51 protein-coding genes (1 of these 51 cut by a window edge) are annotated in these 57,671 nt (G+C 64.2%); 39 read left to right on the forward strand and 12 right to left on the reverse strand.

What is annotated here, in order from left to right; genetic code table 11:
• Positions 1 to 150: 150 nt before the first annotated feature.
• A complete protein-coding gene (dnaA, locus tag ACIQXM_RS08060) occupies positions 151 to 1,572 on the reverse strand; it encodes a chromosomal replication initiator protein DnaA (protein ID WP_400930170.1) in 1,422 nt (473 codons plus the stop codon).
• Positions 1,573 to 2,048: 476 nt separating this feature from the next.
• Here dnaA and rpmH point away from each other — a divergent pair, with 476 nt between their 5' ends.
• The 8 genes from rpmH (at position 2,049) to ACIQXM_RS08100 (ending at position 8,023) form a co-directional block, all read left to right on the forward strand.
• Positions 2,049 to 2,186: a 50S ribosomal protein L34 gene (gene rpmH / locus ACIQXM_RS08065; RefSeq protein WP_056010217.1), complete on the forward strand. Its 138-nt coding sequence runs from the start codon at positions 2,049 to 2,051 to the stop codon at positions 2,184 to 2,186.
• A gap of 62 nt (positions 2,187 to 2,248) precedes the next feature.
• A complete protein-coding gene (gene rnpA, locus ACIQXM_RS08070; RefSeq protein ID WP_400930175.1) occupies positions 2,249 to 2,596 on the forward strand; it encodes a ribonuclease P protein component in 348 nt (115 codons plus the stop codon).
• A 28-nt stretch (positions 2,597 to 2,624) separates the two neighbouring features.
• Positions 2,625 to 2,996: a membrane protein insertion efficiency factor YidD gene (gene yidD, locus ACIQXM_RS08075; RefSeq protein WP_400930178.1), complete on the forward strand. Its 372-nt coding sequence runs from the start codon at positions 2,625 to 2,627 to the stop codon at positions 2,994 to 2,996.
• 8 nt (positions 2,997 to 3,004) lie between these two features.
• The gene (gene yidC, locus ACIQXM_RS08080; RefSeq protein WP_400930181.1) at positions 3,005 to 3,967 is read left to right on the forward strand and encodes a membrane protein insertase YidC; all 963 of its coding nucleotides are present in this window, start codon (positions 3,005 to 3,007) and stop codon (positions 3,965 to 3,967) included.
• Positions 3,964 to 4,533 carry a protein jag gene (locus tag ACIQXM_RS08085; RefSeq protein WP_400930184.1) on the forward strand — a complete coding sequence of 190 codons (570 nt, stop codon included), beginning with the start codon at positions 3,964 to 3,966 and terminating at the stop codon, positions 4,531 to 4,533. The genes yidC and ACIQXM_RS08085 overlap by 4 nt, the downstream gene beginning before the upstream one ends.
• Positions 4,534 to 4,579: 46 nt before the next feature.
• Positions 4,580 to 5,212: a 16S rRNA (guanine(527)-N(7))-methyltransferase RsmG gene (gene rsmG, locus ACIQXM_RS08090; protein WP_400930187.1), complete on the forward strand. Its 633-nt coding sequence runs from the start codon at positions 4,580 to 4,582 to the stop codon at positions 5,210 to 5,212.
• A 439-nt stretch (positions 5,213 to 5,651) separates the two neighbouring features.
• Positions 5,652 to 6,590, forward strand: a complete 939-nt coding sequence (locus ACIQXM_RS08095) for a ParA family protein (protein ID WP_400930926.1) — start codon at positions 5,652 to 5,654, stop codon at positions 6,588 to 6,590.
• Between the two features lie 101 nt (positions 6,591 to 6,691).
• A complete protein-coding gene (locus ACIQXM_RS08100; protein WP_400930190.1) occupies positions 6,692 to 8,023 on the forward strand; it encodes a ParB/RepB/Spo0J family partition protein in 1,332 nt (443 codons plus the stop codon).
• 3,564 nt (positions 8,024 to 11,587) lie between these two features.
• Here the strand turns inward: ACIQXM_RS08100 and ACIQXM_RS08105 are convergent.
• The 6 genes from ACIQXM_RS08105 to ACIQXM_RS08130 form a co-directional block, all read right to left on the reverse strand.
• Entirely contained in the window at positions 11,588 to 12,754 is a 1,167-nt protein-coding gene (locus ACIQXM_RS08105) for a peptidoglycan-binding protein (protein WP_400930193.1), read from the reverse strand.
• A 42-nt stretch (positions 12,755 to 12,796) separates the two neighbouring features.
• Positions 12,797 to 13,123: a thioredoxin gene (trxA, locus tag ACIQXM_RS08110; RefSeq protein WP_400930196.1), complete on the reverse strand. Its 327-nt coding sequence runs from the start codon at positions 13,121 to 13,123 to the stop codon at positions 12,797 to 12,799.
• Positions 13,124 to 13,151: 28 nt separating this feature from the next.
• Positions 13,152 to 14,171 (reverse strand): thioredoxin-disulfide reductase, encoded by a 1,020-nt coding sequence (gene trxB / locus ACIQXM_RS08115; RefSeq protein WP_400930928.1) that lies wholly within the window; start codon positions 14,169 to 14,171, stop codon positions 13,152 to 13,154.
• A 198-nt stretch (positions 14,172 to 14,369) separates the two neighbouring features.
• Entirely contained in the window at positions 14,370 to 15,962 is a 1,593-nt protein-coding gene (locus ACIQXM_RS08120) for an ABC transporter substrate-binding protein (protein ID WP_400930199.1), read from the reverse strand.
• A gap of 177 nt (positions 15,963 to 16,139) precedes the next feature.
• Complete coding sequence (gene murJ, locus ACIQXM_RS08125) at positions 16,140 to 17,801, reverse strand: murein biosynthesis integral membrane protein MurJ (RefSeq protein ID WP_400930202.1); 1,662 nt, start codon at positions 17,799 to 17,801, stop codon at positions 16,140 to 16,142.
• A gap of 59 nt (positions 17,802 to 17,860) precedes the next feature.
• The gene (locus tag ACIQXM_RS08130; protein ID WP_400930204.1) at positions 17,861 to 18,391 is read right to left on the reverse strand and encodes an NUDIX hydrolase; all 531 of its coding nucleotides are present in this window, start codon (positions 18,389 to 18,391) and stop codon (positions 17,861 to 17,863) included.
• Positions 18,392 to 18,535: 144 nt separating this feature from the next.
• Here ACIQXM_RS08130 and ACIQXM_RS08135 point away from each other — a divergent pair, with 144 nt between their 5' ends.
• The 5 genes from ACIQXM_RS08135 (at position 18,536) to ACIQXM_RS08155 (ending at position 25,109) form a co-directional block, all read left to right on the forward strand.
• Positions 18,536 to 20,092: a CCA tRNA nucleotidyltransferase gene (locus ACIQXM_RS08135; RefSeq protein ID WP_400930207.1), complete on the forward strand. Its 1,557-nt coding sequence runs from the start codon at positions 18,536 to 18,538 to the stop codon at positions 20,090 to 20,092.
• A gap of 35 nt (positions 20,093 to 20,127) precedes the next feature.
• Positions 20,128 to 20,784, forward strand: a complete 657-nt coding sequence (locus ACIQXM_RS08140; protein ID WP_400930210.1) for a histidine phosphatase family protein — start codon at positions 20,128 to 20,130, stop codon at positions 20,782 to 20,784.
• 836 nt (positions 20,785 to 21,620) lie between these two features.
• The gene (locus tag ACIQXM_RS08145) at positions 21,621 to 21,896 is read left to right on the forward strand and encodes a hypothetical protein (protein WP_400930213.1); all 276 of its coding nucleotides are present in this window, start codon (positions 21,621 to 21,623) and stop codon (positions 21,894 to 21,896) included.
• Positions 21,897 to 22,135: 239 nt separating this feature from the next.
• The gene (gene mshA, locus ACIQXM_RS08150; protein ID WP_400930216.1) at positions 22,136 to 23,359 is read left to right on the forward strand and encodes a D-inositol-3-phosphate glycosyltransferase; all 1,224 of its coding nucleotides are present in this window, start codon (positions 22,136 to 22,138) and stop codon (positions 23,357 to 23,359) included.
• Positions 23,360 to 23,423: 64 nt separating this feature from the next.
• The gene (locus tag ACIQXM_RS08155) at positions 23,424 to 25,109 is read left to right on the forward strand and encodes a formate--tetrahydrofolate ligase (protein ID WP_400930219.1); all 1,686 of its coding nucleotides are present in this window, start codon (positions 23,424 to 23,426) and stop codon (positions 25,107 to 25,109) included.
• Positions 25,110 to 25,207: 98 nt separating this feature from the next.
• Here the strand turns inward: ACIQXM_RS08155 and ACIQXM_RS08160 are convergent, their stop codons facing one another.
• On the reverse strand, positions 25,208 to 26,293 hold the full coding sequence (locus ACIQXM_RS08160; RefSeq protein WP_400930222.1) for an inositol-3-phosphate synthase: 1,086 nt from the start codon (positions 26,291 to 26,293) through the stop codon (positions 25,208 to 25,210).
• A 170-nt stretch (positions 26,294 to 26,463) separates the two neighbouring features.
• Here ACIQXM_RS08160 and ACIQXM_RS08165 point away from each other — a divergent pair, with 170 nt between their 5' ends.
• From ACIQXM_RS08165 to ACIQXM_RS08180, 4 genes are all read left to right on the forward strand, one after another.
• Positions 26,464 to 27,924 (forward strand): glycosyltransferase family 87 protein, encoded by a 1,461-nt coding sequence (locus tag ACIQXM_RS08165; RefSeq protein ID WP_400930225.1) that lies wholly within the window; start codon positions 26,464 to 26,466, stop codon positions 27,922 to 27,924.
• Positions 27,921 to 29,366, forward strand: a complete 1,446-nt coding sequence (locus tag ACIQXM_RS08170; protein WP_400930228.1) for a phytoene desaturase family protein — start codon at positions 27,921 to 27,923, stop codon at positions 29,364 to 29,366. Before ACIQXM_RS08165 ends, ACIQXM_RS08170 begins: the two co-directional genes overlap by 4 nt.
• Positions 29,367 to 29,461: 95 nt before the next feature.
• Entirely contained in the window at positions 29,462 to 30,775 is a 1,314-nt protein-coding gene (locus ACIQXM_RS08175; RefSeq protein ID WP_400930231.1) for a hypothetical protein, read from the forward strand.
• Between the two features lie 81 nt (positions 30,776 to 30,856).
• Entirely contained in the window at positions 30,857 to 31,126 is a 270-nt protein-coding gene (locus ACIQXM_RS08180) for a hypothetical protein (protein ID WP_400930234.1), read from the forward strand.
• Positions 31,127 to 31,162: 36 nt separating this feature from the next.
• On the opposite strand, the gene ACIQXM_RS08185 is transcribed toward ACIQXM_RS08180, so the two are convergent.
• Positions 31,163 to 31,483 carry a putative quinol monooxygenase gene (locus ACIQXM_RS08185; RefSeq protein ID WP_400930237.1) on the reverse strand — a complete coding sequence of 107 codons (321 nt, stop codon included), beginning with the start codon at positions 31,481 to 31,483 and terminating at the stop codon, positions 31,163 to 31,165.
• Positions 31,484 to 31,597: 114 nt separating this feature from the next.
• Here ACIQXM_RS08185 and ACIQXM_RS08190 point away from each other — a divergent pair, with 114 nt between their 5' ends.
• The 16 genes from ACIQXM_RS08190 to ACIQXM_RS08265 all read left to right on the forward strand — a co-directional run bounded on the left by ACIQXM_RS08190 (position 31,598) and on the right by ACIQXM_RS08265 (position 48,378).
• Positions 31,598 to 33,280 carry an ABC-F family ATP-binding cassette domain-containing protein gene (locus ACIQXM_RS08190; RefSeq protein WP_400930240.1) on the forward strand — a complete coding sequence of 561 codons (1,683 nt, stop codon included), beginning with the start codon at positions 31,598 to 31,600 and terminating at the stop codon, positions 33,278 to 33,280.
• Between the two features lie 14 nt (positions 33,281 to 33,294).
• Complete coding sequence (locus ACIQXM_RS08195; protein ID WP_400930243.1) at positions 33,295 to 34,521, forward strand: MFS transporter; 1,227 nt, start codon at positions 33,295 to 33,297, stop codon at positions 34,519 to 34,521.
• Between the two features lie 118 nt (positions 34,522 to 34,639).
• Positions 34,640 to 35,689 carry an ATP-binding cassette domain-containing protein gene (locus tag ACIQXM_RS08200; protein ID WP_400930246.1) on the forward strand — a complete coding sequence of 350 codons (1,050 nt, stop codon included), beginning with the start codon at positions 34,640 to 34,642 and terminating at the stop codon, positions 35,687 to 35,689.
• On the forward strand, positions 35,686 to 36,525 hold the full coding sequence (locus tag ACIQXM_RS08205) for an ABC transporter permease (protein ID WP_400930249.1): 840 nt from the start codon (positions 35,686 to 35,688) through the stop codon (positions 36,523 to 36,525). The genes ACIQXM_RS08200 and ACIQXM_RS08205 overlap by 4 nt, the downstream gene beginning before the upstream one ends.
• Before the next feature lie 29 nt (positions 36,526 to 36,554).
• Positions 36,555 to 37,508: an ABC transporter ATP-binding protein gene (locus ACIQXM_RS08210; protein ID WP_400930252.1), complete on the forward strand. Its 954-nt coding sequence runs from the start codon at positions 36,555 to 36,557 to the stop codon at positions 37,506 to 37,508.
• Positions 37,505 to 38,359 carry an ABC transporter permease subunit gene (locus tag ACIQXM_RS08215; protein ID WP_400930255.1) on the forward strand — a complete coding sequence of 285 codons (855 nt, stop codon included), beginning with the start codon at positions 37,505 to 37,507 and terminating at the stop codon, positions 38,357 to 38,359. Before ACIQXM_RS08210 ends, ACIQXM_RS08215 begins: the two co-directional genes overlap by 4 nt.
• Positions 38,360 to 38,514: 155 nt before the next feature.
• Entirely contained in the window at positions 38,515 to 39,489 is a 975-nt protein-coding gene (locus ACIQXM_RS08220; RefSeq protein WP_400930258.1) for an ABC transporter ATP-binding protein, read from the forward strand.
• Positions 39,486 to 40,364, forward strand: a complete 879-nt coding sequence (locus ACIQXM_RS08225; RefSeq protein WP_400930261.1) for an ABC transporter permease — start codon at positions 39,486 to 39,488, stop codon at positions 40,362 to 40,364. Before ACIQXM_RS08220 ends, ACIQXM_RS08225 begins: the two co-directional genes overlap by 4 nt.
• Positions 40,365 to 40,540: 176 nt before the next feature.
• Positions 40,541 to 41,815 carry a M18 family aminopeptidase gene (locus ACIQXM_RS08230; protein WP_400930264.1) on the forward strand — a complete coding sequence of 425 codons (1,275 nt, stop codon included), beginning with the start codon at positions 40,541 to 40,543 and terminating at the stop codon, positions 41,813 to 41,815.
• Between the two features lie 199 nt (positions 41,816 to 42,014).
• Positions 42,015 to 42,368 carry a 30S ribosomal protein S6 gene (gene rpsF, locus ACIQXM_RS08235; RefSeq protein WP_152220935.1) on the forward strand — a complete coding sequence of 118 codons (354 nt, stop codon included), beginning with the start codon at positions 42,015 to 42,017 and terminating at the stop codon, positions 42,366 to 42,368.
• Positions 42,369 to 42,401: 33 nt separating this feature from the next.
• Complete coding sequence (locus ACIQXM_RS08240; protein WP_400930267.1) at positions 42,402 to 42,971, forward strand: single-stranded DNA-binding protein; 570 nt, start codon at positions 42,402 to 42,404, stop codon at positions 42,969 to 42,971.
• Positions 42,972 to 43,118: 147 nt separating this feature from the next.
• Positions 43,119 to 43,358, forward strand: coding sequence for a 30S ribosomal protein S18 (rpsR, locus tag ACIQXM_RS08245; RefSeq protein WP_003800144.1), 240 nt, complete (start codon positions 43,119 to 43,121; stop codon positions 43,356 to 43,358).
• A gap of 18 nt (positions 43,359 to 43,376) precedes the next feature.
• Complete coding sequence (rplI, locus tag ACIQXM_RS08250; RefSeq protein ID WP_400930271.1) at positions 43,377 to 43,826, forward strand: 50S ribosomal protein L9; 450 nt, start codon at positions 43,377 to 43,379, stop codon at positions 43,824 to 43,826.
• Positions 43,827 to 44,389: 563 nt separating this feature from the next.
• On the forward strand, positions 44,390 to 45,772 hold the full coding sequence (gene dnaB / locus ACIQXM_RS08255; protein ID WP_400930274.1) for a replicative DNA helicase: 1,383 nt from the start codon (positions 44,390 to 44,392) through the stop codon (positions 45,770 to 45,772).
• A gap of 92 nt (positions 45,773 to 45,864) precedes the next feature.
• The gene (locus tag ACIQXM_RS08260; RefSeq protein WP_400930277.1) at positions 45,865 to 46,512 is read left to right on the forward strand and encodes a hypothetical protein; all 648 of its coding nucleotides are present in this window, start codon (positions 45,865 to 45,867) and stop codon (positions 46,510 to 46,512) included.
• 180 nt (positions 46,513 to 46,692) lie between these two features.
• Complete coding sequence (locus ACIQXM_RS08265) at positions 46,693 to 48,378, forward strand: ABC-F family ATP-binding cassette domain-containing protein (protein ID WP_400930280.1); 1,686 nt, start codon at positions 46,693 to 46,695, stop codon at positions 48,376 to 48,378.
• A gap of 28 nt (positions 48,379 to 48,406) precedes the next feature.
• Here the strand turns inward: ACIQXM_RS08265 and ACIQXM_RS08270 are convergent, their stop codons facing one another.
• A complete protein-coding gene (locus tag ACIQXM_RS08270; protein ID WP_400930283.1) occupies positions 48,407 to 50,392 on the reverse strand; it encodes an APC family permease in 1,986 nt (661 codons plus the stop codon).
• A gap of 430 nt (positions 50,393 to 50,822) precedes the next feature.
• On the opposite strand from ACIQXM_RS08270, the gene ACIQXM_RS08275 reads away from it, so the two are divergent.
• Positions 50,823 to 51,599, forward strand: a complete 777-nt coding sequence (locus ACIQXM_RS08275; RefSeq protein WP_400930286.1) for a transglycosylase family protein — start codon at positions 50,823 to 50,825, stop codon at positions 51,597 to 51,599.
• A 114-nt stretch (positions 51,600 to 51,713) separates the two neighbouring features.
• Here ACIQXM_RS08275 and ACIQXM_RS08280 read toward each other — a convergent pair whose 3' ends face one another.
• Positions 51,714 to 52,010, reverse strand: coding sequence for a MoaD/ThiS family protein (locus ACIQXM_RS08280; protein WP_400930289.1), 297 nt, complete (start codon positions 52,008 to 52,010; stop codon positions 51,714 to 51,716).
• Between the two features lie 51 nt (positions 52,011 to 52,061).
• Positions 52,062 to 53,165: a WD40/YVTN/BNR-like repeat-containing protein gene (locus tag ACIQXM_RS08285; protein WP_400930292.1), complete on the reverse strand. Its 1,104-nt coding sequence runs from the start codon at positions 53,163 to 53,165 to the stop codon at positions 52,062 to 52,064.
• Between the two features lie 85 nt (positions 53,166 to 53,250).
• Between ACIQXM_RS08285 and ACIQXM_RS08290 the strand changes: the two genes are divergently transcribed.
• From ACIQXM_RS08290 to ACIQXM_RS08310, 5 genes are all read left to right on the forward strand, one after another.
• Positions 53,251 to 54,183, forward strand: a complete 933-nt coding sequence (locus ACIQXM_RS08290) for a DUF4031 domain-containing protein (protein ID WP_400930295.1) — start codon at positions 53,251 to 53,253, stop codon at positions 54,181 to 54,183.
• A gap of 62 nt (positions 54,184 to 54,245) precedes the next feature.
• Positions 54,246 to 55,448 carry an MFS transporter gene (locus ACIQXM_RS08295; RefSeq protein WP_400930930.1) on the forward strand — a complete coding sequence of 401 codons (1,203 nt, stop codon included), beginning with the start codon at positions 54,246 to 54,248 and terminating at the stop codon, positions 55,446 to 55,448.
• 2 nt (positions 55,449 to 55,450) lie between these two features.
• Complete coding sequence (locus ACIQXM_RS08300) at positions 55,451 to 56,809, forward strand: MATE family efflux transporter (protein ID WP_400930298.1); 1,359 nt, start codon at positions 55,451 to 55,453, stop codon at positions 56,807 to 56,809.
• Positions 56,810 to 56,867: 58 nt separating this feature from the next.
• Positions 56,868 to 57,461: a hypothetical protein gene (locus ACIQXM_RS08305; RefSeq protein WP_400930301.1), complete on the forward strand. Its 594-nt coding sequence runs from the start codon at positions 56,868 to 56,870 to the stop codon at positions 57,459 to 57,461.
• A 61-nt stretch (positions 57,462 to 57,522) separates the two neighbouring features.
• Positions 57,523 to 57,671 carry the 5' portion of a hypothetical protein gene (locus ACIQXM_RS08310; protein ID WP_400930304.1) on the forward strand. It continues 295 nt past the right edge of the window, so only the first 149 of its 444 coding nucleotides appear in the window; the start codon lies at positions 57,523 to 57,525; the stop codon falls past the right edge of the window.

Below are 57,671 nucleotides of genomic sequence, written 5' to 3' on the forward strand. Positions count from 1 at the left end.
GGTATGGGTTGTGGGGAACTTTTCGGGAGTTCCGCGTATCCACAGGGAAGCACCGCTAATGGAGAGTTATCCACCGGGTTATCCACACCCTTGTCCACAAATGTTAATTTCGAGCCCCTGCGGGGCTCTGAATCCCCGCCACGGCGGGGATTATGCTTCCCTCTGCTGCTGCTTGATTCGGTTGGTCAGCTCGGTTACCTGGTTGTAGATGGCCCGCCGTTCAGCCATCAGTTCCCGGATTTTGCGGTCCGCGTGGATCACCGTGGTGTGATCGCGTCCGCCCAGCTCCTGGCCGATCTTTGGCAGGGACATGTCCGTGAGCTCCCGGCACAGGTACATGGCGATCTGCCGCGCAGTTACCAGGGTCCGGGTGCGGGACTTGGAACACAGCTCCTCCAGGCTGATCTGGAAGTAGGCAGCGGTCTGGCCCAGGATGGACGCCGCAGTAATTTCCTGGGCACCGTCGTCCGTGATGAGGTCCTTGAGGACAATTTCAGCCAGTCCCACGTCCACCTGCTGGCGGTTCAGGCTGGCGAAGGCGGTCACGCGGATCAGGGCGCCTTCGAGTTCGCGGATGTTGGTAGAGATTTTGGAAGCAATGTATTCCAGGACATCGTCGGGTGCGCTCAGGCTGTCCCCGATGGCTTTTTTGCGGAGAATCGCAATGCGCGTCTCAAGTTCCGGCGGCTGCACATCCGTCAGCAGGCCCCATTCGAAGCGTGAACGCATGCGTTCCTCAAACCCGGACAGCTGCTTGGGAGGCAGGTCCGAGGTGATGACCACCTGCTTGTTGTGGTTGTGCAGGGCGTTGAAGGTATGGAAAAACTCCTCCTGCGTCGCATCCTTGTTGGCCAGGAACTGGATGTCATCGATGAGCAGGATGTCCACGTTGCGGTACAGCTGCTTGAAGCTTGCACCCTCGTCATAGCGGATGGAGTTGATGAAGTCGTTGGTGAACTCTTCGGAATTGACGTACCGGACCCGGATGCCGGTGTACAGGTGGCGGGCATAGTGACCGATGGCGTGCAGGAGGTGGGTCTTGCCCAGTCCGGAGTCGCCGTAGATGAAGAGGGGGTTGTAGGCCTTGGCCGGCGCCTCGGCAACGGCCACGGCAGCTGCGTGCGCAAAGCGGTTGGATGAACCGATAACGAAGGTCTCGAAGACATATTTGGGGTTCAGCCGGCCGAACTCCTGCGAAGTGCTTGGCGGAGTAGGAGAGGGCGCGCCGCTTTCGCCGCTGGGGACGGGGCTGGGAGCAGGCTGCTCCGACTCGGGCTCCGGATCGGCCTTCACCGCCGGCAGCATGTCGGCGTCAATAACGAAGGCGCACTGGATGTCGGCCTGGAAAACCCCGCGCAGGACCTCGTCCAAGATGTGCTTGAGCTGGGTCTGTAGGACTTCACGGGTGAGCTCGTTGGGTACAGCCACCAGAAGAGTGGTTCCAATCAGGCCCTGAGCCTGGGCCAAAACCACGAATCCGCGCTGCCTGGGAGAGACGCGGTCGTCCGTCTCGAGGGTCCGAATGACCTTGCGCCAGGAACTTCCAACGTCGTTGATTTCGTCCGTGCCCACAAAAACCTCTCGTGATCGCCCTCAGCGGTCTCAGAAAACTTGGAAGCCCGAGCGGGTTTCCGGCGGTTCATCCACAGACTTATACACAGTTGGTGGATAAAACGCCCGAGGCCTAGCCTAAGGGATGAATTACGCCCGTGGTAGCTGGATTCCGGCTGTGGACAGGCTCTGGGACAGGGCTCACACCCCCTTGTGGGCGGGTATGCTGGGATGAGTTGTCCACAGGTGTGGATAGAACTGTATGAACAGGGCTGTGCCGGCAGACCGGTGTTCCGGTTTGACTGACGCCGGTCCTGCCCCTAACGTGGAGTAGTCCTTTGTGTCTGCTATCTGCACTCATTCATGCCCATCAGGGTTCTGGGAATCAGGGTCCAGGTCCGGGTTGAGAGCAGTCAGACACATGAAATAAGCGCCGCTTGTTCTTCCCCCTTGTCGTAGCAAGCCAGCGCAACTCAGATTGTCTTGGAGTAACTACCGTGAGCAAGCGGACTTTTCAGCCGAATAACCGCCGTCGTGCCAAGAAGCACGGCTTCCGCCTTCGCATGCGTACCCGTGCAGGCCGTGGGATCCTTTCCGCACGCCGCGCCAAGGGCCGTACCGAACTGTCGGCATAAATAGCCTCAAGTTTGTCGATGCTGCCCACCCGCAGCTCCGCTTCCGATTCCAGGTGGTCTGAATGTTGGCCGTAGGGAACCGGGTGCGGACGTCGACGGATTTTTCTCATACTGTACGTTCCGGTGCCCGAAGTGGGCGCCGGAACGTAGTTCTATATGCGGTGAAATCGGGACAGCACCCTACCCGCGTAGGCTTCATCGTCGCGAAAAGCGTCGGGAACGCAGTGACACGCAACCTCGTTAAGAGAAGACTGAGGGAAGCAGCTGCTCAAAGCCTGCGTGACTATCCCACCGGCTTCGATATTGTTGTCCGCGCGCTGCCGCCGGCGGCAACGGCGTCGTGGGAGGATCTCCGCACCGACTACATGAGCGCGCTCCGCACTTGTGCGGGCAAGCTCGACCGTAATTGAACGCTTAGCCAGAAGGGGTGATCTGCTGATGAGCCGCTCCGGGAACAAACCGGCACGCGCTGTTCAGACGATTGCCAATTGGGTGTGGAATCTACCCCGCTATGTGCTGATCGGGCTGCTGATCGCCTATCGAAAAACCATCTCGCCTCTGTACGGGCCGGTGTGCAGGTTCTTCCCTTCCTGTTCCGCCTATGCGCTTGAAGCCGTCACCGTGCACGGTGCCGTGCGCGGCACCTGGCTCGCTGCCCGTCGGCTGATTCGCTGCCACCCGTGGAACGACGGCGGGGTGGACCACGTCCCCCATGGAGACAGGATTTGGGACCATAATCAGGTTCCGAGGATTATTGTGCTGAATCACCCCGTGATTCCAGCCGACGAAGACAGCCGCGAAGCGGCTTAGGAGAGTAAATGGGTTTCTTCGGAACGATACTGTTCCCTTTCAAATGGGTAGTGTCATGGATCATGTGGATCTTCCACGAGGGATTTGTGTTCCTCGGGATGGACGCCGCATCGGGCTGGACCTGGACGCTGTCCATCATCGGCCTCGTGATCGTTATCCGTGCCGCCCTGATTCCTGTTTTCGTCAAGCAGATCAAGGCCCAGCGCGGCATGCAGTCGCTGCAGCCGGACCTGAAGAAGCTCCAGCAGAAGTACAAGGGCAAGACTGACCAGCTCTCCCGTCAGGCGATGACGCAGGAACAGATGGCCCTGTACAAGAAGCACGGGACCAACCCGTTCGCAGCCTGCCTGCCGATGCTGATCCAGATGCCGTTCTTCTTCGCCCTGTTCCAGGTGCTCAGCGGCGTGGCCAAGGCCAGCGACGACGGTGTTCACATCGGTGCGCTGTCCGCCGACGCGATCCAGCAGTTCGACGCCGCCACCATCCTTGGTGCCCCGCTGTCCTCCTCGCTGCTGCACGGCGGCAGCGGCGGCGGCCAGACCGCCGTCGTCATCCTGTCGATCATCATGATCATTGCCATGACTGCCTCTCAGTTCATTACGCAGAAGCAGATCATGTCCAAGAACATGTCCGAAGAGGCCCTCGCGAGCCCCTTCATGAAGCAGCAGAAGATGATGCTTTACATCCTGCCGCTCGTCTTCGGCATCGGTGGCATCAACTTCCCGATCGGTGTGCTCATCTACTGGACCACCACCAACCTGTGGACCATGGGCCAGCAGTTCTTCGTGATCCGCCGGATGCCCACCCCCGGCTCCCCCGCTGCCAAGGCCATGGCTGAACGCCGCGCCAAGAAGGGTCTCCCCATGGTGCCCCTGCTCGGCGAAAAGAAGTCAGAGGCCGTTGAGCCCGCTCCGGTGGCAACCAAGGTCCAGCGTCAGCAGCCCCAAAGGAAGAACAGGAAGAAGCGATGACCACTGAGCCCGTGGCGGAGTTCCCGGAAACCGATGCCGATTCCGCGGAAGCGGATTCTTCGGTTGTTGAAAACGCTGAATCCCCACGCCCCGGGCGCCTGGAAGAAGAGGGCGACGTCGCTGCGGACTACCTTGAGGAACTGCTGGACATTGCCGATATCGACGGCGATATCGACATAGAGGTCCGCAACGGCCGCACCTACATTTCGGTGGTGGCCGAAGAGGGTGACGCCACCGGCCTGCAGAACCTCGTGGGCAGGGACGGCGAGGTCCTGGAGGCCCTGCAGGAACTGACTCGGCTCTCCGTGCTGACGGCGACTGACAGCCGCTCCCGGCTGGTTCTGGACATCACCGGATACCGCCGGGAGCGCAGTGCCGAACTTCAGGTCATTGCCGAGAAGGCCGTTGCCGAGGCAAGGGAGAGCGGCCAGGAGATCGCGCTGGGTCCGATGAGCGCCTACGAACGAAAAATCGTGCATGACGCCGTGGCCGACCTCGGACTTGCCAGCGAGTCCGAGGGCGAAGGGGCCGCACGCCACATTGTGGTGTCCCTGCCCGCTTCCTAGGCCCATCTAACGCTCGAACACTGCACCGCAGACAAGGAAATACCACGTGGTTGAAACAACGCCCGCAGAACGCATTGCGGCGGAAAAAATCTTCGGCTCCCGGCTGGACCTGGCTGAACGCTACGTCGAGCACCTGGCCACTTCGGGTATGGAACGGGGCCTGCTGGGGCCGCGTGAAGTGCCCCGGCTGTGGAGCCGGCATGTTTTGAACTGCGCCGTCGTCGCGGACCTGATCGCTGCCAAGGCTCGGGTCGCCGATGTGGGAAGCGGTGCGGGCCTTCCCGGCCTCTGCCTGGCGATTGCCCGCCCGGACCTTTCCCTGACTCTGATTGAACCGCTGGAACGCCGGGTCATCTGGCTCAACGAGGTGGTTGAGGATCTCGGCCTGGAGAATGTGACAGTTCTCCGCGGCAGGGCTGAGCAGGTTGTCAAGGAAGTGGAGGCCGACGTCGTAACGGCCCGCGCCGTGTCCGCCCTGTCCACGCTGGCGGGCCTCACCATTCCCCTCCTGAAGGGAAAAGGCGAAGTGCTGGCCATCAAAGGCCGCAGCGCCGAGGAAGAAATCCAAAAGGCCGCAAAGGCTATCCGCAAGCTCGGCGGCCGGGAGACCTCCATTGTGACCGCGGGTGATGGTCTTCTTGAGGAACACACCACCGTGGTCCGCATTCTCGTAGGCTAAAGGCCGCCGCACTTTCTTGGGCACACACCGGGTCCGATCCGGGATATTGGCCGGGCACCGGATAGGCTGGATGCACTAATGCCTATGTTTGGAAAGTGAGCATGTCCAGGTGAGTGCGCGCCGCGATTCCGGAGCCAAACGGATTCCACCCTTTGCAGCATTGGGTTCTGCCCTCTCCGCACAGTTCTCTCGAACGCAACCACAGTTGTTTGCAGAAAACGGAGAGCCGGGGTCTGCTTCTGCCAGAGATACCGTTTCATCCGAAGCTGCGGCAGCTGCACCCGAAGAACGTGCCGTCGAGGTCTCTGATTCAGAGTTGGTCTTTGACAACACCGAGGCTGCGCTGCCCGCCGACGCGACAGAGACGGTTTCACGTGAAACATCGGCCGATGTTGTACCCCTGCAAACCCCGGCCCAATCAGCCGTGGCCCCTGAGGCTATAGAAGGTGGTGTAACTGATGCGGCCGTTCGGTCGTCGTCGGTGGACGTTATGGATCTAATGGACGAAAGCACCCCCCTGGCCCGGGAACTGGCGCAGGAAACCCGTCGCCGGGACAAGCTCCGCGGCCGCGTCCTGCCTCGGCCGTCACAGACCCGAATCATGACGGTGAGCAACCAGAAAGGCGGCGTGGGTAAGACCACCACCACCGTGAATCTGGCTGCTGCGCTGGCCACTGCCGGCCTCAACGTTCTGGTCATCGACATTGATCCGCAGGGCAATGCGTCCACGGCTCTGGGCATTGACCACCACGCCGAAGTGGAAAGCATCTACGACGTCCTCATCGATGACGTCCCGCTCGCAAATGTGGTGGCGCAGTGTCCCGACATCAGCAATCTGATCTGTGCCCCGGCCACGATCCACCTGGCCGGCGCCGAGATTGAACTTGTTTCCCTGGTGGCGCGTGAGCAGCGGCTGAACAAGGCCATCGTTGCCTACGCGGCCGAGCGCGAACGGAGTGGGCAGGAACGCCTCGATTACATTTTCATTGACTGCCCGCCGAGTTTGGGCCTCCTGACCGTGAACGCCTTTGTGGCCGCCCGCGAAGTGCTCATTCCCATCCAGTGTGAGTACTACGCCCTTGAGGGTCTCAGCCAGCTGCTCAAGAACATTGAGATGATCCAGAAGCATCTCAACGCTGATTTGGTTGTTTCAACGATCCTGCTGACGATGTACGACGGGCGAACCAACCTTGCGGCGCAGGTGGCAGCCGAAGTCCGCGAGCATTTCCCCGAGCAGGTTCTGGGTGCGGTGGTTCCCCGTTCCGTTCGGATCTCCGAGGCGCCGAGCTATCAGCAAACCGTGATGACGTACGACCCGTCCTCCAGCGGTGCGCTTTCCTACCTTGAGGCTGCATCGGAAATTGCCCAGCGAGGCTAGACACCCGCGGGGCCCTGCCTCGTTCTTGAAGCCACAAATCGTAGACTACAGTCACAAACAATCCATGCCGCTTGCTGTGCGCATAAGGGAAGGACATACCCATGACCGAGAAGCGTCGTGGTTTGGGACGAGGCCTTGGGGCACTCATCCCCAGCAGTGCAGAGAGCGAACCAGCTCCGCAGGTTCCGCCCGCGCCCGGCCGGGGCGGCCGCCCCGTGGACCTCTTCTTTCCCGCCGCCGGTGAGAGCGATGCTGCATCCCGTCCGTCAGCCGGCACGCGACGGGGCGCGGGCATCAATAAGGACGCTCTGCGGCGTCCTGCCGAGTCCGTGTCGGGATCCCGCAAGCGCCAGGGCCGCGAACCACTGTCACCGGCTGTTGACGGCTCTCCTGCGGCAAGCAAGGCAGAGGAATCGCGTAAGTCTGGTACAGCAGCAGGAACGGTGCAGACTGCAGCGCCGGTCAAGGCGTCAGGCCCGAGCACTTCCACTGAGCCTGTAGACGGGCCTGAGAGCGCGTCGGAGACCAGCAAGGCCCCCAGGGGAGTTGATGCCTCTTCGAGCGCTCCTGTGGCGCCACAGGAGGCGCCTGTTTCACGTGAAACGTTGGTGGAAGTGCCCGGTGCTACCTTCGCTGAGATCCCCGTGGACTCGATCCATCCGAACCGGAAGCAGCCCCGATCAGTCTTCGACGAAGACGACATGGCGGAATTGGTTCATTCCATTCGGGAGATCGGCGTGCTGCAGCCGATCGTAGTTCGCCCGTCGCTCGAGAACGATCCTGAGCATCCGTATGAACTTGTCATGGGTGAACGGCGTTGGCGCGCAAGCCGCGAAGCAGGTCTTGCTGCCGTTCCCGCCATCATCCGCTCTACGCAGGACGTAGACCTCCTGCGTGATGCGCTGCTGGAAAACCTTCACCGAAGCCAGTTGAATCCGTTGGAAGAAGCTGCGGCCTACCAGCAGCTTTTGGATGATTTCGAGTGCTCGCACGATGAGCTGGCCGCGCGAATTGGCCGGTCACGTCCGCAGATATCCAACACCCTGCGATTGATGAAGCTTCCTCCCCTGGTACAGCGGCGGCTGGCCGCGGGCATTCTGTCTGCCGGTCACTCACGTGCACTCCTTGGCCTCGCTGACGCGGCCGAGATGGAAAAGCTGGCTCAGCGGATCGTTGCCGAAGGTCTTTCTGTTCGCGCTACAGAGGAAATTGTTTCGCTCAGCGACGGGTTGAGGCGGCCGGTTAAGGAAACCAAGCCAAAGATGGGGGCCAGGCATGAGCGCCTGGATTACCTGGCTACGTCTTTGTCTGATCGGCTGGATACCAACGTCAAGATCACCTTGGGCGCCCGTAAGGGAAAGGTGAGCATCGAGTTCGCAAGTGTCGATGATTTGAATCGGATCATGGGAGTGCTCGCGCCTCCCGCGTCATAATCCAATAAAGAACCAGCCTCGTTACTGTTTCCTGGGGCAATAGGGGCTGGCGTTCCATCGAGAACGCCAGCCCCTATTTTTATGGCTCAGCAGTAGTTTCTGCGGGTGGGGACTCCTCGAGCTCTCGCCAGTATTGGAACCGCGATATGCCGCGAGGGCTGATCCCTCTCCACCTAGCAATCCCTTTCGTTTCACGTGAAACACACGGGTGGTCGTCTATCTCATTAGCTGCCAGCTTGCCTCGATTAGGGCCCTCCTGCCGCGTGCTCGGGACGTAGACAGATAGATAGCCGTGCCATGTTGATGACCGCGGACTTACTGGGGAAATCTAGCGTCTGACAGGGTCGGTTCGATGTAAATGAAGCCGGCTATCCCAAGGCGCATCGCATAGCCCATCGTCGCCATGTGCCATTAGACGGCCAAATGTTTCACGTGAAACGGAGTGGCAGTGCCCGCCTCAGGTTCTTCGATGACTGCTCGCCCTGGTGTCGAGCCTTGGGAAGGGGAAGCCCGGGCTGACTAAACCAGGAGGGTCTCCCACGTCCCCCCTTCGAGCGAGAAGAAGTGTAGGAGCGCGGGTGCGAGGACATGCGGGTGCATTGGTGCGCGGTCGCGTGTGTGCGAGAGATTGCGAATTGCCGAGCTGCCCAATTGCTGAAATGTGGAAGTGTGGGAAGTGCGGAACTGTGGAGGCGCCGGAGTGTAGGAGTCTAGAAGTGTTGAAGTGTTGAAGTGTTGAACGCCGGAAGTGTGAAAGGTGCGGGAAGACAGACCTCAACCACGCGGGCAGGGTGGTGCCTCCACGTCCTGTGGCAGGCCCCGCTAAAGGGGTGCCACCCAAACGATTGATACCCGGTACGCGTCTATAGTGACTCGTGGCAGCGGTGACTCATGTGCGCTCCATATGGCCGTAGCTACGCGGGAATTGATCTGTGGTCCACTCCCCGCTGGAACCGACGCACAGAGAACACAACCGAATCACGGTGGCTCCGATTAGATAAGCATGGACCGGATACGTCGCCGCCGTGTGGCGAGGGAATGACGCGACTGATTGTTTTTCCAGAACAGGGGTAGGCCATAGTCAGTCCAGGATGGCTGCCGAGCACGCATTGACGAGGATGTGAGCTCCCTCTCTCTGCCATCGAGAATGACTGTCTAGCTCTGACGAGTGGACTGTGCGGGAAGTCGTAGCTGTTTCACGTGAAACCTGGGATTGGATGCTAGGTCTTGGTCTCCACCCATGTTCAGAACATGTCACACTTCAACGGAATGATTCGTAGGCCATAACACGGATGCCCGGTGTACTGACGTTCCCGGGATGGACTGTTGTTGGCGCTGGCGCCGCCGCTTTCCTGCGCCTCATGGGGAGCACGTCGGGCCTGGTTATGCAGAACGCCTGATAACTGCGGATCGATTCGAACCCAGGGCTCTCGCACGCACCTCACTCCTCGTAGATTATGCCAAAAATGTGCGTATCATCAGGGGCTTTTGGGGCGCCAACGCGGCCCTGGGATTCACGGTTCGACTGAACTTTACCGCTGACCGTCGCTGTTTCACGTGAGACCCGTCACCGTGACGGCGAGCGTGAATCTATGGTCGTGGCCAATCACTCTGATACTGGATGGGGAAGATCCAGCAGCAAGTTGGTCCGGCGTCCCGTCTCTTTGAAGTAGTGCCTCACATGCGGTAGGCCCGTGATTCCGTGTGGTGCGCCTACGGATGCCTCGTTTCGGCACCGTCCTGACTGACGGGGAGATTTGAACTCCCGGTTCCGGCAAGGGACGCCTCTTTCGCGTCCGCCCTCACCGCTCTGTAGGTCTCTCTGCGGGCCGGCAGAGGATGGGCCATCGCTGATGTGCTTGACGCGGCCTTCATAGTCAGCGTCGAGTCCGCTTTCGCTAATACAGCCACTCCTCAGGTGCATCGAGCACTGACTCTGCTGCCTATTGGTCTTCATGCGTGCGCATGTTGAGTGCAAGAACGCGGTTCCCACTGAACCTCATTGTAACTGAACCCGATATACCCGTTTAGCTGTTCTCGGGCTTACGCTACGATGCCCCATGGACTGGCATGTGCCATATTCCTGGATACCCACCGCCCTATCCTTGACTAGCTTGATTGTCATCCTGTGGGCGGTGTTACGACAAGCTGGTGCATACGAAAGAACACCGTGTCAGGCTAGGATGCCTGATGGGTTGCCTGATCCTCATACGTCTTTGTCCCTATTCTTACCTCTGTGCAACCCCTTTTGGTGAGCTGGAGCCGGTCATTCGCCGTTTCGTGTTGGAAGTACAGACGAAAGGCAAACGTAGTGCCGCAGACACAAGGCATCGCTTGTCGTGCTCTTTTCCGAATGGAGTTTCCGATCTCCTATCTCTGGGTACACAAGCGCCTGTTGTCTCGGGTGCGTAGGCTGGTGGCTGTCACGGCAAAGTTGCGTCATGTCCGGCGACACTGCCAAAAGACCGTCCGCGAAAGGGCAGTATCTGTTTCACGTGAAACATCGACATTGTCTTCATCGCCGAATTCACCGGTGCGCCGCACGTCGACACCGCAGGGACACAGAAGATATCTGACAATTCACCCAAAAGGATGTCGGCAGATTCCGGTGCTAACTTCTCCCAAAACCCTGGGTGGTCCATCAAGAGAGACTCAGAAATTACGGGAAACTCGGAATGCACATTAGTGCGAATGTGGATCTCAGATATGGGCTAGACATGTTCCCGGACCCTCCGCGAAGAGCATGAGGGTCGGGCTGGAACTCCGCGGGTAGCCGAAGAGTCGCTAGTGATGGTCGAAGCCTGGTACTTGTCACTGGCTCCGGATCCTCTGGGCGAGCAACATTCAATCGATGTAATCCGGAGGATTCAACCGGGAACGTCACGGGTTAGGTTAGGGTCGTCTTCAGCACGGTGCCGCCGCTGCGGACGATACTTATATCCCCCCGAAAGTAAATTGTGGAGTGGTCGGATACCAGAATGGTCGCGGGCTCCTAGTAACTGTGGGGCTGCCGCAGATGGTGCAGTGTGCGGACGGACATCACCCACTGATGCGAAGTCGCTATGCCGAGCAGTCACCTTGCAAGAGCTGGGATCAGGCAGATCCGGGCACTCCACAACTCACGAACGTGAACGATGCAGCCATCTTGATGGTGCCTGTGTCTTCATCTTGCGCTCACCAGTCGAAGGCTTTGCTTCGGCACCGCAATGCACTACGACAGAATGAGACGAGCACCGACAGAATAATGCCCACACTAAGGGAACTAGACGCACGACGACTGGAAGAGCGGCAGCGCGCAGAGGGCTGGCGCACGGGTGCCAGCAAGCTATGGGAACACTCTGGATATCCCTGTCATTTGGCTTGGCGGAGGCTCCAGGCTAAAGGACGTCCCCCCACACGGCGACGTATCCGGTCTTATTTCTTTGACACATGTACGCATGCTGCTCGCGGCCATTCTGGGCCTCAAAACGAAACCAAACAGAAAGACCGGCCTCAGAGGTTGAAAAAACAACCCTGAGGCCGGTCATTACCGGTTGTGCGTCGCGAATAAGTAGCCGGACGGAGCTACACGCCGGAAACCCGCTCCCCGGCAGGCTCTTCCATCGGATTGAATTTCAGCACATCATCCAAGGCGAGGGTACCCGTGGGCTGGTCCTCTTCTTCCAGCAGGTAGAGCCGCTGGATACCGATGACGATTGAGTCGGCTACGGTCTGCCGGAACACCGGATCCGCCAGGCGCTCTGCATCCGAACGATTGCTCAGGTAGCCCAGGTCCAGACCTACGGAGGGAATTCCTGACAGCTTCAGGGTGTCCCAGGTGCGTCCGTGAACACCCAGGTTGTCCATACCTGTCCGGGCAGCAAGTTCCTTCATGAGCAGGATGGCGGTCCTGTGGCCGATGGGGGAGCGTGCTTCGCCCGTGCCGGGCAGGCCCCAGTAGTACGCAGCGATGCCCGAGGCTGCCTGCTGGTCCAGCCAGTCGCAGTGAAGGTCCAGGCTGAGGCTGGGAACGGTTTCGCGGTCGCCGTCCACGGGGATGCTGGTGGAAGAGCGATTGACCACGCCTGCGCCGAATTCACGCAGGATACGCTCCACCCGCTGGCCTATGTCCTCAGCAACGAGTGCTTCGGTCAGGGGGCGGGAGGTGAGGCGTTCGACGGCGTGGGGAGAGGCAAGCTCCGATCCTCCGGTGCTCAGGGCGATCAGGCGCCCGCGCAACGCTGCCGTGGAACGGTCCAGCCGTTCGTAGTCCCGCAGGGCGAAAGCCTGGCTGGGAGTGATGGCACGGTTAACGCGTGCCATGGCCCGCATGGTGTCCGAATCGCAGACGCCGGTGCCCGGAATGCCCAGATTGTGCTGCAGCTCAGCGACGGCGTAGCGTGTCCGAACATTGAATTCGCCGTCAATGTGGCCGTAGTAGAAGCCCAGGTGTGAAAGATGCCGCTGCAGCTCGGCAACGTCATCCCCGCGTGCCGGCGCTTCACCTTCTACGAGGGCGAGGGTGCGGTCCCCGAAACGGAACTGCGCCTCAGCCACGGCCCGCAGGGTATCCGGACCGGCAACGCCGTCGACGATGAGGCCGCGGCTCTGCTGGAAGGACCGGACAGCAGCATCCACATGGTCGTCAAAAAGGGTGGGGTTGTTAACGGAGTCCGGGGCCAGGTAAGACATGGAGATGCCGGCGCGCAGCAGCGCTTCGCGAAGCGCTACCACACGCCGGCTGGCGTCCATTCTCCGCAAGGGTTCTCCTGCCGAGTGCATGGTGTTTATGTCTTACTTCAGGAAAGCCGCAAATTCCTGTTCCAGGACCTGCTTGGGCTTGGCGCCGATAGATGTAGCGGCAACCTCACCGTCCTGGAAGACATATACGGCCGGGATTGATGTGATGCCGTACTTGGCCGCGATGGCGGGGTTGTCATCCACGTTCACCTTGACGACATTGACCTTGTCCGCGTACTGAGCGGCGATGTCGTCGAGGATCGGGGAGAGCATGCGGCAGGGGCCGCACCATTCTGCCCAGAAGTCCACGATGACCGGCTTGTCAGCGGTGAGGACATCAGCCCCGAATGAGGCATCGGTTACATCTTTTGCGTTGCTCATGTGTTGCTCCTAACAGTGTTTAAAACTTTTAGAGTGAAGCGTTTTCGGAGACGGCTTCCGCCGGCGGGGTGGGAACCTCCGCAGCGGTGGCGACCGAGTCGCCCAGATCAGCCAGGTAGTGTTCGACGTCGATGGCTGCCACGCAACCGGAGCCGGACGCGGTGATCGCCTGCCGGTAGGTGGGGTCAATAACGTCACCTGCGGCGAACACGCCGGGCAGCGACGTCTTGGACGTGCGGCCGGCGACGGCAATGGTGCCTTCGCTGGTCAGTTCCAGCTGTCCCTTGACCAGATCAGTGCGAGGATCGTTGCCGATGGCCACGAAGACGCCGGTGACGGCGAGGTCGGACTCGGTGCCGTCTACGGTGTTGCGCAGCCGCAGGCCGGTGACCTTGTCCTCGCCGTGGATTCCGGCAACTTCCGAGTCCCAGACAAAACGGATCTTCTCGTGCGAGAGGGCACGGTCCTGCATGATCTTCGAGGCACGCAGTGTGCTGCGGCGGTGGACCACGGTGACGCTGGCGGCGAACTTGGTCAGGAACAGTGCTTCTTCAAGTGCGGAGTCCCCGCCGCCGATCACGGCGATGTCCTGGCCCTTGAAGAAGAAGCCGTCGCAGGTGGCACACCAGCTGACGCCGCGGCCGGAGAGGCGCTTCTCGTCCTCCAGGCCCAGCTCCCGGTACGCGGATCCGGTGGAGATGATGACGGCGCGCGCCAGGAAGGTCTCTCCGGTGCCGATGGTCACCTTCTTGATATCGCCGTCGAGCTCCAGGGAAGTGACGTCCTCAAACAGGATTTCCGTGCCGAAGCGCGCTGCCTGCTTTTCGAACTGGGCCATCAAATCCGGGCCCATAACTCCTTCGGGGAAGCCGGGGAAGTTCTCCACGTCGGTGGTGTTCATCAGCTCACCGCCGGCAGTAACCGAGCTTGCTATCAGCAGCGGGTTGAGGTTGGCGCGGGCCGTGTAAACGGCTGCGGTGTAACCGGACGGACCGGAACCGACAATAATGACGTCGCGCACGCCGTCGGCGGCTGCGGGGGTTTCGATGCTCACGGTTAGGTGTTCCTCTTCCTGTTGAAACTCAAGTAATTCGGCGCGATCCGCACGAACCGCAGTGCCGTGTGCTTACTTCGGGATCAGTGGTCACAACCGTTTCAGGCTCCAGCTTATTCCGGCTGCACGTTCGGCACACGTCAGGGGGCCGGGTCCGGGGTGTTCCCGGCCCGATCCCCAAACGCTGCGGGGTTAGGAAACAGCGATATCAGCGATCCGCAGGCCATACGGGTAAGCAGCCTGCATGCCGCTCAGGCGGGGCAGCTGGGTGAAGTTGACGATCACGTACTGCGCCGTGGCTGTTTCACCGTCGGTTTTAGGCACCTGAATGCTGGTGGTGGGGCCGGTGAAGCCGGTCTCGGCCACGATGGTGGCACCTTCCAAGGTGGGGGCATCGTTGAGCAGCACGGAGAAGCTGCCGCCGGTGCCGTTGAGCTGGGTGATGTCGATCTTGTTGATCGCCGAGTCTTCCTCCAGCTCGACGACGAGCGCCAAGTTGGGGGCGTACCCGCCGAAGGTGTCATTGGCGTATTCGTAACTGGACCAGTAGGTGGCGTCATTGCCGTCCAGGATCTTGGGAAGAGCGCCGTCGTTTTCCGCATCAAGGGCGGGGTTGGCGGGCACCAGGCGGCTGACCCCGGCAGTTACGGGTGCCGGCGCGGCAGGCTCGGCTTCGGGTGCCGGTGTCTCTGGCGGAGCAGCTTCCACAGGCGCCGTGGCGGAGGGGGTGGTATTGGAATCGGCCTGGGGGTCGTTCTTGATACCGCCCAGCGTGCCCACTGCGAGAACTACGGCAGCTATCAAAACCAGGGTCAGGACGGCCCCTACCAGCACCCGGCTGAAGGTGCGGTTTCCGCGGGCCGAAGCCTCGTCCCCGTTCTCGTCATAATCCTCGTTATAGTCCTCGTTATAGTCCTCGGTGTTGTCTCCGCCGGATCCGTCGCCTGCAGTGACAGCGGCGGCGGGGAAGGAAGCCGCGCGGCGTGAACCGTCCCGTCCTGCCGCCTTGGTGGAGGCCTGCACGCCGTCGGCGTCCCCGGAGGCCGGGTAGTCCTCTGAATAGTCGGTTTCAGTCCACCGTGAAACCTTTGGGTTCGGCCCGGTGGCGGGAGCACTGTCCTCATCCGAAGCGGGAGTACCCGGGAGGGAACGCTTGGACGGCGGCGGCACGGTTGCCGCTCCGGTAGCGGCTTCGGCCGGAGCATCAGCGGCGTCGCCGAACTCCAAATCACGCTCAGCAGAGACCTCTTCGGCCCGTGCAAGGGCAGCGCCGGCGGGTGCGCCGGCAGCAGCACCGCCCCGCCCGAACTTGGACAGTTTGGGCAGCGGACGGCCGGAAAGCCGGGGCTTGCGGGGAGCGCGCTCCTGGGGTTCCTCCGCATACATATCTTCGTCGTCCTCCGGCTCCCGGGAACGGGGCATGCCGAAGATCTCGGATCCGAGAGTGTCGGTAAAGAAAGGCTCGATATACGGGGCGTCCCGTTCGATGACCAGATCCAGCAAATCCACGGCATTGGCGTTGCTGGTAACCAGATAGGTGCGGCCGTCGCTTATGCCCAGATCAAGGATCTGCACGTTGCTGTCCCGTTCGCCGGTGGCGACCTCACGGGCACTGGCGCTGACCTGGTCGGTGTTTTCCGGCGCGGCGAGGAGGATGCTGACGGCACGGTTGAGCACCAGATCCACGCCGTCGAGGACCAGGTCATTCTCCGCTGAGGCCAGCACCTGGGCGGTCACCTTGTAGCGGCCTCCGAGCGTTGAGCCTACGTCTACCGGCTGTGGCACGTGTTCCTCCCATGGAAACGGCAAAATTACTGCGTTCTGGTTACTGCGGACTGCCTTGCGCATGCTTGGTGACAGGACTGCATCACATTCTTAACCCATGCTACCTGCGGAAATTGGCAATACGTTTAGTAGGCACGCGGTGCCCGGCAGAGGTTTGCGGGGAGGGGAAAGGCGCGCCTAGCGGCGGAGCTTCGCCAGGACCGGCTTGAGGAAGGCGTCCAGTTCATTGACCTTGAGGGCGCGCAGCATGAGGAAATAGGACACCGCCATCAGGGCCCCGCAGACCAGGAGGGCCACCAGGGAACCGGTGAGGGAGGACCAGGCGAATCCGTCCGCGGAGTAGCCGCCAAGCGCTGCCAGCGCGGCGGATCCGACGACGGCGCAGCCCAGGGCGGCAATCGTCATCCGGACATGGACGTCGAAGATTTCCCCTGCGCCGTAATGGCCCAGCTTCCGGGTCAGGAAAATGTGGCTGACGATCACTCCCGCAACGTTGCCCAGGGAGTAGGCGATGGCCAGGCCGAAGACAATCCGGTTGGCGGGCAGTGCTGCGGCTCCCAGGGCCAGGGCGATGCCGAAAACGGACAGGATGATCTGCATGGTCATCGGGGTTTTGCCGTCCTCATCCGCGTAGAAGGCACGGTTCATGAGGAACGTGGCGCTCAGGAAGGGTGCACTGACCGCCAGCAGCACCAGGACCTGGCCCTGGACGGCGGCAGAGGCGTTGGAGCCGCCGCTGAACCACATGCTGATGGGCCCGGCGAGCACCACCAGGACAGCGGAGCAGAATATGGTTGCCACGCCGATGGCGCGCAGGCCGGAGGAAATGGTCTCCCGGACCACGCTCAGGTTTCCCTCGGTGAAGGCGTGGGACATCTGGTTGAACAGCACGGTGGCCAGAGACAGCGTAATGACGGAGTGCGGAATCATGTAGAACATGGAGGCGGTTTCCAGGTTCAAATGGCCTGCGATGATTTCCGGCGGATTCATTGCCTCGTAGATCGGACGGGCTCCCGACGCGATGGTGGCCACTTTGGTGTAGACCAGGTAGGCGCCGTTGCCCACCAGCATCGTGATGATGGTCCACTTGGCAACTTTGCCGGTCTGCCGCAGGCCGATGCCCCGCAGCCGGAAGCTCGGCCTCAGCCCCAGTCCGAGTTTCCGCAGCGGAATGAGCAGCACCGCGGCCTGCAGCACAATGCCCAGGGTGGTGCTGCCGGCCAGCAGAACGGTCGCGGAGGTGGTCCAGTTGTCCGGGGTGAAGTTGTTGGTTTCCTGGCGTCCTATCAGGGCGATGAACAGCACCAGCCCGCCAATGGCCACCACGTTGTTGACCACGGGGGCCCACATATAGGCACCAAAACGGCCGTTCGCGTTAAGTGTCTGACCGATGACGGCGTAGGCGCCGTAGAAGAAGATCTGCGGAAACAGCCAGTAGGCAAAGGCAGCGGCCAGGGGGAGCTGGGACTCATTGAGTCCGGTCACCAGCCGAAGGATCCACGGTGCCGCGAGGGTTGCTCCCAACGCCACGATGCCCAGTCCGACAAGGCTCAGGGTCATGATCGCGGAAACATATTCACGGCCGCGGTCGGGCCGTTTGCTGGCCTTGATGATCTGAGGGACCAGGACAGCATTGAACACGCCGCCGGCCAGCAGCAGGTAGATGAAGTTGGGCAGCACATTGGCAGAACTGAAGATGTCCGTCACCAGGCCGGTGTTGCCGATGGCAACAGCCAGCAGCGCTGTGCGGACAAGGCCCAGTACACGGGACAACAGGGTTCCAGCTGCCATGACGGCGCTGGAACGCGCGGTGCTGGGAGCGATTATCTTTTCGGCCATGGTGTCCCTATGTTCTCACTCCAACCGTGCGGCGCTTAAACCGGGGGCCGCAGGAGGGGTCAGAGGTAGCGGGGGAGAATTTCCCGCGCAAGATCTGCGATGCGCCGCTCGTTCGGGAAGGAAAGCCGCTTGCCGAGCTCCGCCAGCGGCACCCAGGCCACGTCCACAGCCTCATGGTCCGGGTCATTTTCAATCGTGAGGCGGCCGCCGGTGGCAGTGAGCAGGAAGTGGTGCACGGTTTTGTGCACGCGGTGCCCGCTCACCGTGAACCAATAGTCGATACTGCCCAGGGCCGTCAGGATGCGGCCGTCAATGCCGGTTTCCTCGGCGATCTCCCGGACCGCAGCTTCGCGGCTGTCTTCCTCATTCTCCGGATGGCCCTTGGGCAGGCACCATTCCAGCCGTCCGCCGCGGTTGAGGCGGGCAATAATGGCCACGGGGAGTTCGGGGGACGTGGAATCCACCACAATGCCTCCGGCGGAAACCTCTTCCACAGTGGGAAGGGAAGGCTGCACCGGATGCGCGCCGGCGCTGCCCATTGACGCCGTCAACGGGGTTCGCTTGGGTGCGCTCGGTACGGGATGGGCCATAGGACCACTCTAACGATCTTTGTCCGGGGATGATGACTGTGCGGGAGCACCCCGGAGCAGAAGCGGCAATGCCCGGCGTGTCCGGTCCCCGCAGGGCGTCCGCTGTGCGTCTTCCGGCCTTTTATCTGGCACGCTTAAAGCACTATGGCGCACCTCTTTGACAGCTCGGTCCTGAAAACTCCCCTCCCCTCCGTCGTCGGCGACCTGGGGGAGTTGTTCCAAGCGGCGGGTTATGAGCTCTCCCTGGTTGGCGGACCCGTGCGGGACCTCTTCCTGGGACGCGTCTCCCCGGACCTTGATTTCACCACCAACGCCCGCCCGGATGACATCATCGGCATCATCCGCCGCTGGTGCGACACCTACTGGGAGATCGGCCGCGCCTTTGGAACCATCGGAATGCGCAAGGACGGTTTCCAGATAGAAATCACCACCTACCGGGCCGACGCCTATGATCCGGAGTCACGGAAACCCGAGGTGGCATTCGGAGACAAGCTCGAAGATGACCTGTTCCGCCGGGACTTCACCATGAATGCAATGGCCCTGCGCCTGCCGTCCATGGAGCTGGTGGATCCGTTCGGCGGTGCAAGGGATCTGCACGCGGGCTTCGTGCGCACCCCCGGCGCCCCCTCGACGTCGTTCTCCGACGACCCGCTGCGCATGATGCGCGCGGCCCGTTTTGCCTCCCAGCTGGAAGTGAACGTGGCACCGGAGGTTTTCGAGGCCATGAAGGACATGGCGGGGCGGATCACCATCATTTCCGCCGAACGCGTCCGCGATGAGCTGGTGAAACTGATCAAGGGCAAGGCTCCGTGGACCGGAATCGACCTGCTGGTGGAAAGCGGGCTGGCCGAGTATGTCCTGCCGGAGGTATCCGCCCTGAAACTGGAGATCGATGAGCACCACCGCCACAAGGATGTGTATCAGCACTCGCTGACGGTGCTTCGGCAGGCCTGCAGCCATGAGACGGACGCCGACGGCGCGGTTCCGGGACCCGATTTTGTCCTGCGGTTCGCGGCGCTGATGCACGACGTCGGCAAGCCGGCCACGCGCCGCTTCGAGCCCAACGGCTCGGTGAGCTTCCTGCATCACGACGCCGTTGGCTCCAAGCTGACCGCCAAGCGGATGAAGGCACTGCGCTTTGACAATGACACCATCAAGGCCGTGTCCCGGCTGGTGGAGCTGCATATGCGGTTCTACGGCTACGGCGACGCCGGCTGGACCGACTCTGCCGTCCGCCGTTACGTGAACGACGCCGGACCCCTGCTGCAGCGCCTGCACCGGCTGACCCGTTCCGATGTCACCACCCGCAACCGGCGCAAGGCCGACCGCCTGGCTTTTGCCTATGACGACCTGGAGGCACGCATCACCGCGCTCGCGGAACAGGAGGAACTGGCCGCCATCCGACCTGACCTGGACGGTGAACAGATCATGGCCCTGCTCGGCATCCGGCCGGGTCCCGTCGTCGGCCGCGCCTACCGGTTCCTGTTGGAAGAGCGGATGGAAAAGGGACCTTCCACGGAGGCCGAGGCAGCCGCGGTGCTCCGGGCCTGGTGGGCCTCCCAGCCCGAGAATGCGGGCACCTCCAGACCCGCAGCAGCGGATGAACACGACGCCGCCGACGCCGCCGTGCAGACCGCTGCAGACCGCTCCGGCAACGACTCCGAAGAAGGCACCGCCCGCGGCGGTGCCAAAATGGAGTAGGACGGATACCCGTCCGCTGTAGCGGAAGGAAGTAAATGAGCGACGCTGAGGACTTCGGTCCGGCGGTTCCGGATACGACCCCGGCAGGCACCCGCCTGCCGCGACTGTGGCTGCTGCGCCACGGTGAAACGGAGTGGTCCCGCGAGGGCAACTACACGGGTCTGACGGACATACCACTGACAGAAGCGGGCGAGGCACAGGCCGTCGCGGCGAAGGACAAGATCGGCCGGATTGATTTTGATCTGGTGCTCTCTTCCCCGCTTGCCCGGGCGCGGCGCACCGCGGAACTCGTGGGCTACCCGAACCCGCAGATCCTGCCACACGCCCACGAGTGGGACTACGGAGACAACGAGGGACGCAAGAGCACGCAGGTCCGCGCGGAGAATCCCGGATATCTCATCTGGAAGGACGGGGTCCCCAACGGGGAAACGCTGGACCAGGTGGCAGAGCGGGCGGACCGCATCATCTCCCAGGTACAGGCCGGCTGCGGTACACCGATGGACCGCACTCCGGACGCCGATCCCGTTGAGAAGGTCCTGCTTGTGGCACACGGGCACTTCCTGCGGATCCTTGCGGCCCGCTGGCTTGGCCTTCCGGCCGACCACGGACGGCATTTGGTGCTCGGCACAGCGGCGGTCTGCACCCTTGGCTGGGACAAGCACACCCCCGCAATAGTGCGCTGGAACTATTAATCTCCAAAAGAATGTAAAAAAGTTTCCGTAAATGCCTTGGCAGGAGACGGAAACGTGTTGTATGTTTTTTCTGTGACCACCTTTCTTGCAGGTGGAACGCATCCCGATTAACCAAGTTCAATCCGGTTTAGAGCATCCAGCATCTGGCCGGCCATCCGCAATTCCACGCACTCATGAAAGGGAGGTGGGGTTATGATCATCCACGAATTCCTCACAGCAACGGTGGTTGTCTGCCCGCAGGCACGCATGCCCATCCCTTCGACTGAGGGGCCGTTTGTCCGGCCTTTTGGAATGCGGGTGGCCGGCGCTGCTGACGGACTCACCGGCGCCTCGGGTTATGGATCGTCCCCGCGGCGAACCGGAGCCCCCGGCTTCCCCGGGTAACCACCGCAGCCACGCAGCGGACCGCCCTGACTCAGCCCTGGTCCTCCCGCTGAACCATCCTGAAGTTTCAGGGAACCGTCTGCGGTTCCCGGACTTGGCTTTATGCCCGAAGGGGCATATCTTCCGGCACGGACTCTGCCACAGTGTTGGTGCGTTGGGGTAGTTGGGGTTTGGGTTCATTGACGGCGCGCAGTCCCAGGCAGCGGATTTAGCAGCCTGATGACTGTTTGCGGCACGTTGTCGGGAATCCGCTGAGGCACAACCCGCCGTGAGGCAACCCGGCTGCGTCCCGTACCGCCCCTGCGGTACGTCAATTAATTCGAAGAATTACTGTCGAAAATTGGCCACCAGCCGGCGTCGCTAACCCTCGGAAATCCGACGGTATTTCCCTTTTCCTTATTGATTCTTTTGTGCACCCTAAAAATGGATGCGCCCTTTTCCGGAGATTACTCATGCCTAATTCCAGCCTGCCCTTTTCCGTTTTTGCCGAAACCCCCGTCCTGCCCGAAACCCCGGCCCTGCCGCCGGCGGTGCGGGCCGATCACCCGCCGTCGGTTCCTGGCCCGCAGGCACGCCCCCGGCACATCCGGAAGGAGGTATTCCTGATGTTCTTCCGCCTGCTGGGCTCCTTCGCCCGCTCGGATGCCGTCCACCAGGCCCGTCTGGACGCGTACTGGAACGGACCGTCATGGCATCTGATGACACGCAGCACCTGGTCGGTGAAGTAGCAACCCGAACCGACGGGAACAAAACCGGTGGAGTCCGCGCTGTACACGGTGGACTCCATCGGTGTGTGCGGCCTGACCGGTGGAATCACTGACAATCGGCTCCGGCGCGGGTGTGAGCGGTGCAACTGCAACCGGTCGGAAACCATGCTCCCGGCCGCGGCGTTATAAAGTCAGTAGGGGACATCGAACAGCGGCCGGCCAGGAAGGGAGTGCTGTTGCTTCAGGTAAAGCGTGTCGCCATGCTCTCCTTGCATACGTCACCCTTGGAGCAGCCGGGCTCCGGCGATGCCGGCGGAATGAACGTTTACGTCCGCTCGGTGGCCGTTGAGCTGGCCAAATCCGGCGTCGGAGTAGAGATTTTCACCCGTGCCTCTGATCCTCATCACCCCCCGTCGGTGGAGTTGGCTCCCGGCGTAACGGTCCACCACGTTGCTGCCGGACCACGCAGAAAGATTGCCAAGGAAGCCCTTCCCGCCCTCGAAGCTGCCTTGGCCGCCGGCGTCGCCGACCTGCAGCCCTACCGCGCGCCGCGCCGCTTTGATGTCATCCACTCGCACTACTGGGTCTCCGGTACCGCTGGACTGGCTGTTGCCCGGGCCTGGGACCTTCCGCTGGTGCACACCATGCACACCATGGCCCGAGTGAAAAACCTCCGGCTGCAGGCCGGCGAAAAGCCGGAACCGCAGGTACGGATTGACGGCGAGCAGGACATCGTGGACGGCGCCACCCGGCTGATCGCCAACACCAGTACCGAAGCCGCCGAGCTGGAATCCCTTTACGGTGCCAACCCCCGCGAAGTGGACGTGGTGGCACCCGGGGTAGACCTGAACATTTTCTCCCGCCGGAATTCCGATGCCTCGCGCGCCGCACTGAACATCCCGCAAAACGTGTTCCACGTAGTCTTCGCGGGCCGCATCCAGCGGATGAAAGGTCCCCAGGTGCTGGTGCGGGCCGCCGCTGAGCTCCACGCCCGGCGGCCGGACATTCCGCTGCACGTCACCATTCTGGGCGCCGGCAGCGGGTCCGAGGTCCTGGATCTGCAGCCGCTGATCGATTCGCTCGGACTCCACGCGCAGGTCTCGCTGCGTCCGCCCGTAGGCGCCGCCGAGCTCGCCGGCTGGTTCCGGGCCGCCGACGTCGTTGCCGTGCCGTCCTTCAGTGAATCCTTCGGGCTGGTGGCTCTCGAGGCGCAGGCCTGCGGCACACCCGTGGTGGCCGCCAACGTGGGCGGACTCCCCAAAGCAGTGGGCCACGGCCGCACCGGACTGCTGGTGGACGGGCATGACAGCGCCCGCTGGTCCGCTGAGCTGGAACGGCTGCACGACGACGCCGGGTTCCGGCGAGCGCTGGGCCGCGGCGCCGCCGTGCATGCGTCGGCTTTTGGCTGGAACCGCACGGCCATGCTCACCGCGCAGAGTTACCTGCAGGCTGCCGAGCAGTTCTCCGCGCATTCGGTCCGCTGATAGTTTGGGCATACGTCACGACTGCCGGTGAAAACCACCGGCAGGAACCGGAAGGACCGCAACGATGCGCGCTGCCGCTGACATGGCCAGTGATTTGGAAATCTCCCGCCGGGCGGTGATGAAGCCCATCACCGAAATTGCCCGCGCTGCGGGAATCCCCGAAGAGGCCCTTGAACTCTACGGCCGGTACAAGGCAAAGGTGGATCCGCTGCTGGTGCCGCCGCGGAAAACCCGGGGCAAAGTGGTACTGGTTACCGCCATGAGCCCCACCCCTGCGGGCGAAGGAAAATCCACCGTAACCGTGGGCCTGGGCGATGCTTTGGCCAAAGCCGGGGCGAACACCGTCATAGCGCTGCGGGAACCCTCACTGGGCCCGGTTCTGGGCATGAAAGGCGGAGCCACCGGCGGAGGCTATTCCCAGGTGGTGCCCATGGAGGACATCAACCTGCACTTCACCGGAGATTTCCACGCCATCACCACTGCCAACAATGCCCTGACGGCCCTGGTGGACAACCACATTTACCAGGGCAACGAATTGGGGATCGATCCCCGCCGCATCACGTTCCGCCGGGTCATGGACATGAACGACCGCTCGCTGCGCGACATCGTCATTGGATTGGGCGGCCCCACCCAGGGCACCCCCCGCCAGGACGGCTTCGACATCACCGTCGCCTCGGAAATCATGGCGGTGTTCTGCCTTGCCCGCGACCTCAGCGACCTCAAGGCGCGGCTGGCCCGGATTACGGTGGGATACACCTACGACCGGCGGCCGGTGACGGTGCAGGACCTCGGGGTGGAGGGCGCCCTGACGCTGCTGCTCCGGGACGCCGTCAAGCCCAACCTCGTCCAAACCCTGGCCGGCACGCCGGCACTGGTCCACGGCGGTCCGTTCGCCAACATCGCCCACGGCTGCAACTCGGTGATTGCCACCGAACTGGCCCGCACCGTCGGGGACATTGTGGTCACCGAAGCCGGTTTCGGCGCGGACCTGGGTGCGGAAAAGTACATGGACATCACCTCGCGGGCAGCGGACGTGGCCCCGGACGCCGTCGTCGTGGTGGCCACCATCCGTGCTCTGAAGATGCACGGCGGCGTGCCGAAGGACCGGCTGGGCGAGCCTGCTCCGGCGGCGCTCGAAGCCGGTGCTGCGAACCTGCGCCGGCATCTGGGAAACATCTCAAAGTTCGGGCTGAGCCCGGTGGTGGCCGTGAACACCTTCACCACGGATACGCCGGAGGAAGTTGACTGGCTTCTGCAGTGGTGCGCCAATGAGGGCGTGGCGGCCGCTGCTGCGGACGTCTGGGCGCAGGGCGGGGGCGGAAACGGCGGCGATGAGCTGGCTGCCAAGGTGCTGGCCGCGCTGGAGGAACCGACGGATTTCCGTTTCCTCTACCCGGCTGAGATGCCCGTCGAAGAGAAAATCCGCACGGTGGTGCGGGAAATCTACGGAGCCGACGACGTCGAATTCGCCCTGCCGGCGCTGCGCCGCCTGGAGGAGATCAGGGCCGGGGGCTGGGATTCATTGCCGGTGTGCATGGCCAAGACCCAGTACTCGTTCTCCGACAATGCCGCGCTGCTCGGGGCGCCGACCGGTTTCACGGTGCACGTCCGGGATCTGATCCTGAAGACCGGCGCCGGATTTGTGGTGGCGCTGACCGGGGCCGTGATGACCATGCCGGGGCTGCCCAAGGTGCCGGCGGCGATGCGCATGGACATCGCCGCCGACGGGACGCCGACAGGCCTGTCGTAGCCCCTAGCCCTTCCCCGGGCCGCGAGATGGCAGAAGGTGTCCCTCCCAGCGCTGGGAAGGACACCTTCTGCCATCTCGCGGGGTGCGCGGAGAAGAGGTTAGCGCTCAACCTCGCCGCGGATGAACTGCTCCACTTTTTCCTTGGCAATGTCATCGTTGTACTGCTCCGGCGGGGACTTCATGAAGTAACTCGACGCCGAGAGGATGGGTCCGCCCACGCCGCGGTCCAGGGCAATCTTGGCAGCCCGGACCGCGTCGATGATGACACCGGCGGAGTTGGGGGAGTCCCATACCTCCAGCTTGTACTCCAGGGACACCGGTGCGTCGCCGAAGTTGCGGCCCTCAAGCCGCACAAAGGCCCACTTGCGGTCATCGAGCCAGGCCACGTAGTCGGAGGGACCGATGTGGACGTCGTCGGCCTTCAGATCCGCAGAGGTGTTGGACGTGACAGCCTGCGTCTTGGAAATCTTCTTCGATTCAAGCCGCTCGCGCTCAAGCATGTTCTTGAAGTCCATGTTGCCGCCGACGTTGAGCTGGTAGGTGCGGTCCAGGATGACTCCGCGGTCCTCGAACAGCTTGGCCATCACACGGTGCGTGATGGTGGCGCCGATCTGGCTCTTGATGTCGTCGCCGATAATGGGAACGCCGGCGGCGGTGAACTTGTCCGCCCATTCCTTGGTTCCGGCAATGAACACCGGAAGGGCGTTCACGAAGGCGACGCCGGCGTCGATGGCGCACTGGGCATAGAACTTGGCAGCCTGCTCGGAGCCGACCGGCAGGTAGCAGACCATGACGTCAACGGCGTTGTCCCGAAGGGCGGCAACAATGTCCACTGCCTCGGCGTCGGACTCCACGATGGTTTCGCGGTAGTACTTTCCCAGGCCGTCCAGGGTGTGGCCGCGCTGGACGGTGATGCCGGTCTGCGGGACGTCGGCAATCTTGATGGTGTTGTTCTCGCTGGCGCCGATCGCGTCCGCGAGGTCCAGGCCCACCTTCTTGCTGTCGACGTCGAAGGCGGCCACAAACTGCACGTCGTTGACATGGTACGGACCGAACTTCACGTGCATCAGCCCGGGAACGGTCTGGTTGGGATCCGCGCTGCGGTAGTACTGCACGCCTTGGACTAGGGACGCCGCGCAGTTGCCGACACCCACGATTGCGACCCGAATGGGGTTCATTGCCACAGTTCTCCTTTGAAGAAAAGTAATTCAGTGCCGCACCGGAGGCGGCAAAGACCGGCCCAGTCTACGGCCTCAACCCGAGTGGTTAGTGTGCGCCGTCACAGCATCAGCCGGAAGCCAATTACCCGACACGGTCATCAAAGCCCGCAGCGCCGGCGGTCATACTGGTAACCATGGAGCCCAAGCCCCGACGCCAGCCGCTGCGGATAGTGGTGCCCAGCCGCAACGATCCGCTCCTGAGAAAGCTCACCGAAGCAGTCGGGGGGCCGCTGGGGCGGTACACCGCCCCCGGAATCGTGACACCGGGATTCTTTACCGTGGAACGGGTCCTGATCCTGCTGACCACCGCGGCCGCGGTCCTGGCCGTGCTGATCAAGACTCCCTGCCGGGTGGGCGGCTGGACCTCCCCGGACCACTTCTACCAGGCGTGCTATTCGGATTGGCCCGTCCTTTTTGATTCCCGCGGCCTGGCCGAGGGTGTTTTCCCCTTCCTGACCCCGGGAGCCAGCTTTGAATACCCGGTGCTGCTGGGGCTGCTGGCCGGAGCCACAGCCCTGCTGGTACCGGGCGGCGCAGCTGCGGACCGTGCCCTGGCCTATTTCGACATCAATGCCGTGCTGGCCGTCCTGGCCTGGACCGCCACGGTCACGGCCACCATGCGGATGACCAACCGCCGGCCGTGGGACGCGGCCATGGTTGCCCTGGCGCCGGCCATGGTCCTTTCGGTCTTCATCAACTGGGACATATGGGCGGTGCTCCTGGCCACTCTGGGGATGCTGGCCTTTGCCCGCAACCGTCCGGTGTCCGCGGGCGTGCTTCTGGGGCTGGGCACCGCGCTCAAGCTGTACCCGGTCCTAATTCTGGGGGCCATCCTGGTCCTCGGCCTGCGGACCCTTCGGCTGCGCCCGGTGGTCCAGACAGCGGGAGCGGCAGCCGCCGCGTGGCTCGCGGTGAACGTTCCGTTCATGATTTCCGACTTCATCGGCTGGAAGTTCTTCCTCACCTACACGGGCGAACGTCCGGCCGGATACTCGTCGGTGTGGTTTGCCTGGAACCTGCTCGCCGGGAGCTGGGGACAGCCGGAAGCGGATCCGCGGTTCATCAATTTCTGGGCCTACTTCCTGTTCGCCGCTGCCTGCGCCGGCATTGCCCTGCTGGGGCTTGCCGCACCGCGCCGCCCCCGGCTGGCGCAGCTGGCCTTCCTGATTGTGGCGGCCTTTATCCTGACCAACAAGGTGTATTCTCCGCAATTTGTGCTGTGGCTGATCCCGCTGGCAGCGCTGGCACGGCCGCGGTGGCGGGATTTCCTGATCTGGCAGTTCTTTGAAGTGCTGCACTGGTGGGCAATCTGGATGTATCTGGGTTCCCTCACCTCCGGCGGCTCCGACCGCAGCAACATTGATGCGGCCTACTATGTGTGGGCAGTGGCCGGGCACTGGCTTGCCACTGCCTGGCTGATGATGAGGGTGGTCCGCGATATCCTCGATCCGGCAGATGATCCGGTGCGCCGGCTCAACGTCGATGATCCCCAGGGCGGTCCCTTCGACCACGCGCCGGACCGGTTCCGGCTGGGCCGCAAAGCCCGACAGCCGGCGGCTATCCGGACCCCGGCAGAGGAAGCAGGAATCCCGTGACGGATGTTTCAGTAGTAGGCGCCGGCCCCAACGGACTGGCCGCCGCCGTGATCATGGCCCGTGCCGGACTGTCGGTGCGGGTGTTTGAAGCGGGAGCCACCGCGGGCGGCGGAAGCCGGACGAAGGAACTCCTGGAACCCGGGCACCGGTACGATGTCTGCTCCGCCGTGCATCCCATGGCCCTGGCCTCGCCGTTCTTCCGCCGCTTTGAGCTGGCCAACCGGATTGCGCTCACCGTGCCGGAGATTTCCTACGCACATCCGCTCGACGGCGGCGATGCCGGCCTGGCCTACCGGGACCTGGAGCGGACAGTGGCAGGTCTTGGCGCGGACGGCCCGGCGTTTAGGTCCCTGATGCAGCCGCTGGTGGAGCGCAGCGAGGACATCACGGAATTCCTTATGTCCCCGCTGTTCCGCGGCTACCGCAAACCCGCAGCCGCGCTGGCCTTCGGGCGTGCCGCCCTGGACCAGGGCACCGTGCTGTGGAACCGGCGGTTCTCCACTGACAAGGCGCCTGCACTGCTCACCGGGGTAGCGGCCCACCCGGTGGGCCGCATGCCCTCGCTCCCCTCCGCCGGCGGCGGCCTGCTGCTGTCACTGCTGGCCCATACGGTGGGCTGGCCCGTGCCCGACGGCGGTTCGCAGGCCATCGCCGACGCCATGGTCCGGGACCTGCAGGCGCACGGGGGAGAAGTGGTCACCGGCCACCGGGTGTCCTCCCTGGATGAGGTCAGCAGCTCCAAGACGGTGCTGCTCGATGTTTCTCCGAAGACGCTGCTGGAGCTTGCCGGCCCGCGGCTGCCTGGCCCGTACGCCCGCGCACTGAAACGGTTCCGCTACGGAAACGCCGCCTGCAAGGTGGATTTCATCCTCTCGGGGCCCGTTCCCTGGGCGAACGACGGGGTGAACCGGGCAGGAACCGTCCACCTGGGAGGACGGCGTGCCGAACTGGCCGAAGCTGAAGCACAGGTGGCCGCCGGACAGCATCCCGCCAAACCCTATGTGCTTTTGTCCCAGCCCAGCAGCTTCGATTCCTCCCGCGCACCAGCCGGCCGGCACATCCTGTGGACCTACTGCCACGTTCCCGCCGGTTCCACCGTGGACATGACCGAAGCCGTCACTGCACAGATCGAACGCTTCGCGCCCGGCTTCCGCGACGTCGTCGTCCGCTCGCAGGCCACAACGGCGGCGGATCTGGAGCGGTACAACGAAAACTATGTGGGCGGGGACTTTGGCGGCGGCGCCGTAAACCTGTGGCAGATGGCGGCCCGGCCCGTTCTCGCCCTGAACCCGTGGCAAACCCCGCTGCCGGGCGTCTACCTGTGCTCGGCGTCCACGCCGCCCGGACCCGGTGTCCACGGGATGGGCGGATTCCATGCCGCGGAACTGGCTTTGCGGAGGGACCACGGACTTCCGCTGCCGGACCTGGGCACCGGAAACTAGCTTCGGGGAGGAGCAGCCCCGGCAGGAGGCCGGCGCCTAAGCTTGTATGTTTAAATCCGGCGCAACGCCGCTCACGCTTTTGCAGGGGGAATGGAATGCATAACCAGGACGGCGGGGTGCCGGGACACCCCGACACCCTTGTTCTGCCCGTCGAGCCCGGACGCCGGGACCCGCAGTGGTGGCTGGCGGTGCGGGCCGCACTCCTTGCGTATGCCCTGACCCTGGGAGCCGCGCTCGTCACCATGGCGCTGCTGGTCCTTGGCTTCTTCGTGGGCGGCACCGGCGCCCTGGACGCCATGACTGATTCCGCCTCCACCATGGGTGCACGGCTTGACGGCCCCTCGGCGCTGCTGATCTATCCGTTTTTCCTGGCCTCCATGGCGCTGGGCGGCACAACTGTCCTGACTGTCTCCTCCGCTGTGTACTCGGCTGCCGGGCCGCTGGTGAGTGTCTGGACCGGTGTGCTGCCGCTGCTGCTGTCCGGGGTTGCGGTCCTCACCCTGTGGCGCCAGGGCCGTCGTGCCGAGCGCAGGCAGCCGCTTGAATCCGGTGGAGCGCGGTGGCTGTACGCGGGGGTGACCGGTCTGGCGCTCGCCGTTTTCTCCGTGACATTGAGCCTGCTGTTTTCCCTGCGTTCGGAGACCGACCTTGGTGCCGTGTTCCTGACCGCAGCCTCACCGAGCCTCGTGGCCGGGGCGGTGCTGCTGGGAACCGGTGCCAGCTGGGCCGGACGGAAAAAAGAGTCCGGCACGCCTTTGCAGTGGTTCCTCCGAGCGGAGCACCTCCTGCCGGAACTCCGGGCTGCCCTTCGCTTGGCCTGCGGCCATTACCTGTTCTACACAGCAGCGGCCGGAGCGATCCTGCTGGTTGCCGCCCTGATCCGGGGCGGAGTGGCAGTGGCCTTCGCCGCACCGCTGTGGCTGCCCACGGCGTCGGCCTGGGCGTACGCTGCAGGCCACTTGTCCACCGTCGCCAACCGGGACCTGCCCGGAGGCGGCCAGATTCCGGCCTCGGTAGCTGATCTGCCGGTCTGGGCCGGTGCAGCAGCCGGAATTCTGGGAGTGCTGCTGGCAGCGGCGGCGTCACTGGCCTGGTTCCTGGCCCGGCAACACGGTCACGGCCCGGGGCAGCCGGCACGCCGCACGTCGTGGCTGACCCTGCCGGTGGCCTTTGGCCTCGTCGGGGCTGCCGTCACCCTGCTGAGCCTCGTGGCCGCGGGCCGGGTGGGAACCGGCAGCGACGGGCTTGGTCCGGGAATCGGAACCCTCGGACCGGCCTGGTGGACGTTCCTGGTTCTGGCCGCCTGGGGAGCGGTGATCGAGCTGGGCGCCCGGATCCTGGCGCCGCAGGTGGCGCATCTGGTGCCGCACCGGATCAGCAGCTTCATCACCGGCAACACCCCGAAGTAGGGGTGATGTGCGCGGCGGGAACCGGCCTCCCCCTTGCGCCCGGGGCTCCGGCATGGCGAACTGGAAGCAGGAGGTGCACCGATGACCGAGCACTTGAACAACCACCACAGGGACACGCTGGAGCAGATCCTGCGTCATCCCACCAGCTCCAACATTGAGTGGAAGAAGGTGGTGTCCCTGCTGGAAGCGGTGGCCGACACCACGCGCGAGCACAACGGCAAGTACGAGGTCACCATCGCGGGGCAGACGGATTATTTGGAGCCGCCGCGGGGCAAGGACATCGACGAGCAGACCGCCGTGGACCTGCGGAAGATCCTGACCCGGGCCGGCTACACGCTGGATACCAAATAACCCCGCCGCCCTTCCGGGCAGCGGGGTGGCAAGGCCCTACTCGACCGTGAGTTCGCCCATGCGGGACCAGTCTTCGCCGTCGATGACCGTGTTAATGATCTTCGGAGTCTCCACCAGCGCCTGGACCATGTCCTTCATGGCCTGCTGGAAGTGGTCGCTGCCCACGTGGGCCTCTGCGGCGTCGTCCCGGAAGGCCTCGACCAGGACGAACTCGTTGGGGTTTTCCAGGCTGCGGGACCAGTCGAACCACAGGTTGCCGGGCTCTGCGCGCGTGGCTGCAGTGAAATCGGCGGTCAATTCCGGCCAGCGCTCCACCCATTCGGGCTTGACGTTGAACTTGACGGTAATGAAGATCATCTTCGCTCCTTAGCGGGGTGTTTCCGGCAGGCGTCCCGGGCGGGGACGCGCGGCCTTCATCGTAGGCACGTCAGTGCGGCGGCTGTCCATCCCGGCGGATGGGAGGATGGATGCGTGGCACACCTCGACGTATCCAACATTGACTATTTCCTGTCCGACGGCCGGCAGCTGCTCAACGCCGTGAGCTTCAAGGTGGGGGACGGGCACAAGACTGCCCTGATCGGCCCCAACGGCACCGGAAAGACCACGCTGCTGCGCATCATCGCCGAGGACATCAAGGCGGATGAGGGCACGGTCTCCAAATCCGGGTCCATGGGGATCATGCGCCAGTTTGTGGGCCAGGTCCGTGATGACAGCACGGTCCGGGACCTGCTGGTGTCCGCGGCCCCGCCCGCCCTCGCCGCCGCCGCCAAGGCCGTGGACGACGCCGAGCTGGCCATGATGGAGCACGACGACGAACCCACCCAGATGCGCTACGCCACGGCGATTGCCGACTGGGGAGATGCCGGCGGCTACGAGCAGGAAACCGTCTGGGACGAGGTCACCATGGCGGCCCTGGGCATGCCCTTTGACCGCGCCCAGTACCGCAAGGCCTCCACGCTGTCCGGCGGCGAGCAGAAACGCCTGGTCCTGGAAGCCCTGTTCTCCGGTCCCGATGAACTGCTGCTGCTGGACGAGCCGGACAACTATCTGGACGTGCCCGGCAAGCGCTGGCTGGAAGCCAAGCTGGCCGAGTCCAGGAAGTCCGTCCTGTTTGTCAGCCACGACCGTGAACTGCTGGACAACGCCGCCACCCGGATCGTCACCCTGGAACCGGGCATCAACGGCGCGTCGGCCTGGATCCACGGCGGCGGCTTCAGCAGCTACGTCACCGCACGCGAGGACCGTAACGCCCGGTTCGAGGAACTGCGCCGGCGCTGGGACGAGGAGCACCTGAAGCTCAAGGAACTCGTGAACATGTATAAGAACAAGGCGGCGTTCCGTTCCGACATGGCCAACCGCTACCAGGCTGCGCAGACCCGGCTGGCCAAATTCCTGGAGGCCGGACCGCCCGAGGCACTGCCGATCGAGCAGAACGTGAAAATGCGCCTGCGCGGCGGCCGCACCGCCAAGCGTGCCGTGGTTGCCCAAAAGCTGGAGCTGACCGGGCTGATGAAGCCGTTCAGCACGGAAATCTGGTTTGGCGACCGGGTGGGTGTGCTGGGCTCCAACGGCTCCGGAAAATCCCACTTCCTGCGGCTGCTGGCCCTGGGCGGAACCGATCCCGACCGGGAACATGAGCCGGTCTCCGAGGTGGAGATTGCTCCCGTTCCGCATGCGGGCTCCGTCAAGCTTGGTGCCCGCATCCGGCCGGGATTCTTCGCCCAGACGATGATGCGCCCGGACCTGCTCGGCAAAACCCTCCTGGATATCCTGCACCGCGGTGACGAGCACCGCTCCGGACTGGGCCGTGAAGCCGCCGCCGGAGCGCTGGACCGCTACGGCCTGGCCGCGTCCTCCGAGCAAAAGTACGACTCGCTCTCCGGCGGGCAGCAGGCCCGGCTGCAGATCCTCCTGCTGGAACTCTCCGGCGCCACACTGCTGCTGCTGGACGAACCGACCGACAACCTGGACCTGCACTCCGCCGAAGCACTGGAAAAGGCCATCGACGCCTTTGAGGGAACGGTCCTGGCCGTCACCCACGACCGCTGGTTCGCCCGCAGCTTCGACCGGTTCCTGGTATTCGGCTCCGACGGCAAGGTCTACGAATCCGAAACCCCCGTCTGGGACGAAAAACGAGTGGTCCGCTCGCGGTAGGGGACAATGTTGCCGTGATCGAAAAGAACCAGACTGACTCTGCCCTAAAAGACACCGTCCTCAACAAGGCACTGATCGCCGTTTTCGTGGTTTTCGGCCTCAACGGCCTGGTTTTCGCCAGCTGGGCGGCCCGCATCCCGGCCGCCGCCCAGGACCTCGGCATCGGTGCCGCTGGTGTTGGCCTGCTGCTGCTGTTTTCCGCCGTCGGCTCGGTGCTCGCGCTGCCGCTGGCCGGCTCGGTGGCCCAGCGGATCGGCACTGCCGGCACCGTGCGCGCCGGCGGGATTACGACGTCGGCCGCTTCCCTGATCATCGCAGCGGGACTGTACACCGGCTCTATTCCCCTGACCGCCGGCGGCCTGCTCGTCTTCGGTGTCGGGATTGCCGGCTGGGATGTTGCCATGAACCTTGAGGGCGCGGACGTGGAACGGCAGCTTGGGCGGACCATCATGCCCAAATTCCACGGAGCCTTCTCCGGGGGGTCCTTTGTGGGCGCCCTGATCGGCGCCGGCTTGTCCTCCCTGGGGGTCTCACTGTCCCTGCACCTGCTGGCCATCCTGACCGTGGTCTGCATTGCGGTGCTGATTGTGCCGCGCAACTTCCTGCAGGTCTCCCACGCTGACCACGGAACGGATTCCACCGGCGCGCGGGTGACGCCGTCCCGTTTCGGCGCCTGGAAGGAGGGGCGCACGCTGTTGATCGGCGTCGTCGTCCTGGGGGCCGCACTGACCGAGGGAGCGGCCAACGACTGGGTTGCCAAGGCGACGGTGGACGGATTAGAAACCAGCGAGTCCACCGGCGCCGTGATGTTCGCTGTTTTCGTGGCCGCGATGACCCTCACCCGCTGGTTCGGCGCCCGCCTGATCGACCGGATGGGCCGCGTGCCGGCGCTGCGGATGTGCATGGGCGCGTCCCTGGTGGGCCTGCTGCTCTTTGTCCTGGCACCCAACCTCCCGCTGGCCGCCCTGGGCGCCGTGCTGTGGGGCATCGGTGCGGCACTGGGCTTCCCGATGGGCATGTCCGCCGCCGGAGAGAACCCGGCACACGCAGCAGCCCGGGTCTCCGTCGTGTCCACCATCGGCTACTCGGCCTTCTTCATCGGGCCGCCGGTGCTCGGCTTCCTCGGCGAACACTGGGGGATCCGCAACTCGCTGCTGGTGGTGGGCGCAGCCATGCTGCTCTCCATCATTTTTGCTCCCGCCGCCGCAGAACAAAAGGAATCCTCGGACGCGCGGTCCTGATTCGGGGACCGGTTGAGGGCCCGGTGAATCCCAACAGAATCCCGGACCCGAAATATGCGGACCGGATGTGTCCGCAATGGGGCTTCCGGAGGCGGGCCGCAGGGTCTACTTTCGGACGATGTCCACTTCCCCCAACCCTTCACCGGGGCTGCCCGGCCCCGCCCCCGCCCCCGGCCTGATTCAGGCAGAGGGAGTCAGAAAGGTCTACAACTCCAAGTCCGGTCCGGTCCGGGCCCTGGACGGCCTGGACATCTCCGTTCCCGAAGGTACGGTCATGGCACTGCTGGGACCCAACGGTGCCGGGAAAACCACCGCCGTCAAGGTCCTCACCACGCTCATCAGGCCCGATGCCGGCACCCTCACGATCGACGGCATGAACGTGCTGACCGCTCCGAAGGATGTCCGCCGGATTATCGGCGTCTCCGGCCAGTACGCCGCGGTGGATGAAAACCTCACCGGCCAGGAAAACCTGCGGATGGTGGGCCGCCTCTATCACCTGCCGGGCCGGCAGGCACGCGCCCGGGCCGCTGAACTGATCGATATGTTCGAGCTCACCGATGCGGGAAACCGCCCCGTCAAAGGCTATTCAGGCGGCATGCGCCGCCGGCTGGACCTGGCCGGGGCCCTCGTCAACAGTCCGCGCGTCCTGTTTCTGGACGAGCCCACCACGGGCCTGGATCCGCGCAGCCGCCTGGCCCTGTGGGACGTCATCAAGGATCTGGTGGCTGCCGGCACCACCCTGCTGCTGACCACCCAGTATCTGGAGGAGGCAGACCAGCTGGCGGACACGGTAGCCGTCATTGACCATGGTGCGGTGATCGCCGAGGGCACCTCGGACCAGCTGAAGTCCCGGATCGGCGGCCACAGTGTTGCGGTGGCGCTGGTGGACGGGAACGACGCCGAGACCGCCCGCGGCATCCTGGCCCGGTACGGCTCGGGGACGCCCCACACCGCCGATGACGGCCGCAGCCTGGAAGTAGCGGTGCAGAACGGTCCGGCATCACTGCAGCTGATCCTGGCGGACCTGCAGGCCGAGCATATTGACCTGCATGACGCAGGCATCCGCCGGCCCACCCTTGATGATGTGTTCCTGCAGCTGACCGGCCGCCCCACAGAGGCGGATCCTGAGCCGGAGGCTGCCCAGGACAAGGAAGGAGCCCGGAGATGAGTGCCGCTGCAGTAAGCATTCCGGCCGGCCGCGGCACGTCAACCGCAGCCAACTGGGCAGCCGACGGCTGGACCGTCACCAAAAGAAACCTGATCAAGATCAAGCGCTCGCCGGACATGATCGTCTTCGCGGTGCTGCAGCCCATCATGTTCGTCCTGCTGTTCAGCCAGGTCTACGGCGGGTCGATCAGCGTGGCAGGCACCGACTACACCCAGTACCTGATGGCTGGAATCTTTGCCCAGACAGTGGTCTTCGGATCCACCTTTTCCGGGGCCGCCATGGCGCAGGACCTGAAGGAAGGAATTATCGACAGGTTCCGCACCCTGCCCATGAGCCCCTCCGCGGTGCTGATCGGGAGGACCAACTCGGACCTGGCCCTCAACGGCATCTCCATGCTGATCATGATGGGCACCGGGCTGCTGGTGGGCTGGCGGGTCACCACCAACTTTGCCTCCTTTGCGGCAGCCGTCGGACTGTTGCTGCTCTTCTCCTACGCCTTCAGCTGGGTCATGGCGCTGCTGGGCATGACCGTCCGGACTCCGGAAACGATCAACAACGCATCCTTCATCATCCTGTTCCCCATCACCTTCATCTCCAACGCGTTTGTACAGAGTTCCACGCTTCCGGGGCCGCTGCGCATCTTCGCGGAATGGAACCCGGTGTCCGCCCTGGTGCAGGCAGTGCGGGAACTATTCGGCAACCTTGGCACCGCGCCCGTGCCTGACACCTGGCCCATGCAGCACGCCATTGCTACGGTGCTGATCGGATCGGCTGTGATGCTGCTGGTCTTTGTTCCCCTTGCCGTGCGGAAATTCGCGTCGGTGAGCTCCAGGTAGGTCCGTCCGTTCCCTGTGAGGACACGCAAATGATTGAGGCACATGAACTCGCCAAGCGCTTTGGTGACAAGACCGCCGTCGACGGCATCACCTTTTCCGTCCAGCCGGGAAAGGTGACCGGCTTTCTTGGCCCCAACGGCGCCGGCAAATCCACCACCATGCGGCTGATCGTGGGCCTGGACCGCCCCAGCGCCGGAACGGTGGCGGTCAACGGAAAACCGTACGCCCGGCACCGGGCGCCCCTGCATGAAGTGGGCGCGCTGCTGGAGGCAAAGGCCGTCCACCCCAAGCGCACCGCCTACAACCACCTGAGGACCCTCGGCGCCACCGAAGGGATCTCCGCTGCCCGGGTCCGGGAAGTCATTGAGCTGACCGGCCTGGGGCCTGCGGCCCGGAAGAAAGTCGGCGGGTTTTCGCTGGGCATGGGTCAGCGGCTCGGCATTGCGGCGGCCCTGCTGGGGGATCCGCAGACGCTGATCCTGGATGAACCGGTCAACGGGCTGGATCCGGAGGGGGTGAAGTGGGTGCGTTACCTCGTCCGCGGTCTGGCCTCGGAGGGCCGCACCGTATTCATTTCCTCACATCTGATGAGCGAGATGGCGGTTACCGCGGACCACCTGATTGTGATCGGCCGCGGCAGGATCCTCGCCGACGCGCCGATTGACCAGGTCCTCGCGGGCAGCCAGCAGGAACGCGTCCTGGTCCGTACCGACGACGTCGCGGCGCTGGCGGCCGCCGTCGCCGCTCCCGGGGTGGATGTGGACAGGACAGGCGGGGATGTCCTGCAAATTGTCGGTCTGCCTGCCCGCACCATTGCCGAAACGGCGCATTCCCGGGGCATCCTGATCACCGAGCTCACTCCGCAGAAAGTCTCCCTGGAGGACGCATATATGGAGCTCACCAGGGGTGAAGTGGAATACCAGTCGCAGTCGAGGAACCAGCCGCCGGAATCCCTGCCGGCGCAGGAAGGACGGACGGCGTGAGTACCTCCGCTGCTTCCCCTGTCACGGCGGCGCCCCGGCAGGGACCAGGACGGGTCACCTTTGCCCGGGTCCTGAACTCGGAATGGATCAAAACCGTCACCGTGCCCTCCACCGTGATCCTCTTGACCGTGACCTTCGTGGTGATGGTTGGCCTGGCCGCCCTGGTGGCCTGGGGCACCGTCCAGCTGGTGAGTGATCCCGCAGCCGGTCCGCCCGGGGGCTTCGATGCCTCCATGCAGAGCCTCGCCTATGACGTTCCGGCCTCCGGGCTGCCCTTCGGCCAGCTGCTGATCGCCGCCCTGGCAGTGGTGCTGATGGGCAGCGAGTACACCACCGGGATGATCCGCACCACCATGGTGGCCGTGCCCACCCGGACCCCTGCGCTTCTGGCCAAAACACTGGTGACTGCCCTTGTGTCCTTTGTCGTTGGTGTCCTCTCTGCTCTGGCCGCCTATCTGGTGGCCCAGCCAATCCTGAACAGCCAGGATCTGGGCTTTGGCTTGGACGCAGACTCGGTGTTGCCGTCAATTATCAACACCGGAACAGTCCTGGCGCTGATCGCCGTCATGGGGGTGGCCATCGGTGCCCTGCTGCGCAGCACGGCCGGGGGAGTGGTGACGTTCGTGGGCGCCCTGTTTGTCCTTCCGATCATTGCCGGCCTCCTGTCCGGGCTCGCGGACTGGGTGGATGACGCGGCCCGTTTCCTGCCCAGCAGTGCCTCCGCCCAACTCGTTGCCACAGGGATCCAGCCGGGCCAGTTCAACCAGGTGGAGGGGGGACTCATCCTGGCCGGCTGGGCGCTGGTGCTGCTGGTGGCCGCCGTCATTCTCCTGAAGAAACGGGACGTCTGAGCGGATCCTCTGGATTCGCGAAGGACTACGGGTTATCCCTGATTCATCCCGGGAAAGTTCCCGAAATCATCCTTTCGAACGGTCCGGAGAGCGTTTCACTCCCATAGGGTGGGAGGAGCCCCCCAGCTTTCATCCGCCCCAACGTGAGGATCACCATGATCGAGGCATCCGGCCTCTCGAAACGCTACGGCGCCAAAACTGCCGTCAATGACGTTTCCTTTACCGTCCAACCCGGCAGGGTCACCGGCTTTCTTGGCCCCAACGGCGCCGGCAAATCGACCACCATGCGCATGATCGTGGGGCTGGACCGCCCCTCGGCCGGTGCCGTGACGGTCAACGGCAAGCCGTACCAGCAGCACCGCGCGCCGCTGCACGAAGTCGGAGCACTGCTGGATGCCAAGGCCGTGCACACCAAGAGGTCGGCCTACAACCACCTGCGTGCCCTGGCAGCCACCCACGGCATCTCCAACAAGCGGGTCAACGAGGTCATTGAACTCACCGGCCTGGGACCGGTGGCTAAACGGCGGGTGGGCGGCTTCTCCCTGGGCATGGGGCAGCGCCTTGGCATTGCCGTCGCACTTCTGGGCGACCCCCAGACACTGATTTTCGACGAGCCGGTCAACGGCCTGGACCCGGAAGGCGTTCTCTGGGTGCGCAACCTGGCGAAGGGCCTCGCCGCCGAGGGGCGGACCGTCTTCCTGTCCTCGCACCTGATGAGCGAAATGGCTGTCACCGCGGACCACCTGATCATCATCGGCCGCGGCAGCATCATTGCCGACGCGCCGATCGGCGAGATCATTGCCGGGCAGGACAAAATCCGCACGCTGGTGCGGACGGACCAGCCGGAGGAACTGCGCCGGGAACTCGAAAACCGTGCAGCCACCTTTACCCAGCTTGAACCGGGCCTCCTGGAAATCACCGGCCCCGAGCCGCGCAGCATCGCCGAGGCCGCCCTGGCCCGGCAGATCCTGATCTACGAACTGACTCCCCGCCAGTCCTCGCTGGAAGAGGCGTACATGGAGCTGACCCGTGACCAGGTCGAATACCAATCACACGGCTTTGAGCAGCGGGAAGAACCGGCGTCCGCAGCCGAGCCAACTTTGATCAGCGGCGGAGGAAAGTCAGCATGAGCATCCAGACAGCACCTACACCGGCTCGGACCCGGAACCGGGACGGCTCGGGCCTGAGTTTCCCGCGCATCCTGCGTTCGGAGTGGATCAAGGTCACCACAGTGCCCTCCACCGTGATCCTTTTGGCCATCACGCTCGTCGTCATGGTGGGACTCAGCACCCTGTACGCCTGGCAGCTGGCGGTATCGGTCCAGTTCATGGCGGACGCAACCCCGGAGATGCAGGCCCAAATGGGCGGCGGAATGGACATGCTCCGGGAACAGGCCTTCATGGCACCGGCCAGCGGCTACATTTTCGGCCAGCTGCTCATTGCGTCGCTGGCGGTTGTCCTGATCGCCTCGGAGTGGGGAACCGGCATGATCCGGTCCACCATGGTGGCCGTTCCCACGCGGATCCCGGCCCTGCTGGCCAAGAACCTGGTCATTGCCCTCGCGGCCTTTGTCCTGGGCGCCGGTGCGGCGTTCATCTCCTACTTTATTGACCAGCCCATCCTCGCCGGGGAAAGCCTGGACTTTGCCCTGACCGAGGACGGGGTACTGCGCTCCATCCTGAACACCGGAACCTATCTGGCGTTCATCGCCGTGATCTCGATGGCGATTGGAACGCTCCTGCGCAATACGGCAGGCGGAGTGGTGACGGCCATCGGACTGTTCTTCGTTTTTCCCGTGATCATCGTGAACCTCATTCAGGGGCTGGCCGACTGGATTCCCGACGCCGCCCGCTTCCTGCCCACCAACGCCGGGGATCGGATGCTGCTGATTCCGGCGGATGAAGCCGGCCAGCTCACCGCGTTGGAGGGCGGCCTGGTGATGGCAGCCTGGGCCGTGGTGCTGCTCATCATTTCCCTGCTGGTGGCCAAACGCCGCGACGTGTAGGGACAACAACCGCTGGGGGGGGCGGGAGGCGGCGGACGAACAGCCGCCGCCTCCTGCCGGGTCCTTTGCAGGGCACCAACTCCTCCACAGGGGGAGTTTTCGTGTTTAAGCGCCCGGATTACCCACGGTCCGCGTCACTGTTACGCGCTCCCTCCCGGCTCTGGTTGAATCGAAGCATGTCTGATGCATCGGATCACATCCATGACCTTGGCGCTTTTGTCAGCGCCTCCCCCTCCAGCTTCCACGCCGCACGTGAAGGCGCCCGCCGCCTCATCGCCGCCGGGTTCGCGGAACTGGACGAAAGCCTTCAATGGCCGGCGGAGCCCGGAAAGTACCTGGTGGTGCGCGACGGCGCGCTGATCGCCTGGATTGTTCCTGAAGGTGCCGGTTCCGGAACCGGGTTCTCCATTCTGGGCTCCCATACAGATTCGCCCTCCTTCAAGCTCAAGCCCCGTTCCACCACCGGACGGCTCGGCTGGCTGCAGGCCGGCGTGGAGGTGTACGGCGGCCCGCTGCTGAACTCGTGGCTGGACCGCGAACTGCAGCTGGCCGGGCGCCTGGTGACCTTTGACGGTGAAGAACACCTGGTGGAAACCGGACCGCTGATGCGGTTCCCCCAGCTGGCCATCCATTTGGACCGGGCAGTGAATGAGGGCCTCAAACTGGACAAGCAGCAGCACATGAATCCGGTGTGGGGGCTGGGGGATCCCTCCACTGCTGACCTGCTGGAGCTGCTGGCCGCCCGCGCCGGGCTGACGGCATGCCAGGTGGGTGGTTATGACATTGTTGCGGCCGACACGCAGGAGCCGCGGACCTTCGGGGCGGAGAATGAGTTCTTTGCCTCGGGCCGCCTGGACAACCTGTCATCGGTCCACGCCGGCCTGGCGGCGCTGATTGCCGCAGCGGAAAACAAGACCGGCGGCTCCATTGCCGTTATGGCTGCCTTCGATCATGAGGAAGTGGGCAGCGGGAGCCGTTCCGGTGCCGCCGGCCCGTTCCTGGAAGATGTGCTCAACCGGATTTCCGGCGGGCTGGGTGCGTCCGAGCTGGACAAGCAGCGGGCCTTCGCGGCTTCTTTCTGCATCTCCGCCGACGCCGGCCACGCGGTCCATCCCAATTATTCTGAGCGCCATGATCCGGCCAACCACCCCGTGCTCAACGGCGGTCCGCTGCTGAAAATCAACGCGAACCAGCGCTACACCACCGACGCTCCCGGCGCAGCACGCTGGGCCGGGCTCTGCCGCGAGGCCGGGATTCCGTACCAGGAGTTCGTGTCGCACAACTCCATGCCGTGCGGCTCCACCATCGGCCCGCTGACGGCCACCCGGCTGGGCATCCGCACGGTCGACGTCGGCATTCCGCTGCTGTCCATGCACTCGGCCCGCGAGATGGCCGGCGTTCAGGATCCCTTCCACCTGTCCCGGGTGAGTGAAGTTTTCTTCACCAAGTGACACCCGGGCCGCCGTACCCCGGACCCGGGGCGTAAGAACCACCCGCCCGGGTCCGGTAGACTAAACAAGTCTGTGCTGTCGGCTTGTCCGACGCTTTTCCTGCCCCCTGGTCCTCCAGGGCCGGCGGGACGACAACGCAAAAGAACCTCCTGTTACGGAAATGCCGTGACCGTATAGCCCAAAGGAGGTGGGTTCACAAATGCGTGCTTATGAACTGATGGTTATCATCGACCCCGAGGTAGAAGAGCGTACAGTCGAGCCTTCGCTCGACAAGTTCCTCAATGTTGTCCGCAACGATGGTGGAACCATCGACAAGGTCGACATCTGGGGCCGTCGCCGCCTCGCCTACGAAATCCAGAAGAAGGCCGAAGGCATCTACGCAGTGGTTAACTTCACCGCGACGCCTGCAGCTGCTGCTGAGCTTGACCGCCAGCTGAGCCTGAACGAGACCATCATGCGCACCAAGATCATCCGCCCGGAAGAGCAGAAGATCTCGAAGAAGGATGCCAAGAAGGCCGCAAAGGCTGAAGCTGCAAAGGTTTCCGCAGAGTAATTTCTGCAAACCAAACCGAAATCAGGAGGCAACATGGCAGGCGAGACAACTATTACCGTCGTCGGCAACCTAACGAATGATCCGGAACTCCGGTTCACTCCGTCGGGTTCGGCAGTGGCTAACTTCACCATTGCCTCGACTCCGCGGACCTTCGACCGCACGTCAAATGACTGGAAGGACGGCGAAACGCTGTTCCTCCGTGCATCTGTCTGGCGCGAAGCCGCTGAGAACGTGGCCGAATCCCTGACCAAGGGGACGCGTGTTGTTTGCCAGGGCCGCCTGAAGTCGCGTTCGTACGAAACCAAAGAAGGCGAAAAGCGCACCGTTATGGAGCTTGAGGTCGACGAGATCGGTCCCTCGCTTCGGTACGCCTCCGCAAAGGTCACCCGCACCCAGCGCTCCGGCGGCGGTGGCGGCGGCTTTGGCGGCAACAATGGAAACTCCGGAAACAGCGGCTTCGGCGGCAATTCCAACCCCGCATGGGGCGGCGGCCAGCAGCAGCCACAGGCTGCACCGGCTGACGATCCCTGGGGTGCTCCTGCAGGCGGCGGAAACGCCGGCGGCTGGGGCAACGGTCCGGACTCCAACGACCCGCCCTTCTAAGCTCGACCGGAGAGCGGTGCGTTGCCCGACGGGAAACGCACAGCTTTTCACCCCCTGCGCCTTCGGGCGCAACCTCAGACGGCACCCGCCGTCGAGCCCATCCCGTGGAATGATCCACGGGCTCCACTAGACATAAGGAGCTCCACGATGGCTAAGGCTGAACTTCGCAAGCCCAAACCAAAGTCCAATCCCTTGAAGGCCGCTGACATCACTGTCATCGACTACAAGGACGTAGCATTGCTGCGCAAGTTCATTTCCGACCGCGGAAAGATCCGCGCTCGTCGCGTAACTGGCGTAACTGTGCAGGAACAGCGCAAAATTGCACAGGCAATCAAGAATGCCCGTGAAGTTGCTCTCCTGCCGTACTCCGGCGCTGGCCGCGGCTAAAGGAAAGGAACCTAACTCATGGCAAAGCTCATTCTGACCCACGAAGTAACCGGTCTCGGCGCTGCCGGCGACGTCATCGAGGTAAAGGACGGTTACGCACGTAACTTCCTTCTGCCCCGCGGCTTCGCTCTGACCTGGACCAAGGGTGGCGAGAAGCAGGTTGAGTCCATCAAGGCTGCCCGCGCCGCCCGCGAGCACGCTTCCCTGGAAGATGCTCAGAAGCAGGCTGCTGCACTCTCCGCCAAGCCGGTCACTCTGGCCGTCAAGGCCGGCGAGTCCGGACGCCTCTTCGGTACCGTCAAGCCCGCCGATGTTGCTGCTGCTGTCGAAGCTGCCGGTCTCGGCGCCATCGACAAGCGCAAGGTTGAACTGCCGACTCACATCAAGTCGGTTGGTTCCTTCCAGGCCAACGTCCGTCTGCACGACGACGTTGCTGCTGTCATCGACCTGAACGTCGTAGCCAGCTAGTACGCCGTACGCACGCCTTCGGGCGTGTTTGGCTTCTGCGCCCCCCGCCCTTGGGCGGGGGGCGCTTTTGCGTGCAGCGGGCATCCCGGCGGCTGTGGCGGCGGATGGGGACATCCTGTGGATACCGGCTGTGGAAAATTCTCGCCGAACCGGGGATAACCTCGTCCTTATGCCTGTTCCGGCCATCTGTCAACCTGAAAATCCGGCGTCCACGTCCGGAAAAAATACTTGTTGTGCACAGGTGTGGATGAACGTTTACCCATGTCAGAGCCATATTTAGGTTAAAAATAAATGTTTATCCACACCCTTATGCCCAACCTGTGCACAAGACACGCCGCCTTATCAACACCTTGTCCACAAGGGCTGTGGATAACTCATTTGGGAGCAGGGGGAATCGGGACTACGGTTGCGGATGAATCCCATCTATTCGACTCCCTGCCTTTCACCGGGACGGTGCCGGTCTCCGGCCGCCGCAGAAGTGTCACCGCGGCGGGATAGACCTGAATCAGCTGCCCACCGGGCAGGGATCGCACCACAGCAGGACCTTGGGAAAGGGTTACACAGTGTCGCTCACGCATACTGATTCACCGGCATCCAGTGCAGGCTCCGACTTCGCACGGACGCCCCCGCAGGATTTGGTTGCTGAGCAGTCCGTTCTGGGCGGCATGATGCTCTCCAAGGACGCCATTGCCGACGTCGTGGAGGTCCTGCGGGGGATCGACTTCTACCGTCCGGCCCACGAATCCATTTTCGAAGCCATCATTGACCTGTACGGCCGCGGCGAGCCTGCCGACGCCGTCACCGTTTCGGATGAGTTGACCAAGCGCGGCGAAATCGGGCGTATCGGCGGCCCGGCCTATCTCCACACACTGATCCAATCCGTTCCCACCGCTGCCAATGCGGGGTTCTATGCGGAAATTGTCCGTGAACGCGCGGTCCTGCGCCGGCTCGTGGATGCCGGCACTAAAATCGTGCAGCTCGGCTATTCCAGCGACGGCATGGAAGTGGACGACATCGTCAACGCGGCGCAGGCCGAGGTATACGCCGTGGCGGAACGCCGCACCGCAGAGGACTATGTGCCGCTGAAGGACATCATCGAGGGCACGGTGGACGAGATCGAGTCCGCCGGCCACCGCGGCGAAGGCATGACCGGCGTGCCCACCGGATTCTACGAACTGGATGAGCTGACCCAGGGGCTGCATCCGGGCCAGATGATCGTGATCGCCGCCCGTCCCGCTGTGGGTAAGTCCACCTTTGCCCTCGACTTTGCCCGCTCCGCGGCAATCAAGAACAACATGACCACCGTTTTCTTCTCCCTGGAAATGGGCCGCAACGAGATTGCCATGCGCCTGCTTTCCGCGGAAGCCACCATTGGGCTCCAGGACCTGCGCAAGGGAACCATCAAGGACGAGCAGTGGGGCAAGATCGCCACCACCATGGGGCGGATGAATGACGCCCCGCTGTTCATTGACGACAGCCCGAACATGTCACTGATGGAAATTCGGGCCAAATGCCGGCGGCTGAAGCAGCGCCATGACCTCAAGCTCGTGGTGCTGGATTACCTGCAGCTGATGTCCTCGGGCAAAAAGGTGGAGTCCCGCCAGCAGGAAGTTTCAGAGTTCTCCCGTGCCCTGAAGCTGCTGGCCAAGGAGCTTGAAGTGCCGGTGATCGCCCTTTCGCAGCTAAACCGTGGTTCCGAGCAGCGTACGGACAAGAAGCCCATGGTTTCGGACCTGCGTGAATCCGGTTCCATTGAGCAGGATGCGGACATGGTCATCCTGCTGCACCGTGAGGACATCTACGACAAGGAGTCCCCGCGTGCGGGCGAGGCCGACGTCATTGTGGCCAAGCACCGTAACGGCCCCACCAAAACCATCGTGGTGGGCTTCCAGGGCCACTACTCCCGGTTCTCCAACATGGCGGTGGAGGGCGGCTCCGGTTTCTAGGCGTCCCGGCGTCTAGACTTGATGCTGCCGGTCTGTGCCCTGACGGCCCGTCTCGTCCGCTCCCCCTTTTACAGCCGCACCCTAGGAGTACCGTGCCCAAGTCAAAGCCCCGCAAGAAGGCAGCCGCCAAGAAGAAGCAGGCCCGCCGTGCCGAGCATGAGACCAACCGGATCTTTGGCAACACCGAATCCTTCACCAGCGACGAAGGCGAGGCGCTGCTGACCGCACGCGGCTGGATCAGCGAACGGAGCCAGCCCGGGGGTGCGCTCGACGGCGATGCCTGGTACTGGATGCCCTCGCAGCTGCCCGCCTATCTGGAAGAGGGCGAACCCGTTCCGACGTCCGTCTTTCCGCTCGAGACCGGTTTCGTGAGCCAGCTGGCAACACCGGACGGCTCCGTTCCGCCCGAGGCACAGACCGAATACGGTTCCCTGGAGGAACTCGAAGCCGACCTGGAACGGCTGGAGGCCTACCGGGTTCCGCAGGAATCCTGGACGGTCCTCAGCGGCGGACCCGGACCGGAGGAAACCCCGGCGGACCTCATCGAGACCATTGCCGAGGACTGGGAGCTCATTGCCGAGCTGATCCATTTCCCTTACAGCACCGAGCCGGGACCGCGGTCCTTCGAGACCGTGGTGCAGGCCCACGCGGACGGACTCCTCACGGACTACGCCTACCGGTCGGTGCTGGCCGGGCGGGGCATGCCCGTTCCGGAACTGACCGCCCACCCTGGGGCCTGAGGCGGGCACCTGATCCGCCGGTGTTGCTCCTGCCGCCGGAAGGGAACTAGCATCGAAGCCATGAAGCTTTCCTGATTTCCGCGCCCGCCGAGGCCGCACCAGCCGCTGCTGCCCTCCGGCAGCCCGGCTCCTGTGCCCTGATGCCCGGCGTGCGGCCGATTTCCGGACTCAGGAACCCACATGGCAGCCTTTCACCGCGCCAACTCCGCACACAGCGCTTTCGCCGCACGCCCCGGCGGGCATCTTCACCTAAACGGCGTCAGCTTCAGCTATCCGGGCCGCCGAATTCTCACCGACGTTTCCTTTGCCGTCTCCGGCGGCGACCGCATTGGACTCATTGGTGAAAACGGTTCGGGCAAATCCACCCTGCTGCTCATCGCAGCCGGGCTGCTTCCCCCGGACTCCGGATCGGTGCTCCGGCCGGCCTCTCTGGGCCTGCTGCACCAGGAACTGCATTCCGCGCCCGGGACAACCCTGGACGATGTCCTCGACGCCGCCGTCGAGCCCGTCCGCAAACTAGAAACCGCGCTGGAAGACCTCAGCAGCCGGCTGTCGCTGGAGCCGGAGGACAGCGGCATTTCCGATGCCTATGACGCCGCGTTGCAGGCTGCCGAACGCGAGGGTCTGTGGTCCCTGGCTGCCCGCATCAGCGAGGTCCTCGCCGGCCTGGGTCTTGCCGGACTCGAACGCAGCCGGCCCGTCCACAGCCTGTCCGGCGGCCAGCGCCGCCGGCTGGCCCTGGCTGCCCTGTTGCTGGAACAGCCTGACGCCCTGCTGCTGGATGAACCGACCAACCACCTCGACGACGACGCCGCAGCCTTCCTGGCTGCCGAACTCACTCGACGCCGGGGGCCGCTGCTGATGGCCAGCCATGACCGGTGGTTCCTCGCCGCCGTCGCCACCGAACTGGTGGACCTGGATCCCTCCTCCGGAGCCGAGGGCTACGCCGGTCCGCCATTGCAGGGCGCCCGCTTCACCGGCGGCTACTCGGCCTACCTGGCGGCCCGCGGGGCCTCGCGGCGGCGCTGGCGGCAGGCCTGGGAGGCGCAGGAAGCGGAGCGGGAACGGCTGCAGCGCATCAGTGACGTTGACGGCCGGAACGTCTTTCATACCAGCGTTGCTCGGACCGAGGCGCGCGCAGCCCAAAAATTCTACAGCGACAGGGCCGCCAAGACCGTTGGCGGGCGGGTGAAGTCCGCGCGGCGCGGTCTGGCGGACCTGGATCGGCGGGCGGTACCGGAGCCCCCGCAGCCGCTGGCCTTCCGCGGGATACCTGCCGGTACCGGTGCTGTCCCCGCCACTTTGGCGGAAGGGGAAATCCTGCGCCTCAGCGGCGCCGGAGTCTCGGGCCGGATGACCCCTTTGGGCCTGGTGGTGCAGGCGGGGGACCGGCTGCTGGTGGAGGGCCCCAACGGCGCCGGGAAGTCTACGCTGCTCGCCGTACTGGCCGGATTGCTTCCCGCCGACACCGGGGAAGTGGAACGGAAGGCAGAGCTCAGCGTGGGCCTGCTGCTGCAGGAAGACCGGTGGCCGGATCCGGCGGTTCCAGCCGATGCGGCCTACCGCTCCCGCCTGGCCCGGCCGGAGGATGCACCCTCCCTTCGGGAGCTGGGGCTGCTCCGTGGAGGCGAAGAACTCCAGCCGCTGGCCGAACTCTCGCCGGGACAGCGGCGCCGGGTGGCGCTGGCAGTGCTGCTGGCCGAGCCGCCGCAGCTGCTGCTGCTCGACGAGCCCACAAATCACCTGGCGCTGGCGCTGTCGGAGGAACTGGAACATGCCATCGCCTCGTATCCGGGAAGCGTGGTTCTGGCCAGCCATGACCACTGGGTACGGCGGAGGTGGGCCGGCCGCCGGCTCTATCTTTGACCGGTTCAGGCACCGGGCGGAGCTCCTGCTACAGCCCGGAGCCCGCTGTGGGCGTGGCGTCCCGGTCCCGGCTGGACGCCAGCTGCCAGGGGACACTGGCCACCATGATGCCCGGCTCAAAGTGCAGGCGGGCCTTCATCCGCAGGGCGGTTTGGTTGTGCACCAGCTGTTCCCACCAGCGGCCCACCACGTACTCGGGGATGTACACCACAAAGAGTTCGCGGGGAGCATTTCGCCGTGCCTCGCGCAGATAGGTCAGCACGGGGGACACCGTTTCGCGGTACGGGGAGGAAAGCACCGTCAGCGGCACGGGGATCTGCATCCTCTCCCACTGCTCCATCACCCGTTTGGTGTCCTCGGAGTCGATGTCCACGATGATGGCGTTCAGGGTTGAGGGGCGCGACGCACGGGCGTAGGCCAGCGCCCGCAGGGCGGGCTTATGGACTTTGGACACCAGGATTACTGCATTGACGCGGGAAGGCAGCGCCAGCCCCTGTGCGTCTTCCTCCACCGCCAGTTCCCTGGCCACGGAGTCGTAATGCGCCCGGATGGTGAACATGAGCAGATACAGGCCGGCCATGGCCAACAGCGCAATCCACGCACCGTGGGTGAATTTCGTCACTAGGACAATCACGAGGACCAGTGCCGTCATGCCAAATCCGCCGGCGTTGATGATCCGGGAACGCTTCATCTGGCGGCGCGCTTCCCGGCTGCGTTCCGTGCGCAGACGAGCGGTCCAGTGACGGATCATGCCGAGCTGGCTGGCCGTGAAGGAAACGAAGACACCCACGATATAGAGCTGGATCAGGCGGGTGACGTCGGCGTCGAACACAAGGATCAGGACCAGGGCACCAACTCCGAGGGCGATGATGCCGTTGCTGAAGGCGAGCCGGTCCCCGCGGGTGCGCATCTGCCGCGGCAGAAACCCGTCCTTCGCGAGGATGGAGGCCAGGACAGGGAAACCGTTGAAGGCCGTGTTCGAGGCGAACACCAGGATCAGTCCCGTGGCTGCAATCACAATGTAAAACGGAAGGCTTCCGTTGCCGAAGACCGTTTCCGCGAGCTGACTGATCACCGGATGTTGAACGTATTCCGGGCCCACGGGGTTCCCGTTGATGGTCAGCTGGAGGCCGGGATCCTGCACCATGCGCACATTCGTGGCGCTGGCAAGGGCCAGGATTCCAGCGAGCATCGAAGCCGCCACCACTCCCAGGAGCAGCAAAGTGGTGGCGGCATTGGTGCTCTTGGGCTTGCGGAAGGTGGGAACACCGTTGCTTATTGCCTCCACACCGGTCAGTGCAGCCGCACCGGAGGAAAAGGCGCGCAGGAGCAGGAACGCTCCGGCAAGGCCCACCAAGCCGGAGTCCATCGCGGATTCAGGCACCAGGTCAAAGTCTGCGGACGGCGCCTTGCCCAGCGTTCCGGTGACGGCCTGGAAGGCACCGACGGCACACATGCCCAGCACTGAAGCGATAAACACGTAGGTGGGGACGGCGAATACGGCCCCGGCTTCCCGGATCCCGCGCAAATTGACGAGGACCAGGACGGCCACGCCGACGGCGGCAATCACCGCCTGGTGTCCGTCCAGCACCGGCATGGCAGTGATCAGGTAATGCGATGCGGAAGACATGGATACAGCGACCGTGAGTACGTAGTCCACCAGCAGGGCGGATGCAACCGTTAGCCCGGCGGGTTTACCCAGGTTGGTGCTGGCGATTTCATAGTCTCCGCCGCCCGAGGGGTAGGCATGGACGTTCTGCCGGTAGGAGGCAACAACCGTGAGCAAAACAACAATCACGGCCAGTCCCACCCAAGGGGAAACGGTGACCGCAGTGACGCCTGCCAGGGCCAGTGTGAGCAAAATTTCATCCGGAGCGTACGCTGCGGAAGAAAGGGCATCCGAGGCATATACCGGCAGCGCGATGCGCTTGGGAAGCAGGGTGTGCGAGAGCCGTTCGTTGCCGTAGGGACGCCCGACCAGAATGCGCTTGAGCGCATTGAAGAATGTGAGCACGAGGTCAAACCCTAGACCCGCGGTTGGTCCGTGTCCACAAGCCCCCATTAGCTGTGACCTTCACCATAGCCGCGGGAGGCTGGTTGATGCACCCTTCCAGCCATCCGCCCGCGGGCTCGCGGCGGCAGGCAAATGAATGCCAAGGCGGTCACCTGAGTGCGTGACCGATACCAATTTGTTATCAAGCGGGACATCCCTTACGGTGTTTAGCGGGTTCGGAAATACGAACCCCCCGGGTAGATGAACTCCCGGAAGATGGCTGGCACCATTCCGGGTGCAGCCGCGAAACGCTCGGTGCCTCGAGCCACCACACGTCGCCACATCGTCAGGCACCGCATTCATGACCTCTATCGTCAAGGGGTTGGCGACGGCGTCGAGAAGCCTTGGGAAGGGTGGAACGCAGGTGGGCCCCGGGAGCAGCCAAATCCAAATGACTAAGTCTAAGATCAGCCGTAACGTTCGCCGGGGACTAGCTGTAGCAGCAATCTCAGGTGCTGGCGTGGCCCTGACCGCAGTACCGTCCCAGGCTGCAGACGCGGGTACATGGGATGCACTCGCACAGTGTGAAAGCGGCGGCAACTGGGGCATCAGCACCGGTAACGGGTTCTCCGGCGGCCTTCAGTTCACCCCGAGCACCTGGGCGGCCTTTGGCGGTACCGGTGATCCCACCTCTGCCAGCCGTGAGCAGCAGATTGCCGTGGCTGAGAATGTTCTTGCCGGACAGGGCTGGGGCGCATGGCCTGCCTGCTCCGCAAAGCTTGGCCTTTCCGGCGGAGCCACCGGTGCGGTGACCCCCCAGGCCACCTACACCGAGCCCGCCCCGGTCCAGGAATACGTGGCTCCGGCTCCGGTTCAGGAATACGTGGCTCCGGCTCCGGTTCAGGAATACGTGGCTCCGGCCCCGGTCCAGGAATTTGTCCCGGTGGAAACCTACTCGGTTCCCGAAGTTCCGGCAGCCCCTGAGGTTGCAGTGCCCCAGACCCCGGTTGTCCCGGAGGCACAGGTTCAGCAGTACGCACCGGTGCAGACTCCCGCCCCCTCCGTGAGCGGTGAGACCTACACCATCCAGTCCGGTGACACGCTCTCCGGAATCGCTGAGAAGCTCGGTGTCGCAGGCGGCTGGCAGGCTCTGTACAGCGCCAACGCCGACTCCGTTATCGACCCGAACCTGATCTTCACCGGCGCTGTTCTGCAGCTGCCGGCCTAGGGAAGGCATAGCCCGGAATCTGCAGCATCTTCGCAGGACCGGAAATAAGCAGTTATCAGGCGCCCCGCTTCACGGCGGGGCGCCTGCTGCGTTAAGGACCGCACGGCCCAGTCGTCAGCCGCCCGCCACGGACTGCAGGACGAGGACTTCGCATCCCGGCGGCACCGAGCTGGCCAGGCCGTCCAGGGAACGGAGCTCTTCTCCGTTAATATAGACATTCACATAGCGGCGCAGCCGTCCGGCCTCGTCCCGTATGCGCCGCTCCAGCCTGGGATAGTCGGCAGCCAGGCCGTCCAGCAGGTCGGCGGCGGTATGTCCCGGCCCGGACGTGCGGGCGAGTTCGCGTTGTCCTCCGGCCGCCGCGGACAGGGCCGCAGGCAGGACCAGGCGCACCGGATCGGTTGCCGTCACCGATCCACCTCCGTTGCACGCACCCTGTCACCCGTCACCGGGAAGCCTCCATTACAGTCCCGCAGCCTGCACGACCCCGGCCCGGACGCACAGCACGTCAGGAAGGTTTCCCGCCACCAGGGAAAACGTGTTGCCCTCATCGGCGCTCCCGAACACCTGCCCGCCCCGGGTGCCGAAGTACACGCCGGCCGGCTCCGCCGTATCCACCGCGGCGGCATCGCGGAGCACCGCGTTGTAATCAGTCTCCGGGAGGCCCTGATCCAGCCGCGTCCACGAATCCCCGGCATCCTCGCTGCGGTAGACCGCCAGATGCCCCTCCGGGGCAATGCGCTCGCCGTCGGCTTTCAACGGGATGGTCCAAATGGTTCCCGGCCGGGTTGGATGCGCCAGCATGACAAAGCCAAAATCGGCGGGCAGTCCGTCCGCGATGGACTGCCAGGAGTCCCCGGCGTCGTCGGTGCGGTAGACCCCGTGGTGGTTCTGGGCATACAGGCGACGGACATCACCGGCGTCCCGTGCCACTTTATGGACACATTGCCCGTACTCCGGATTCGGATCCGGCATGAAGTACGCGCTGATGCCGGTGTTGCGCGGCGCCCAGGATGCCCCGCCGTCGTCAGTGCGGTAAACACCTGCCGCACTGATCGCCACGTGGACCGTGTCATCAACCGGGCTTGGCAGCACGGTATGGGCCGCGGCACCGCCAAAACCGGCGCCCCAACCGCTGCGGTGGGGATGGTCCCAAAACGGCTGGTTCATCTCGAAATGTTCGCCGCCGTCCGTGGATTTCCACACGGAAATGGGTTCCGCTCCCGCCCAGACCACTCCCGGGCGGTCCGCGCTGTCCGGCTGCAGCTGCCATACGCGGGTCAGTGCTTCGCCGGTGTCTGCCGGAAAACGGACGGCGCCGTCTTCCGGCTCGCTCCAGGTCTGCCCGAGGTCATCCGAGTGCACCACGCACGGACCCCAGTGCCAGTTCATGATGCCGGCGAGGATCCGTGGCACCGGCCCCCGGGTATCAAGGGCCACGGACGCCACTTCATCCATGAGGAAGTGCGGCCCGGCCAGGTGCCAGTTTTGCCTGTCAGTACTGGTCGCCAGCCACAGGCCCTTGCGCGTACCAATGGCCAGGACGGCCTTGTCCCCTTCATTCATGCTGGTATTGGACCACGCAGGCACGGCACGGACAAGGGTCCGCCGAAAGGTCCCGCGTGGAAATGCGCGGCTGCATCCGGTAGGTATGGAGCATGCCTTTCCGCTTCCCGTTCCGGCGCGCGGCCGGATGATCTACATTGATCCGCCGCTGTGGCCGGCCCATAACACTGTGTTCTCCCACCTGGTCTCGGACACCTCCCTCGCTGAACTGCACGGCTTCGCGGCCGCCGCCGGCATAGATGCCCGCGCCTTCGATCTGGACCATTACGATGTGCCGGTGCGGCGCTACCCGGAGCTGGTGGCCCGGGGGGCGGTGGAGGTCGACGGCGGCACCCTGGTGCGCCTGCTCATCCGCAGCGGGCTGCGCATCAAGGCGCGCGAACGCAGTGCCTCGCTGGTACATCCCCTGCTGGCACGCTGGGAAGCACTGGTGCCCGGAGCCAACGGGCTGGGCGCCGAGCTGCTGAACCGCTGGGGCGAGCCGCACCGCCGCTACCACGACCGCAGGCACTTGCTGGCCGTCCTGGAGGCAGCGGAGCAGCTTTCGGAGGGGCCGCCGCCGCGGACGGTACTTTTGGCGGCCTGGTTCCATGACGCCGTGTACCGCGGGGCACCGGAGGATGAGGAATGTTCCGCGGAGCTCGCCGGGAAACTGCTTCCGGAGGCGGGTTCACCCGAGGCGGAGATTCGCGAAGTACAGCGGTTGGTCCGGCTGACGGCCGGACACCGGCCGGAGCCGGGGGACACGGCCGGCATGCTGCTCTGCGATGCCGACCTCTCGGTCCTGGGCCGCAGCCCGGAAGCCTACCGCCGCTACCTTGCCGATGTCCGACGTGAATATGCGCACGTGAACGACGCCGATTTCGCCGCCGGCCGCCGCCGGGTGGTGGAGCAGCTGCTGGAGGCCAACCCGCTGTTTTCCTCTCCCGCCGCCCGGAACCGCTGGGAGGAGCAGGCGCGCCGCAACCTGCGCTCGGAACTGGAACGTCCGCGGCCGGCCCGGGAGCCGCAGGATTGAGCGGCAACACCTCCATCCCGTGGACCGGCCATCCCAAAGGCAGCCGGGGCTACCGCCGCGTCATGGTGGCACTGGCCGCAGCAGGAATGGCAACTTTCGCCCAGCTGTACTCCGTCCAGGGCGTCCTGCCCGGCCTGGCCCGGGACCTGGACATCACCGCCCCGGCCGCCGCCCTGGCAGTATCAGCGGCAACACTGGGCCTGGCGGTTTCCGTCATTGCGTGGTCCGCGGCAGCTGACCGCTTCGGCCGGCTGCCGGTCATGCGGCTGGCAATCATTGCCGCGGTGGTCCTGGGACTGCTGGTTCCGTTCAGCCCCAATCTTCCGGTCCTGCTGATGCTCCGGTTCACCGAAGGTGCGGCAATGGGCGGGATCCCCGCCGTCGCCCTGGCCTACCTCAGCGAAGAGGTGTCCCGGGTCCATGCCGCCGTGGCCGCCGGCAGCTATGTTTCCGGCACCACCATCGGCGGGCTCGCCGGCCGGATCGTTGCCGCCCCAATGGCCGACGCCGCAAACTGGCGGGTGGGCGTTGGCGCCGTCAGCCTGCTGGCCACCGCAGCCGCTGTCGTCTTTATGCTCACCGCACCGAAGCAGCGCGGGTTTTCGCCCCTGTTCCGCACCGATCCCGGACCCGGACTCGGCGGGCGGCTGCTGCTGAACCTGCGCAATCCCCGCCAGATCAGCCTGTATCTGCAGGGTTTCCTGCTGATGGGCGGATTCGTGGCGGTCTATAACTATCTGGGGTTCCGGCTGGGCGCAGCACCGTTCTGGCTGCCGCAAAGCGTGGCGAGCTTCCTGTTCCTGGCCTACCTCGCCGGCACGTGGTCCTCCCGTGCCGCCGGATCACTGGCAGGCCGGCTGGCGGCGCACGGAGGCCGCAAAACGGTGCTGCTCGGGTCGATAGCAGTGATGGCCTCCGGGCTGGCCCTCACTCTTGGGTCCTGGCTGCCGGCCGTGATTGCCGGGCTCGTGGTCTTTACCGGCGGATTCTTCGCGGCCCACTCCATTGCCTCCGGCTGGGCGCCCTTCCTCGCGACCGAAGGCCGGGCACAGTCCTCCTCGCTGTACAACCTGTTCTATTACGCCGGTTCCAGCTTGCTGGGCTGGGCGGGAGGCATCTTTTTCCAGCATGGGGGCTGGACCGGGCTGAGTATTTTTGTGGCCGTACTGATGGCCCTGGCCGCCGCTGCGGCTGCGGCAGTCCTCGGACCGGAACCGGGAACAGAACCCGTGCAGGCACCCCTGCGGCAGGACCGTAAGCTGTGAAGATGGGCACTTCAGCACAGACCTCCGGCTCCGCCCTGGGCCGGCGCATCCTCGCCCTGGCCGTACCGGCACTGGGCGCACTGATTGCCGAACCGCTGTTCCTGATTGCCGATTCGGCAATCGTGGGCCATCTGGGCGTCAATGAACTGGCCGGAGTGGGGCTGGCGTCCACGGTGCTGCAAACCGCCGTCGGGCTCATGGTGTTCCTAGCCTATTCCACCACCGGAACCGTGGCCAGATATTTGGGCGGGGACCGGCACCGTGAGGCCGTGGCCGCCGGCCGGGACGGGATCGGGCTGGCCCTGATTCTTGGCGTGCTGCTTTCCGTTGCCGGAATCCTCGCTGCTCCGGCTCTGGCCACTGCACTGGGAGCCACCGGTGAAGTGCATGCCTTCGCCGTGGACTACCTGCAGTATTCAATGCCCGGGCTTACCGCCATGCTCGTGGTCCTTGCGGCCACCGGCGTGCTGCGCGGGCTGCAGGACACCCGGACTCCGCTGGTGGTGGCCGCCGTCGGCTGCGCAGTGAACATTGGCCTGAACTATCTCCTGGTGTACGGGTTCAACCTGTCCGTGGCCGGTTCTGCGCTGGGCACCAGCATTACGCAATGGGGCATGGCCGCCGTCTATCTGGTGCTGGTGGGACGGATGGCCCGGCGCGCCGGGGTTCCGCTGCGTCCCGCCGCCGCCGGCATCCGCGCCACAGCCCACGTGGGATCCTGGCTGATGCTGCGGACGCTGAGCCTGCGCCTGGCCGTGCTGGCCGCGGTGCTGGTGGCCACCGCCCAGGGGCCGCAGTCGCTGGCCGCCCACCAGCTGGTCATGACCGTCTTCACCTTCCTGGCCTTTGCCCTGGATGCACTGGCCATTGCCGCGCAGGCGCTGATCGGCAAGGAACTCGGCGCCGGCAACGCTGCCCTTGCCCGGGAGCTGACCCGGCGGATGATTCGGTGGGGCGTGGGATTCGGAGTGATCACCGGGGTGCTGCTGGCCGCGGCGGCTCCCTTTGCGGGGTGGATCTTCACGCCCGACGCCGGCGTGCAGTCCGCGCTGACCGCCGGACTGTGGGTGCTGGCCGTGTCCCAGCCGATCTGCGGCCTGGTATTCGTGCTCGACGGCGTACTCATCGGTGCCGGCGACGCCCGGTACCTGGCCGTCACCGGCGTACTGAACCTCATTGCCTACCTGCCGCTGCTGTGGTGGGTCCATGCCTCCGGCCTCGAAGGTCCCGGCGGCATTGCCTGGCTGTGGGCCGCCTTCGCCCTGGGATACATGAGTGCCCGCGCACTCACGCTGACCTGGCGGATCCGGCAGGACGCCTGGATGGTCACCGGGGCGGCACCGGGCAGCGCAAGCGACTAAGCTGGTGGGGGGCCAACCGGCTCCACAAAGGTGCAGACACGAAAGCGGAGGCTCGGCAGTGGGCGTATCCAGCCACGGAATGACCCCGTGGAAACCCATCCTCCTCCGTTCGGCCACGGCGGCTGCGTTTGGGATCCTGACCGTCTTCTGGCAGGGACCCGGAATCAATGTGCTGTCCGTTGCGGGCGGACTCTACCTGCTGCTCACAGCGGTCAGTGTCTGGCGGATGTCGATTCTCGCAGGCGTCAGCGGGGAACCCCGGATCCGCACCCTGCAGCTGCTTGAGGCGGCCGTCTACGCCCTTGCCGGTGTGGCCGTCCTCGCGCTGCGCTCGGTGGAAGCCTTCTGCGCCGCGGCCGGCATTGCGCTGGCACTGGGCGGCGCCGTCGAGCTTTTTCTCTGGCTCAGGTCCCGCAGCACATTCCTGCCGGCCCGAGACTGGCTGATCACAGGAGTGGTGAGCCTGGGAGCGGCCATCATCCTGGTAGCCGTGCAGGTGATGGACCTCGGAGCGCAGGCGATGCTGGGAGTCACCGGCGGTTCTGCGCTCATTATTGCGGTCATGCTGGCCACCTCGGGCCTGGGCGCCCGGTTTGATGCCCGTTCCGCGGGCAGCACGGACCCGGCAGCAGCGGGCCGGCAAAAGCCGTAAACTGGAAAATCGGTTCTACCGTTTGTAGAACCGCGATCATCAACGCAGCAGGAGGAAATCAGTGGCGAACAGCTCATCCGGTGGGCCGCAGAAGCGGAACTCCGTGAAGGCCCCGCTCATTTTTTCTGCCGTCTTGGCTGTGATTGCGGGCATTGCCACCATGATCTTCGCCACCGGCGGCGGAGAGAAGGAACTGCGGGTTGATCTGGG

The sequence above is a fragment of the Arthrobacter sp. NPDC097144 genome, from assembly GCF_044762205.1.
Taxonomy (GTDB): Bacteria; Actinomycetota; Actinomycetes; order Actinomycetales; family Micrococcaceae; genus Arthrobacter_B.

What these genes read in the sequence shown, in the direction of transcription:
- ACIQXM_RS08185 (WP_400930237.1), bottom strand. Translation starts at nt 31,483, where the DNA reads ATGATCTTCATTACCGTCAAGTTCAACGTCAAGCCCGAATGGGTGGAG.
- ACIQXM_RS08220 (WP_400930258.1), top strand. Translation starts at nt 38,515, where the DNA reads ATGATCGAGGCATCCGGCCTCTCGAAACGCTACGGCGCCAAAACTGCC.
- ACIQXM_RS08100 (WP_400930190.1), top strand. Translation starts at nt 6,692, where the DNA reads ATGACCGAGAAGCGTCGTGGTTTGGGACGAGGCCTTGGGGCACTCATC.
- ACIQXM_RS08290 (WP_400930295.1), top strand. Translation starts at nt 53,251, where the DNA reads ATGGAGCATGCCTTTCCGCTTCCCGTTCCGGCGCGCGGCCGGATGATC.
- yidC (WP_400930181.1), top strand. Translation starts at nt 3,005, where the DNA reads ATGGGTTTCTTCGGAACGATACTGTTCCCTTTCAAATGGGTAGTGTCA.
- ACIQXM_RS08200 (WP_400930246.1), top strand. Translation starts at nt 34,640, where the DNA reads ATGTCCACTTCCCCCAACCCTTCACCGGGGCTGCCCGGCCCCGCCCCC.
- yidD (WP_400930178.1), top strand. Translation starts at nt 2,625, where the DNA reads ATGAGCCGCTCCGGGAACAAACCGGCACGCGCTGTTCAGACGATTGCC.
- rplI (WP_400930271.1), top strand. Translation starts at nt 43,377, where the DNA reads ATGGCAAAGCTCATTCTGACCCACGAAGTAACCGGTCTCGGCGCTGCC.
- rnpA (WP_400930175.1), top strand. Translation starts at nt 2,249, where the DNA reads ATGTTGGCCGTAGGGAACCGGGTGCGGACGTCGACGGATTTTTCTCAT.
- rpsR (WP_003800144.1), top strand. Translation starts at nt 43,119, where the DNA reads ATGGCTAAGGCTGAACTTCGCAAGCCCAAACCAAAGTCCAATCCCTTG.
- ACIQXM_RS08165 (WP_400930225.1), top strand. Translation starts at nt 26,464, where the DNA reads ATGGAGCCCAAGCCCCGACGCCAGCCGCTGCGGATAGTGGTGCCCAGC.
- ACIQXM_RS08130 (WP_400930204.1), bottom strand. Translation starts at nt 18,391, where the DNA reads ATGGCCCATCCCGTACCGAGCGCACCCAAGCGAACCCCGTTGACGGCG.
- ACIQXM_RS08300 (WP_400930298.1), top strand. Translation starts at nt 55,451, where the DNA reads ATGGGCACTTCAGCACAGACCTCCGGCTCCGCCCTGGGCCGGCGCATC.
- ACIQXM_RS08175 (WP_400930231.1), top strand. Translation starts at nt 29,462, where the DNA reads ATGCATAACCAGGACGGCGGGGTGCCGGGACACCCCGACACCCTTGTT.
- ACIQXM_RS08210 (WP_400930252.1), top strand. Translation starts at nt 36,555, where the DNA reads ATGATTGAGGCACATGAACTCGCCAAGCGCTTTGGTGACAAGACCGCC.
- ACIQXM_RS08230 (WP_400930264.1), top strand. Translation starts at nt 40,541, where the DNA reads ATGTCTGATGCATCGGATCACATCCATGACCTTGGCGCTTTTGTCAGC.
- ACIQXM_RS08240 (WP_400930267.1), top strand. Translation starts at nt 42,402, where the DNA reads ATGGCAGGCGAGACAACTATTACCGTCGTCGGCAACCTAACGAATGAT.
- ACIQXM_RS08265 (WP_400930280.1), top strand. Translation starts at nt 46,693, where the DNA reads ATGGCAGCCTTTCACCGCGCCAACTCCGCACACAGCGCTTTCGCCGCA.
- ACIQXM_RS08085 (WP_400930184.1), top strand. Translation starts at nt 3,964, where the DNA reads ATGACCACTGAGCCCGTGGCGGAGTTCCCGGAAACCGATGCCGATTCC.
- ACIQXM_RS08205 (WP_400930249.1), top strand. Translation starts at nt 35,686, where the DNA reads ATGAGTGCCGCTGCAGTAAGCATTCCGGCCGGCCGCGGCACGTCAACC.
- ACIQXM_RS08295 (WP_400930930.1), top strand. Translation starts at nt 54,246, where the DNA reads ATGGTGGCACTGGCCGCAGCAGGAATGGCAACTTTCGCCCAGCTGTAC.
- ACIQXM_RS08145 (WP_400930213.1), top strand. Translation starts at nt 21,621, where the DNA reads ATGCCTAATTCCAGCCTGCCCTTTTCCGTTTTTGCCGAAACCCCCGTC.
- ACIQXM_RS08105 (WP_400930193.1), bottom strand. Translation starts at nt 12,754, where the DNA reads ATGGACGCCAGCCGGCGTGTGGTAGCGCTTCGCGAAGCGCTGCTGCGC.
- ACIQXM_RS08285 (WP_400930292.1), bottom strand. Translation starts at nt 53,165, where the DNA reads ATGAATGAAGGGGACAAGGCCGTCCTGGCCATTGGTACGCGCAAGGGC.
- rpsF (WP_152220935.1), top strand. Translation starts at nt 42,015, where the DNA reads ATGCGTGCTTATGAACTGATGGTTATCATCGACCCCGAGGTAGAAGAG.
- ACIQXM_RS08275 (WP_400930286.1), top strand. Translation starts at nt 50,823, where the DNA reads ATGACTAAGTCTAAGATCAGCCGTAACGTTCGCCGGGGACTAGCTGTA.
- ACIQXM_RS08180 (WP_400930234.1), top strand. Translation starts at nt 30,857, where the DNA reads ATGACCGAGCACTTGAACAACCACCACAGGGACACGCTGGAGCAGATC.
- murJ (WP_400930202.1), bottom strand. Translation starts at nt 17,801, where the DNA reads ATGGCCGAAAAGATAATCGCTCCCAGCACCGCGCGTTCCAGCGCCGTC.
- ACIQXM_RS08225 (WP_400930261.1), top strand. Translation starts at nt 39,486, where the DNA reads ATGAGCATCCAGACAGCACCTACACCGGCTCGGACCCGGAACCGGGAC.
- ACIQXM_RS08155 (WP_400930219.1), top strand. Translation starts at nt 23,424, where the DNA reads ATGCGCGCTGCCGCTGACATGGCCAGTGATTTGGAAATCTCCCGCCGG.
- ACIQXM_RS08140 (WP_400930210.1), top strand. Translation starts at nt 20,128, where the DNA reads ATGAGCGACGCTGAGGACTTCGGTCCGGCGGTTCCGGATACGACCCCG.
- trxA (WP_400930196.1), bottom strand. Translation starts at nt 13,123, where the DNA reads ATGAGCAACGCAAAAGATGTAACCGATGCCTCATTCGGGGCTGATGTC.
- mshA (WP_400930216.1), top strand. Translation starts at nt 22,136, where the DNA reads ATGCTCTCCTTGCATACGTCACCCTTGGAGCAGCCGGGCTCCGGCGAT.
- ACIQXM_RS08135 (WP_400930207.1), top strand. Translation starts at nt 18,536, where the DNA reads ATGGCGCACCTCTTTGACAGCTCGGTCCTGAAAACTCCCCTCCCCTCC.